At 63.3% G+C, this 54,083-nt stretch carries 58 protein-coding genes and 3 pseudogenes (1 of these 61 running past the window's edge); 29 read left to right on the top strand and 32 right to left on the bottom strand.

What is annotated here, in order from left to right:
* A protein-coding gene (gene queG / locus NKI67_RS07405; RefSeq protein ID WP_023678967.1) for a tRNA epoxyqueuosine(34) reductase QueG crosses the window boundary here: on the bottom strand, positions 1-737 show its 5' portion. It extends 424 nt beyond the left edge of the window; the window shows 737 of its 1,161 coding nt (coding positions 1-737); its start codon is at positions 735-737; its stop codon lies beyond the left edge, outside the window.
* Complete coding sequence (locus NKI67_RS07400; protein ID WP_023678968.1) at positions 718-1,410, bottom strand: glutathione S-transferase family protein; 693 nt, start codon at positions 1,408-1,410, stop codon at positions 718-720. Before NKI67_RS07400 ends, queG begins: the two co-directional genes overlap by 20 nt.
* A gap of 162 nt (positions 1,411-1,572) precedes the next feature.
* On the opposite strand from NKI67_RS07400, the gene NKI67_RS07395 reads away from it, so the two are divergent.
* Together NKI67_RS07395 and NKI67_RS07390 are read left to right on the top strand one after the other, a co-directional pair.
* The gene (locus NKI67_RS07395) at positions 1,573-2,379 is read left to right on the top strand and encodes an undecaprenyl-diphosphate phosphatase (RefSeq protein ID WP_023678969.1); all 807 of its coding nucleotides are present in this window, start codon (positions 1,573-1,575) and stop codon (positions 2,377-2,379) included.
* A 94-nt stretch (positions 2,380-2,473) separates the two neighbouring features.
* A complete protein-coding gene (locus NKI67_RS07390) occupies positions 2,474-3,724 on the top strand; it encodes a flavin-containing monooxygenase (RefSeq protein WP_023678970.1) in 1,251 nt (416 codons plus the stop codon).
* 80 nt (positions 3,725-3,804) lie between these two features.
* On the opposite strand, the pseudogene NKI67_RS33850 reads toward NKI67_RS07390, so the two are convergent.
* The 5 genes and pseudogenes from NKI67_RS33850 to rsmI all read right to left on the bottom strand — a co-directional run.
* Positions 3,805-3,932, bottom strand: a pseudogene (locus NKI67_RS33850) (YraN family protein); the annotation flags it as partial.
* 84 nt (positions 3,933-4,016) lie between these two features.
* Positions 4,017-4,253 carry a metallothionein gene (locus NKI67_RS07385; RefSeq protein ID WP_023678971.1) on the bottom strand — a complete coding sequence of 79 codons (237 nt, stop codon included), beginning with the start codon at positions 4,251-4,253 and terminating at the stop codon, positions 4,017-4,019.
* An 83-nt stretch (positions 4,254-4,336) separates the two neighbouring features.
* The gene (locus NKI67_RS07380; protein ID WP_031212374.1) at positions 4,337-5,305 is read right to left on the bottom strand and encodes a complex I NDUFA9 subunit family protein; all 969 of its coding nucleotides are present in this window, start codon (positions 5,303-5,305) and stop codon (positions 4,337-4,339) included.
* Positions 5,306-5,497: 192 nt separating this feature from the next.
* Positions 5,498-5,875: a YraN family protein gene (locus NKI67_RS07375; protein WP_023678973.1), complete on the bottom strand. Its 378-nt coding sequence runs from the start codon at positions 5,873-5,875 to the stop codon at positions 5,498-5,500.
* The gene (gene rsmI / locus NKI67_RS07370; RefSeq protein ID WP_023678974.1) at positions 5,868-6,794 is read right to left on the bottom strand and encodes a 16S rRNA (cytidine(1402)-2'-O)-methyltransferase; all 927 of its coding nucleotides are present in this window, start codon (positions 6,792-6,794) and stop codon (positions 5,868-5,870) included. The genes NKI67_RS07375 and rsmI overlap by 8 nt, the downstream gene beginning before the upstream one ends.
* Positions 6,795-6,970: 176 nt before the next feature.
* On the opposite strand from rsmI, the gene NKI67_RS07365 reads away from it, so the two are divergent.
* Positions 6,971-7,156, top strand: a complete 186-nt coding sequence (locus tag NKI67_RS07365; RefSeq protein ID WP_023678975.1) for a hypothetical protein — start codon at positions 6,971-6,973, stop codon at positions 7,154-7,156.
* A gap of 263 nt (positions 7,157-7,419) precedes the next feature.
* Here the strand turns inward: NKI67_RS07365 and NKI67_RS07360 are convergent, their stop codons facing one another.
* The 5 genes from NKI67_RS07360 to rph are packed head-to-tail and all read right to left on the bottom strand — an operon-like array spanning position 7,420 to position 10,729.
* Positions 7,420-7,743: a low molecular weight protein tyrosine phosphatase family protein gene (locus NKI67_RS07360; RefSeq protein WP_023678977.1), complete on the bottom strand. Its 324-nt coding sequence runs from the start codon at positions 7,741-7,743 to the stop codon at positions 7,420-7,422.
* A 4-nt stretch (positions 7,744-7,747) separates the two neighbouring features.
* Complete coding sequence (gene hemW / locus NKI67_RS07355) at positions 7,748-8,911, bottom strand: radical SAM family heme chaperone HemW (protein ID WP_352644907.1); 1,164 nt, start codon at positions 8,909-8,911, stop codon at positions 7,748-7,750.
* Positions 8,908-9,570 (bottom strand): RdgB/HAM1 family non-canonical purine NTP pyrophosphatase, encoded by a 663-nt coding sequence (rdgB, locus tag NKI67_RS07350; protein ID WP_023678979.1) that lies wholly within the window; start codon positions 9,568-9,570, stop codon positions 8,908-8,910. The genes hemW and rdgB overlap by 4 nt, the downstream gene beginning before the upstream one ends.
* The gene (locus tag NKI67_RS07345; RefSeq protein ID WP_023678980.1) at positions 9,570-9,980 is read right to left on the bottom strand and encodes a VOC family protein; all 411 of its coding nucleotides are present in this window, start codon (positions 9,978-9,980) and stop codon (positions 9,570-9,572) included. The genes rdgB and NKI67_RS07345 overlap by 1 nt, the downstream gene beginning before the upstream one ends.
* 32 nt (positions 9,981-10,012) lie before the next feature.
* On the bottom strand, positions 10,013-10,729 hold the full coding sequence (rph, locus tag NKI67_RS07340; RefSeq protein WP_023678981.1) for a ribonuclease PH: 717 nt from the start codon (positions 10,727-10,729) through the stop codon (positions 10,013-10,015).
* A gap of 146 nt (positions 10,730-10,875) precedes the next feature.
* Between rph and hrcA the strand changes: the two genes are divergently transcribed.
* The 6 genes from hrcA (at position 10,876) to NKI67_RS07310 (ending at position 16,328) form a co-directional block, all read left to right on the top strand.
* Positions 10,876-11,988 carry a heat-inducible transcriptional repressor HrcA gene (gene hrcA / locus NKI67_RS07335; protein ID WP_036239090.1) on the top strand — a complete coding sequence of 371 codons (1,113 nt, stop codon included), beginning with the start codon at positions 10,876-10,878 and terminating at the stop codon, positions 11,986-11,988.
* A gap of 36 nt (positions 11,989-12,024) precedes the next feature.
* Positions 12,025-12,222: a hypothetical protein gene (locus NKI67_RS07330; RefSeq protein ID WP_023678983.1), complete on the top strand. Its 198-nt coding sequence runs from the start codon at positions 12,025-12,027 to the stop codon at positions 12,220-12,222.
* A gap of 99 nt (positions 12,223-12,321) precedes the next feature.
* The gene (locus NKI67_RS07325; protein ID WP_023678984.1) at positions 12,322-13,677 is read left to right on the top strand and encodes a PQQ-dependent sugar dehydrogenase; all 1,356 of its coding nucleotides are present in this window, start codon (positions 12,322-12,324) and stop codon (positions 13,675-13,677) included.
* Positions 13,678-13,764: 87 nt separating this feature from the next.
* Positions 13,765-14,382: a LysE family translocator gene (locus tag NKI67_RS07320; RefSeq protein WP_023678985.1), complete on the top strand. Its 618-nt coding sequence runs from the start codon at positions 13,765-13,767 to the stop codon at positions 14,380-14,382.
* A gap of 166 nt (positions 14,383-14,548) precedes the next feature.
* Entirely contained in the window at positions 14,549-15,529 is a 981-nt protein-coding gene (gene cysK, locus NKI67_RS07315) for a cysteine synthase A (RefSeq protein ID WP_023678986.1), read from the top strand.
* A 175-nt stretch (positions 15,530-15,704) separates the two neighbouring features.
* Complete coding sequence (locus NKI67_RS07310) at positions 15,705-16,328, top strand: glutathione S-transferase family protein (RefSeq protein WP_023678987.1); 624 nt, start codon at positions 15,705-15,707, stop codon at positions 16,326-16,328.
* A 15-nt stretch (positions 16,329-16,343) separates the two neighbouring features.
* Here the strand turns inward: NKI67_RS07310 and NKI67_RS07305 are convergent, their stop codons facing one another.
* Both NKI67_RS07305 and NKI67_RS07300 read right to left on the bottom strand, forming a co-directional pair.
* On the bottom strand, positions 16,344-17,600 hold the full coding sequence (locus tag NKI67_RS07305; protein ID WP_023678988.1) for an RNA polymerase sigma factor: 1,257 nt from the start codon (positions 17,598-17,600) through the stop codon (positions 16,344-16,346).
* 7 nt (positions 17,601-17,607) lie between these two features.
* Entirely contained in the window at positions 17,608-17,976 is a 369-nt protein-coding gene (locus NKI67_RS07300) for a YciI family protein (RefSeq protein WP_023678989.1), read from the bottom strand.
* 257 nt (positions 17,977-18,233) lie between these two features.
* Here NKI67_RS07300 and NKI67_RS07295 point away from each other — a divergent pair, with 257 nt between their 5' ends.
* The 3 genes from NKI67_RS07295 to NKI67_RS07285 all read left to right on the top strand — a co-directional run bounded on the left by NKI67_RS07295 (position 18,234) and on the right by NKI67_RS07285 (position 21,831).
* Positions 18,234-19,193 (top strand): TAXI family TRAP transporter solute-binding subunit, encoded by a 960-nt coding sequence (locus NKI67_RS07295; protein ID WP_023678990.1) that lies wholly within the window; start codon positions 18,234-18,236, stop codon positions 19,191-19,193.
* 161 nt (positions 19,194-19,354) lie between these two features.
* Entirely contained in the window at positions 19,355-21,451 is a 2,097-nt protein-coding gene (locus NKI67_RS07290) for a TRAP transporter permease (protein WP_023678991.1), read from the top strand.
* A complete protein-coding gene (locus tag NKI67_RS07285) occupies positions 21,448-21,831 on the top strand; it encodes a DUF1850 domain-containing protein (protein ID WP_023678992.1) in 384 nt (127 codons plus the stop codon). The genes NKI67_RS07290 and NKI67_RS07285 overlap by 4 nt, the downstream gene beginning before the upstream one ends.
* Here the strand turns inward: NKI67_RS07285 and NKI67_RS07280 are convergent.
* From NKI67_RS07280 to NKI67_RS07265, 4 genes are all read right to left on the bottom strand, one after another.
* Positions 21,744-22,268: a DUF4166 domain-containing protein gene (locus NKI67_RS07280; protein ID WP_084641495.1), complete on the bottom strand. Its 525-nt coding sequence runs from the start codon at positions 22,266-22,268 to the stop codon at positions 21,744-21,746. The genes NKI67_RS07285 and NKI67_RS07280 overlap by 88 nt on opposite strands.
* Positions 22,269-22,295: 27 nt before the next feature.
* Positions 22,296-23,471, bottom strand: coding sequence for a saccharopine dehydrogenase family protein (locus NKI67_RS07275; protein ID WP_084641498.1), 1,176 nt, complete (start codon positions 23,469-23,471; stop codon positions 22,296-22,298).
* Positions 23,472-23,520: 49 nt separating this feature from the next.
* Complete coding sequence (locus NKI67_RS07270) at positions 23,521-23,901, bottom strand: thiol-disulfide oxidoreductase DCC family protein (RefSeq protein WP_245274773.1); 381 nt, start codon at positions 23,899-23,901, stop codon at positions 23,521-23,523.
* A gap of 257 nt (positions 23,902-24,158) precedes the next feature.
* Positions 24,159-24,305, bottom strand: coding sequence for a hypothetical protein (locus NKI67_RS07265; protein ID WP_023678994.1), 147 nt, complete (start codon positions 24,303-24,305; stop codon positions 24,159-24,161).
* Between the two features lie 407 nt (positions 24,306-24,712).
* On the opposite strand from NKI67_RS07265, the gene NKI67_RS07260 reads away from it, so the two are divergent.
* The 3 genes from NKI67_RS07260 (at position 24,713) to ligD (ending at position 28,704) form a co-directional block, all read left to right on the top strand.
* The gene (locus NKI67_RS07260) at positions 24,713-25,219 is read left to right on the top strand and encodes a YciE/YciF ferroxidase family protein (protein ID WP_023678995.1); all 507 of its coding nucleotides are present in this window, start codon (positions 24,713-24,715) and stop codon (positions 25,217-25,219) included.
* 119 nt (positions 25,220-25,338) lie between these two features.
* Positions 25,339-26,190 (top strand): non-homologous end joining protein Ku, encoded by an 852-nt coding sequence (ku, locus tag NKI67_RS07255; protein ID WP_023678996.1) that lies wholly within the window; start codon positions 25,339-25,341, stop codon positions 26,188-26,190.
* Between the two features lie 9 nt (positions 26,191-26,199).
* On the top strand, positions 26,200-28,704 hold the full coding sequence (ligD, locus tag NKI67_RS07250) for a DNA ligase D (RefSeq protein WP_023678997.1): 2,505 nt from the start codon (positions 26,200-26,202) through the stop codon (positions 28,702-28,704).
* Between the two features lie 111 nt (positions 28,705-28,815).
* Here the strand turns inward: ligD and NKI67_RS07245 are convergent, their stop codons facing one another.
* Positions 28,816-29,490 carry an ArsR/SmtB family transcription factor gene (locus NKI67_RS07245; protein ID WP_023678998.1) on the bottom strand — a complete coding sequence of 225 codons (675 nt, stop codon included), beginning with the start codon at positions 29,488-29,490 and terminating at the stop codon, positions 28,816-28,818.
* Between the two features lie 69 nt (positions 29,491-29,559).
* Here NKI67_RS07245 and NKI67_RS07240 point away from each other — a divergent pair, with 69 nt between their 5' ends.
* From NKI67_RS07240 to NKI67_RS07230, 3 genes are all read left to right on the top strand, one after another.
* A complete protein-coding gene (locus NKI67_RS07240; RefSeq protein ID WP_023678999.1) occupies positions 29,560-29,775 on the top strand; it encodes a DUF1127 domain-containing protein in 216 nt (71 codons plus the stop codon).
* A gap of 96 nt (positions 29,776-29,871) precedes the next feature.
* Positions 29,872-30,204 carry an NIPSNAP family protein gene (locus tag NKI67_RS07235; RefSeq protein WP_023679000.1) on the top strand — a complete coding sequence of 111 codons (333 nt, stop codon included), beginning with the start codon at positions 29,872-29,874 and terminating at the stop codon, positions 30,202-30,204.
* Entirely contained in the window at positions 30,201-30,545 is a 345-nt protein-coding gene (locus NKI67_RS07230) for an antibiotic biosynthesis monooxygenase family protein (RefSeq protein WP_023679001.1), read from the top strand. The genes NKI67_RS07235 and NKI67_RS07230 overlap by 4 nt, the downstream gene beginning before the upstream one ends.
* Positions 30,546-30,551: 6 nt before the next feature.
* On the opposite strand, the gene mbfA is transcribed toward NKI67_RS07230, so the two are convergent.
* Positions 30,552-31,535 carry an iron exporter MbfA gene (mbfA, locus tag NKI67_RS07225; protein WP_352451856.1) on the bottom strand — a complete coding sequence of 328 codons (984 nt, stop codon included), beginning with the start codon at positions 31,533-31,535 and terminating at the stop codon, positions 30,552-30,554.
* Between the two features lie 181 nt (positions 31,536-31,716).
* On the opposite strand from mbfA, the gene NKI67_RS07220 reads away from it, so the two are divergent.
* The 3 genes from NKI67_RS07220 (at position 31,717) to NKI67_RS07210 (ending at position 33,963) form a co-directional block, all read left to right on the top strand.
* Positions 31,717-32,034, top strand: coding sequence for a hypothetical protein (locus tag NKI67_RS07220; RefSeq protein WP_023679003.1), 318 nt, complete (start codon positions 31,717-31,719; stop codon positions 32,032-32,034).
* 205 nt (positions 32,035-32,239) lie between these two features.
* Positions 32,240-33,217 (top strand): threonine/serine dehydratase family protein, encoded by a 978-nt coding sequence (locus NKI67_RS07215; protein ID WP_023679004.1) that lies wholly within the window; start codon positions 32,240-32,242, stop codon positions 33,215-33,217.
* A 92-nt stretch (positions 33,218-33,309) separates the two neighbouring features.
* On the top strand, positions 33,310-33,963 hold the full coding sequence (locus tag NKI67_RS07210) for a glutathione S-transferase family protein (RefSeq protein ID WP_023679005.1): 654 nt from the start codon (positions 33,310-33,312) through the stop codon (positions 33,961-33,963).
* 36 nt (positions 33,964-33,999) lie between these two features.
* Here NKI67_RS07210 and NKI67_RS07205 read toward each other — a convergent pair whose 3' ends face one another.
* The 4 genes from NKI67_RS07205 to NKI67_RS07190 are packed head-to-tail and all read right to left on the bottom strand — an operon-like array spanning position 34,000 to position 37,728.
* Complete coding sequence (locus NKI67_RS07205) at positions 34,000-35,136, bottom strand: ABC transporter permease (RefSeq protein ID WP_023679006.1); 1,137 nt, start codon at positions 35,134-35,136, stop codon at positions 34,000-34,002.
* An 8-nt stretch (positions 35,137-35,144) separates the two neighbouring features.
* On the bottom strand, positions 35,145-36,065 hold the full coding sequence (locus tag NKI67_RS07200) for an ABC transporter ATP-binding protein (protein ID WP_023679007.1): 921 nt from the start codon (positions 36,063-36,065) through the stop codon (positions 35,145-35,147).
* Complete coding sequence (locus NKI67_RS07195; protein ID WP_023679008.1) at positions 36,062-37,015, bottom strand: HlyD family secretion protein; 954 nt, start codon at positions 37,013-37,015, stop codon at positions 36,062-36,064. The genes NKI67_RS07200 and NKI67_RS07195 overlap by 4 nt, the downstream gene beginning before the upstream one ends.
* Positions 37,012-37,728, bottom strand: coding sequence for a DUF1956 domain-containing protein (locus tag NKI67_RS07190; RefSeq protein ID WP_023679009.1), 717 nt, complete (start codon positions 37,726-37,728; stop codon positions 37,012-37,014). Before NKI67_RS07190 ends, NKI67_RS07195 begins: the two co-directional genes overlap by 4 nt.
* Before the next feature lie 88 nt (positions 37,729-37,816).
* On the opposite strand from NKI67_RS07190, the gene NKI67_RS07185 reads away from it, so the two are divergent.
* The 3 genes and pseudogenes from NKI67_RS07185 (at position 37,817) to NKI67_RS07175 (ending at position 40,092) form a co-directional block, all read left to right on the top strand.
* Complete coding sequence (locus tag NKI67_RS07185) at positions 37,817-38,290, top strand: CYTH domain-containing protein (protein WP_023679010.1); 474 nt, start codon at positions 37,817-37,819, stop codon at positions 38,288-38,290.
* On the top strand, positions 38,287-39,234 hold the full coding sequence (locus NKI67_RS07180; protein WP_023679011.1) for a CHAD domain-containing protein: 948 nt from the start codon (positions 38,287-38,289) through the stop codon (positions 39,232-39,234). The genes NKI67_RS07185 and NKI67_RS07180 overlap by 4 nt, the downstream gene beginning before the upstream one ends.
* Positions 39,235-39,275: 41 nt before the next feature.
* A pseudogene (locus NKI67_RS07175) lies at positions 39,276-40,092 on the top strand (C40 family peptidase).
* On the opposite strand, the gene NKI67_RS07170 reads toward NKI67_RS07175, so the two are convergent.
* Positions 40,089-40,877 carry a helix-turn-helix domain-containing protein gene (locus NKI67_RS07170; protein WP_023679012.1) on the bottom strand — a complete coding sequence of 263 codons (789 nt, stop codon included), beginning with the start codon at positions 40,875-40,877 and terminating at the stop codon, positions 40,089-40,091. The pseudogene NKI67_RS07175 and the gene NKI67_RS07170 overlap by 4 nt on opposite strands.
* Before the next feature lie 115 nt (positions 40,878-40,992).
* Between NKI67_RS07170 and NKI67_RS07165 the strand changes: the two genes are divergently transcribed.
* A complete protein-coding gene (locus NKI67_RS07165; protein WP_023679013.1) occupies positions 40,993-41,853 on the top strand; it encodes an SMP-30/gluconolactonase/LRE family protein in 861 nt (286 codons plus the stop codon).
* Between the two features lie 36 nt (positions 41,854-41,889).
* Here the strand turns inward: NKI67_RS07165 and NKI67_RS07160 are convergent.
* From NKI67_RS07160 to NKI67_RS07150, 3 genes and pseudogenes are all read right to left on the bottom strand, one after another.
* Positions 41,890-42,114 (bottom strand): annotated as a pseudogene (locus NKI67_RS07160) (sodium-independent anion transporter); the annotation flags it as partial.
* A gap of 259 nt (positions 42,115-42,373) precedes the next feature.
* Positions 42,374-43,075: a phosphatase PAP2 family protein gene (locus NKI67_RS07155; protein ID WP_023679016.1), complete on the bottom strand. Its 702-nt coding sequence runs from the start codon at positions 43,073-43,075 to the stop codon at positions 42,374-42,376.
* Between the two features lie 14 nt (positions 43,076-43,089).
* On the bottom strand, positions 43,090-43,428 hold the full coding sequence (locus NKI67_RS07150) for a hypothetical protein (protein ID WP_023679017.1): 339 nt from the start codon (positions 43,426-43,428) through the stop codon (positions 43,090-43,092).
* Positions 43,429-43,631: 203 nt separating this feature from the next.
* On the opposite strand from NKI67_RS07150, the gene NKI67_RS07145 reads away from it, so the two are divergent.
* Entirely contained in the window at positions 43,632-45,623 is a 1,992-nt protein-coding gene (locus NKI67_RS07145) for a PhoX family protein (RefSeq protein ID WP_023679018.1), read from the top strand.
* A 101-nt stretch (positions 45,624-45,724) separates the two neighbouring features.
* Here the strand turns inward: NKI67_RS07145 and NKI67_RS07140 are convergent, their stop codons facing one another.
* The 4 genes from NKI67_RS07140 to NKI67_RS07125 form a co-directional block, all read right to left on the bottom strand.
* Positions 45,725-46,405, bottom strand: coding sequence for a GNAT family N-acetyltransferase (locus NKI67_RS07140; protein ID WP_023679019.1), 681 nt, complete (start codon positions 46,403-46,405; stop codon positions 45,725-45,727).
* Positions 46,402-46,893, bottom strand: a complete 492-nt coding sequence (locus tag NKI67_RS07135; protein WP_023679020.1) for a MarR family winged helix-turn-helix transcriptional regulator — start codon at positions 46,891-46,893, stop codon at positions 46,402-46,404. The genes NKI67_RS07140 and NKI67_RS07135 overlap by 4 nt, the downstream gene beginning before the upstream one ends.
* A 166-nt stretch (positions 46,894-47,059) precedes the next feature.
* Complete coding sequence (locus NKI67_RS07130; RefSeq protein ID WP_352644975.1) at positions 47,060-47,821, bottom strand: ABC transporter permease; 762 nt, start codon at positions 47,819-47,821, stop codon at positions 47,060-47,062.
* Between the two features lie 14 nt (positions 47,822-47,835).
* Entirely contained in the window at positions 47,836-48,762 is a 927-nt protein-coding gene (locus NKI67_RS07125; RefSeq protein WP_023679021.1) for an ABC transporter ATP-binding protein, read from the bottom strand.
* 262 nt (positions 48,763-49,024) lie between these two features.
* Here NKI67_RS07125 and NKI67_RS07120 point away from each other — a divergent pair, with 262 nt between their 5' ends.
* The 3 genes from NKI67_RS07120 to NKI67_RS07110 all read left to right on the top strand — a co-directional run bounded on the left by NKI67_RS07120 (position 49,025) and on the right by NKI67_RS07110 (position 54,036).
* On the top strand, positions 49,025-50,398 hold the full coding sequence (locus tag NKI67_RS07120; protein ID WP_023679022.1) for a cytochrome ubiquinol oxidase subunit I: 1,374 nt from the start codon (positions 49,025-49,027) through the stop codon (positions 50,396-50,398).
* Positions 50,395-51,399 carry a cytochrome d ubiquinol oxidase subunit II gene (locus tag NKI67_RS07115; RefSeq protein ID WP_023679023.1) on the top strand — a complete coding sequence of 335 codons (1,005 nt, stop codon included), beginning with the start codon at positions 50,395-50,397 and terminating at the stop codon, positions 51,397-51,399. Before NKI67_RS07120 ends, NKI67_RS07115 begins: the two co-directional genes overlap by 4 nt.
* A 102-nt stretch (positions 51,400-51,501) precedes the next feature.
* A complete protein-coding gene (locus NKI67_RS07110; RefSeq protein WP_023679024.1) occupies positions 51,502-54,036 on the top strand; it encodes a mechanosensitive ion channel family protein in 2,535 nt (844 codons plus the stop codon).
* The last annotated feature ends 47 nt before the right edge of the window (positions 54,037-54,083 follow it).

Here is a 54,083-nt window from a genome sequence, read left to right as displayed (position 1 = left end):
CAGCCATAGATACGATTGCCGATCTTTTCCCGGAACTCATGCGGGATCGGTCCTTTGTTCTCGATGGTGAGGTATGAAATGCAGCGCCGCGCATCGAGCCGGTAAGGCGCCGGAAAGGCATCCGTCGGGCAAACGTCGAGGCAGGCCCGGCAGGAGCCGCAATGGTCGTCCTCAGGCGCGTCCGGCACCAGTTCGGCCGTCGTGAAGATGGTGCCGAGGAACAGCCAGGAGCCATGCGTTCGGCTGACCAGGTTGGTGTGCTTGCCTTGCCAGCCGAGGCCGGCCGCCTCGGCCAGCGGCTTTTCCATCACCGGCGCGGTGTCGACAAACACTTTCACGTCCCCGCCGGCGCGTGCCACGATCTTGCCGGCGATCTCCTTCAGCCGGCCTTTCATCACGTCATGATAGTCGCGGTTCTGCGCATAGGCCGAGATCGCGCCGCGGTCGCGCTTTGCCAGGATGTCGCGTGGGTCGTGGTCGGGGCCGTAATTCATCGCCAGCACGATGATCGAGCGGACCTCTGGCCAAAGCGTCGTCGGTTTGCCTCGCCGCTCGAGCGTTTCGGCAATCCAGCCCATCGAGCCGTGAAAACCGTCGGCAACGAATTCGGCCAGCCGTTCCGGCGCCTGCGGAATCGCATCGGGCGTGGTGACGGCAACGGCGTCGAAGCCGGCGTTCCGCGCCTCGCGGTCGATCAGCGCGCGCAGCTTTGCCGTATCAGAAATCGAGGTCCGCATAATGTGACACCGGCGACAGGCCGCGCACCCGGTCGGACAGAAGCGGCCGGAACGAAGGCCGTGATTTCACCCTTGTATACCATTCGCGCGCGGCGCTGTGTTCGCGCCAGTCGATCTCGCCGAGATAATCGAGCACCGACAGTGCTGCCGCCGCCGCGAGATCGGCATAGGTGACCTTGTTGCCGGCCAGCCAGTGACGGGTGCCGGCCAGCCAGTTGGTGTATTTCATGTGCTGGCGGATATTGGCGCGGGCGGCGCGGATCGCCGCCGAATCGGGCGAGCCGCCGCCTGCCGTTTCCGGCATGACCGGCTTCAGAACGCGCTCGCGAACCAGATGCCGGGTAACCTCGCTTTCCGCCTTGTTGAGGTACCAGTCGGTCAGCCGGCGGATTTCGGCGCGCTCCATCGGATCCTCGGCGAATAGCCGCTTGTCGCGCTTGAGTACGCCGCGCGTCTCGTCGAGATATTCGGCAATGACCACTGCGCCGACGATCGGCACGTCGCCTTCGGCGAGCAGGATCGGCAGCGTGCCGGCCGGGTTCAGCGCCAGGAACTCCTTGCGCCGCGTCCACGGCTTCTCTTCGATCAGCGCCAGTTCCTCGCCATACTCGCCAAAGGCGAGGCGGACGAAGCGGCAGCTGGCGAACATCGGATGGTGGAAAAGCGTCAGCATGGTCCCGCGATAATAAAGCGCACTGGCAAATCGCCGGCTGCGCCGGTAAGTCTTGGCCGCCCGATTCAGCGGGCTGTCAGGGTGCTGCGACCTATAGGGGGAGTTCCGCGCCATGACAAGCAAGCCCTTTTCTCAAGCCCTCACTCCAACGCCGAGGTTGCCATGGAAAGCCAGACCGTCGTCGAAGCGCTGCTGCTCGGCCTGCTCGAGGGCCTGACCGAGTTTATTCCGGTGTCTTCGACCGGTCATATCCTGCTCGCCGGCCATTTCCTCGGTTTTCATTCGACCGGAAAGGCCTTCGAGATCCTGATCCAGCTCGGCGCCATATTGGCGATTCTCAGCGTCTATTTCCGCCGTCTCTGGAAGATGCTGCTCGAGCTGCCCTACGATCGGCTGACGCGGCATTTCGTCCTTGGCATTCTCATCGCATTCCTGCCGGCGGCCATTATCGGCGCACTGGCGCATGACTTCATCAAGACGGTGCTGTTCGAATCGCCGCGGCTGATCTGCATCATGCTGATCATCGGCGGTGTCATCCTGCTGCTGGTCGATCGCATGAAGCCGAAGCCGTATTACCACGATGTCGAGCGGTTTCCGACCAGGCTTTATCTGCAGATCGGGCTGTTTCAGTGCTTGTCGCTAATCCCCGGCACGTCGCGCTCGGGCTCGACCATCGTCGGCGCGCTGCTGCTCGGCGTCGACAAACGGGCGGCGGCGGAATTCTCTTTCTTCCTTGCCATCCCGACGATGGTCGGCGCCTTCGCCTTCGACCTGTTCAAGAACCGCAATGTGCTAAGCAGCGCCGACTTGCCCATCATCGCGGTCGGCTTCGTTGCCGCCTTCGTCACCGCGCTAATCGTCGTGCGCTTCCTGCTCGACTACGTCTCGCGCCATGGCTACGCGCTGTTCGGCTGGTGGCGGCTGGTCGTCGGCATCGTCGGGCTGGCGGGGCTGGCAATCTGGGGGTGAGCCGGCGCGGATAGCGCAATCCCAGCCGGAACTCTATTCTTGCCCGAAGCCGAGCCATACGATCTTGTGAACGTATGGTTGGCAGGGGGAATGCATGAGCGAAGTTCTTGACGCCCTCGTTATTGGCGCCGGTCCGGCGGGACTCGGCGTCAGTTACTTCTTGAAACGGCAGGACCGCGACCACCGTGTGCTCGATCGAGGCCGGATCGGCGAGACGTGGCGAACGCAGCGGTGGAACTCGTTTCGACTGAATTCGCCGACCATTCGCTCCATCTTACCCGGTGATTCCTATAAGGGGCCCGAGCCGTGGGGCGCGATAAGCCACCACGAATTTGTCGCGTATCTCGAAGGCTATGCCGAGCGGCACCGTCTGCCGGTAAGCACCCAAACTCCAGTGCAAGAGCTGACGAGAGACGACGGGATCTTTCGCATCACCACGACGGACGGGGCATTTCTGGCGCGCAATGTGGTGATCGCCACCGGCGACCAGAACCGGCAGGTCCGGCCAGCAGGGTCGGCGGATTTGCCAACCGCAATTCGCCAAGTCGATTCCTCGGCTTATCGCAACCCGGCCGAGTTCGAGAGTGGCGCGGTGCTAGTGGTCGGCAGCGGCCAGTCGGGCGGCCAGATCGCCGAGGATCTGGCGTTGGCAGGACGTGTGGTCTTTTTGGCGACCAGCCGCAACGGCCGTTGGGTGCGGCGCTACCGCAGGGGCAACATACTTAAATGGCTGACGCTGTCCGGTTTTCTCGACGTTCCGCGCAAGGAACTCGTCCTCCCCTCCGGCAAGCTGCAGGCCCGCGCGCTGGTCGGCGCGACCCATACGATCAGCCTGCAATCGCTGAGCGCGCAGGGCGTGGTGCTGCTCGGCCGCTTCAGGGGTGTGGAGAACGGCAACCTCGTCTTCGGCGACGAGCTCGACGACCATATGCGATTTGCCGACGAAGTCTCCGCGAATGCCAAGCGCCTGGTTGACGAGTACATCGAGCGCGCCGGCCTCGATGCGCCACTGGCCGAGGATGATCCAGCCGAGACGATTGAACCGCGCTTGCCCGATCCTCCGATCCGCTCCCTCGACTGGACGGCGAGCGGCATCAGATCAGTGATCTGGTGCACCGGCTTCACCGGCGATTTCTCATGGGTTCGGCTTCCCGGCGCGCTCGATGCAGCCGGCCAGCCCGTCCACGAGGATGGCGTCGGCGCTGTTCCAGGTCTCTTTTTCGCCGGCCTCGATTTCGGATCGACGCGGAAGTCGGGCACCATACCGGCCATTCCAGAGGAGGCGGCCGCCGTCGTGGAGCGACTTGTCCAAGCGGGAGCCGACTTGCCACGGAACGGCGTCTAAACGAACCGTCGAACGCGGGTTCTTGAACGTGCAAGAACATGACAGCTCTGGCGCGATCAAGACGACGCACGCTGCCTTTTGTCGAAGCGCACCGACAATTTTCCGTAGTCCATTGGTGCGACAGCCAGAAATCGCGGGCACCTTCGATACGGCGCTCCGATTCGCGGCCGACTGCATCCATTGCCTCCATCAGCGTGCGGCGGCCTTGACCTCGGCTGGTCGTCGTCGTGCTGACAGCACTGGCCATATGGGATGAGCCGGCGCAGTCGTTCGGAATGGTCGACCTGGTGCGTCAAGGCGCACGATCGGTCAGCGCGCTCGCGCCTTCCTCCGCGGCGCAATGTGCGCAGCAGTAGATGATGTCATCCTGTTCGACGCCATGTCCGATGATCCGGCATCCGCAATGCGGACACGTCGGAGCAAGTTTCTGGACCGCGCATTCGAAGCTGTCGAACGTGTAGGTCTCCTCGGCCATCGTCACGTTGAAAGCCTTGTCGTAGTCATTCCCGCATTGATCGCATCTGGCCATAGTTCTTTTCCTTCTTTCACTGGCTTCAAGCTCGACCAACCTGTCGCGCGGCGATAGGTTCCCGCCAGGATCAGGGGGCCGTCCTAAGCCGGAGACGAGAGCGAGCCTACGCGACGGCGCTGTTCGATCGCACGGATCACCTCGTCGATATCCCGCGGCTCGATGTCGAGTTCCTTCAGGCCAGGCGCGTCGATTGCTGCCACATTGTCCTGACGCATAAGATCGATCTGGTTGCGCGTTATGGGGGCAGCCGGGAGGAGTTCCGCGACGCCAGCCAAGGCGTTCCATACCGCAAACGGCACCGGCATCAGCTTGACGTGCGTATCGAGCTGTCGGGCGATCTCCCGAAGCAGTTCCTTATAGGTATAGATGCGCGGGCCACCGAATTCGAATATGGATGAACCCTGGGTTCGCCCGTCGATCAGCCGGCTCACTGCTTCTGCGACGTCTGCCACATAGACCGGCTGAAGCCGTGTGCCACCATCGCCGAACAGCGGATAGACCGGCAGGAGGCGTATCATCCTCACAATGGTCGTGAGGAAAGCGTCGTCAGGTCCTGTCATGACGGCGGGACGCACAATGAAAGCGCCGGGAAATGCGCTTTCCACGGCACCTTCTCCGCGCCCACGCGCCCTTATGTAATTCGAATCCGATTGAGGATCGGAGCCGATCCCTGAAATCTGGACGAACTGGTCGATCGCGCGGTCGCGCGACGCGGCAGCGAGATCGGCCGCGGCTTTCACATGCACGCGTTCAAAGGTCTGGACGCCCTGCTCGACGTAAAGACTGACGGCATTCACGACCGCCTGTGATCCGGTAATGGCCGACCCGATCGAGGACGCATCCAATATATCCGCCTCGACTGCTTCGGGCATCCTTGTAATCGAGGAAAAGACCAGGGCCACGCGAGCCGGATGGCGAGATGCGGCGCGCACCGTGAAACCTCTTTCCAGGAGCCGCTTCACGATCCTGCGCCCGAGAAAGCCAGTTCCGCCGAACACGGTGACGATCCGTTCCGGGTTGAGATCGTCGGGATCCATTTGCCTCGCCATCCCTTTGTCCTCGCATAGCTGCCACGCGGACTGCGCTGGCCGGCATTTGAACCAGCCCGTCGAACATCAGGACGATTGGGGAACAACGCAGGAACGCTTTTGTTCCAGTCAGCGCTGGGCGGATGCTTGACAGATCGGCAAACCATGATCTGAACCGCAGGCGCAGCAAAACGTCCCCACGTCGAGAATGGCCTAGTTTCGCCCGTAAAACACATTCTCGACATGCACCGGCCAGCGCCACGGCAGCACCGCCACCATGTCGAAGCGCACCGATAATTTTCCGTAGTCGGATTGGCGCGACAGCCAGAAATCGGCGGCGCCTTCGATGCGGTGCTCCGATTCGCGACCGACGGCTTCCATTGCCTCCATCAGCGTGCGGCGCGCCTTGACCTCGACGATCAGCACCAGATCGCCACGCCGCGCGATCAGGTCGATCTCGCCGAACCTGGTGCGGTGGCGGCGGGCCAGAATTCGGTAGCCTTTCAGCATCAGCGCCGCCGCCGCCAGCCATTCGCCGTGATGGCCGCGCCGGTAGGCCTTTTGCCGGCTGGCGCTCGGCCGTTCAGCCATCGCCGTCTCCGCCGGTCCCGTCTCTTCCGGCATTCTTGAGGTCGAGCAGCCGACGATAGAGCGTCTGCTTCTGGCCACCCGTCATCTTGGCGGCTTCCGCCGCTGCCTTGGAGGCCGGCATCTCGGCGGCGAGCGAAAGCAGCAGCCGGTCGATGTCTTCAGGCTCATCAGCGACAACATCCGCCAGGCCGACGCAGATGACGATTTCGCCTTTCGGCGTATCAGCTGCGGCGTAATGGCTGGCGAGCGACTGCAGGGTGCCGGTCCGCATCTCCTCGAAGGTCTTGGTCAGCTCGCGGCCGATGGCCGCCTTGCGGGCACCGCCCAGCACCTCGACCATGGCGCTGAGCGTCTCGGCCAGCCGGCGCGGCGATTCGAAGAAGATCAACGTTGCCGGCACCGCCTTCAGCGCTTCCAGCCGCGTCAGCCGCTGCCCGGTCTTCACCGGCAGGAAGCCGGCAAACAGAAACGCGTCCGAGGGCAGGCCGGATGCCGTCAAAGCGGCAAGTGCTGCTGATGGGCCGGGGATCGGCACGACACGAATGCCGCGTTCCAGCGCCTCACCGACCAGCCGGTAGCCGGGGTCGGAGATGAGCGGCGTGCCGGCATCCGAGATCAGCGCAACGCTTTGGCCGGCCAGCAGCGCCGCGATCAGCTTCGGTCCGGCCTCGCCGGCATTGTGCTCGTGGTAGGCGGTGGTGCGGCGGCGGATGCCGTAGCGGTCGAGCAGCACGCGGCTGACACGTGTGTCCTCGCAAGCGACGATATCGGCGGCGGCGAGCGTTTCCAGCGCGCGCAGCGTGATGTCGGCGAGATTGCCGATAGGCGTCGCCACCAGGTAGAGCGCCGGCTCGAGCGGCCGGGCGGCGATTTCGGTCTGCCCGACCACATAACTGCGTTTGGCCGATTCGCCGGTCACCTGCACAACTCCGTTCGACCCTGTTTGGCACGGCTCACGCTTGGTTGCAAAAGCCTGGGTTGCAAAGGCCCTGGTTCCAAAAGGGATGCCGACGTGAACCGGCCGCCATGCCTTCGCCACAGTAGGGAACGAAACCGTTGCCGGCGAATTTTACCCCTGATCTCGGGAGGAGCAGGATGAACAGCCTGACGATACAGGACGTTTTCGAACCCTACTATGCCGGCCGCAAACGCTTCGCCGCGCCATGCGACAAGAGCCTGCCTGCCGAAGCCGCAGATGGCAGAGCCAAGAAGCCGCTTGCACGCCAGCGATCGGCAGAGAGCAAGCCCGCAAACGAAACCGACCGCACGATGGAGCACTGACCGGACGATGCCCAATCGCTTCGACATTTTCATCACCCGCCTCGAAACAAAAAGCGCCCGCGATGGCGCAGCGTCACATTCCACAGACGACCAGCACCATGCCTCACGCGACAAAAGCGAGATCAAGCCGGCCCGTTCCGGAGAGACCAGCGAAAAAGATCGCGCCAAACACCGCCACAAGCACGAGGCTTGACCCCGCAAACCTTAGCGATCGGTCGAGACAGTTCTCGAAGCGCGGTTGCGAATGCTCCGCGATGTATCATTCAACCCAGATACTTCGAGACACGCGCCTCCAGCAGGCCCACCAGAGCCGGGTCCATGAATGCATAGTCGTCGGGAATATCGAGGCAGATTACTCGAGCCTTTTTCAGGCTTGTCTTGAATTTCTGCTGCAGTTTGGCGCGGTGCGTTTTTTCCATCACGAAGATGATGTCGGCCCAGGCGACGAGTTCATGCGTCAACGGTATGTCGGCATCGTGATTAGTGCCGGCCGAAGCGACCTCGATGTCCCGCCGCTTGGAAAACACCTGCTCCGCCGTCGGGCTGCGCAAGCGATTCTGGCTGCAGATGAAGAGAACGTTCTTCAACGTGCTATCTGGCCAAATCCGCCACGACCGCATCGAGCACGATCATGCCGGCCGGCGTGGCGCGCAGGCGGGCATTGCCGATCGGCGCCACCAGGCCTTCGTCCTGCAGCACCGACAGCCGTGCCGTCGACAGGCCGCGCCCTGAAAATGCCTCGTAGCGGGAAAGGTCGATGCCTTCCGCCAGCCTCAGCCCCATCAGCAGGAACTCGTCGGCCTCTTCCGACCGCGTCAGGACCTCGCCGCCGGTAACGCCATGACCCTTGGCCTCGACCAGATTGGCCCAGGTCTCCGGCATTTTCTCGGCGATCGTCACCACGCGGCGGCCATTTTCGACGAACCGGCCATGCGCGCCGGGACCGACGCCGACATATTCGCCATAACGCCAATAGGTGAGATTGTGCCGGCTTTCGGCGCCGGGCCTGGCGTGGTTGGAAATCTCGTAGGCCGGCAGTCCGCGCGCGGTGGTGATCTCCTGTGTCAACGCGTAGAGATCGGCGGCAAGCTCATTGTCTGGAATGATGAATTTCCTTGCCGCATGCAGTGCATGGAACGGCGTGCCTTCCTCGATGGTCAGCTGATAGAGCGACAGATGGTCTGCGGCGTGGCCGATCGCCTGCTCGAGCTCCGTCTGCCACGCTTTAAGCGTCTGGCCCGGCCGCGCGTAGATCAGGTCGAACGACAGCCGTGGGAATATCTCGCGCGCCAGGCCGATCGCATGCAGGGCCTCATCGACATTGTGCAAACGGCCGAGGAAGCGCAGATCCTTGTCGTGCAGCGCCTGCACGCCAAGCGATACCCGGTTGACGCCGGCCGCGCGATAGCCGCGAAAGCGCTCGGCCTCGACCGAGGAAGGATTGGCCTCCAGCGTCACCTCGATGCCATCAGGCACCGTCCAGTTCTTCGCCACTGCATCCAGCACCGCCGCCACGGCCTGCGGCTTCATCAGCGATGGCGTGCCGCCGCCAAGAAAGATGCTGGTCACCTCGCGCGGTCCGGTGCGGCCGCGCATCGTCGCCAGCTCGGTCTCGAAGGCGCGGGCAAAACGCTCCTGGTCGACCGGCTGGTGGCGGACATGGCTGTTGAAGTCGCAATACGGGCATTTGGCCGCGCAGAACGGCCAGTGGACGTAGACGCCGAAACCAGGCCTGCGGTCGAGCAGCATGGTCATACGCCGGCCAATCGGGCTTGCGCGAATTTCTGGAAGGCGCGGGCACGGTGCGACAATGTGGTTGGCTGGCCGGGCTTCCAGCCATGCTTTTCCTTCGCGCTCATCTCGCCGAAGGTCTTTTCGAACCCGTTGGGCAAGAACACCGGATCGTAGCCGAAGCCGAGCTCGCCGCGCGGTGGCCATACCAGCGTGCCCTCGACCTCACCGCGAAAATATTCCGCCTGGCCATCGGGAAAGGCCAGGCAGATGACCGCGACAAAGCGGCCCTTGCGCTGGGCAGGCGTGATCGCGCCAACTTCTTGCAAGGCCACTTCCGTGCGCTGCATGGCCATGCCGAAGTCGCGGGAGCCGTCCGGCGTCTCAGCCCAGTTGGCGGTGTAGACGCCGGGTGCGCCGTCGAGCGCATCGACACACAGGCCGGAATCGTCCGACAGCGCCGGCAGTCCAGTGGCCTTGGCGGCGGCCAAGGCTTTTATGAGGGCGTTCTGCTCGAAAGTGGTGCCGGTCTCGTCCGGCTCCGGCAAGCCGTATTCCTTTGCGGACTTCGCTTCTATGCCGAATGGCGCCATCAGATCGGCGAATTCCCGCAATTTACCGGCATTATGGCTGGCGACGACGATCTTATGCCCGTCAAGCGAATGGACAGTTGGCGAATGCATCAGATGCCCCAGATTCTTGGCTCGGCGAATTCGATCGAATTGCCCGACGGGTCGCGAATATAGATCGAGCGGCCGCCCTGCGGCCATTCGAACTCGCTTTCGATGGCAATTTTCTTCGCCTCAAGATGCGCTTTCCAGCGTGGGATTTCATCCGCGCTTGCGGCGAAGCAAAGATGGCCCTGGCCGACCGCGCCATGCGGCGGTACTTTGAGCTTGGCGTCGGCCGGCGGCGGCACTTTGGTCGCCTCGGCATTGAACATAAGCAGCACGCTGTCGCCGCAGCGGAAGAAGAGATGCCTGCCATCGACCTTGCCGAGCAGATCGAGCCCGAGCACGCCCGAATAGAACCGTTCCGCGGCAGCAAGGTCCGTCACGTAGAGTGCTGATTCCAGGATTGCAGAAGGGGTCACAGGATCGCCAATCTCATCAATATTGACCGCAGCTAAGCCACCGCCATTTGCTGCAAGCTGACCAGGCGCTGAATACCTTTCTTGGCGAGCCCCATCAGCGCCGCGAACTGCTCTTCCGAGAACGGCTCGCCCTCGGCCGTGCCTTGGATCTCGACGATGCCGCCCTTGCCGGTCATGACGAAATTGGCGTCGGTGCCGGCCGAGGAATCCTCGATATAGTCGAGGTCGATGACCGGCTGGCCATCATGGATGCCGCAGGAGATCGCCGCAACGTGATCCTTCAGCACCTTGCCCAGGCTCGCCATCTGGCGGGTTTCCATCCAGCGCAGGCAGTCGTAGAGCGCCACCCAGCCGCCGGTGATCGAAGCGGTGCGCGTGCCGCCGTCGGCCTGGATCACGTCGCAGTCGACGGTGATCTGCTGCTCGCCGAGCGCCTGCAGATCGACCACGGCGCGCAGGGAGCGGCCGATCAGCCGCTGGATTTCCAGCGTGCGGCCGCCTTGTTTGCCGGCCGAAGCCTCGCGGCGCATGCGCTCGCCGGTCGAACGCGGCAGCATGCCGTATTCCGCCGTCACCCAGCCCTTGCCGGAGTTGCGCATCCAGCCCGGCACCTTTTCCTCCAGGCTGGCCGTACACAGCACATGCGTGTCGCCGAACTTCACCAGGCACGAGCCTTCCGCATGCTTGGAGACGCCGCGCTCGAAGGAGATGGGGCGCATTTCGTCGAATTGGCGTTTGGAAGGGCGCATTCAGGCTTCTTTCTTTCTTCGGAATCTTGGCCGGGGAATCTTGGCCGGCTTGTAGCCGCACGGGGCGTGAGGCGCAAAGGAAAATGGACCGGTTGCGCCGACACCGCGGAAGTCTATATCTTCGGGGCGGAGGTTTTTGGCTCGAAATGACAAAGGCAGTCGATCCCGGTTTGCAGTCGCACGTGCTCCCGTCGCACGCGCTGCAATCGCCCGCGCTTCAATCGCTCGACATGCGTTCGCGCGACATCTTCCGGCGCATCGTCGATTCCTATTTGAGGGATGGCGAGCCGGTCGGTTCGCGCAGCCTGTCGCGCATCCTGCCGTCGTCGCTGTCGCCGGCCACCATCCGCAACGTGATGAGCGACCTTGAGCATCTCGGCCTGATCTATGCGCCGCACATTTCGGCTGGCCGGCTGCCGACCCAGGCAGGCCTGCGCTTCTTCGTCGATGCTTTCATGGAACTTGGTGACCTCTCCGACGAGGAGCGCCGCACCATCGAGGCCCAGGTGCGCGCCTCCGGCTCGGGCGCGACGCTGGAGCATATGCTGACCGAGGCCAGCCAGATGCTGTCCGGCATGTCGCGCGGCGCCGGCCTCGTGCTCGCCGCCAAGAATGAGGTGGCGCTTAAGCACATCGAATTCATCCAGCTAGAGCCGACCAAGGCGCTGGCCGTGCTGGTCTCGCAGAACGGCGACGTCGAAAATCGCGTCATCGATCTGCCCGCCGGCATCACCATCTCGCAATTGCACGAAGCCTCCAACTTCCTCAACGCCCATATCCGCGGTCGCACCCTGGCCGAGGCGCGGGTCGAGATCGCCCGCATCAAGGAAGAGACCAGGGCAGCCCTCGACACGCTGTCGCAGGATCTGGTCGAGAAGGGCCTGGCGGTCTGGGCAGGCGCTGAAAGCGGCGTGCCTGGGCGGCTTATCGTGCGCGGCCGCGCCAATCTCCTGGAAAACGTCACTGCCCAGGCCGACATAGAATTGCTGCGGCATCTGTTTGAGGATCTGGAGACGCAGGATGGGCTGATCCAGCTTCTCGACCTCGCCGAGGCAGGCCCAGGCGTGCGCATATTCATCGGTTCGGAAAACAAGCTGTTTTCGCTGTCTGGCTCCTCGCTGGTGGTGGCACCCTATCGCGACAAGGACGCGCGCGTCGTCGGTGCGCTCGGCGTCATCGGGCCGACGCGGCTGAATTATGCGCGCATAGTACCGATGGTCGACTATACCGCGCAGCTGATTTCGCGCATGCTGAGCTAGGAGCCGCCGCGGGCCTGCCGCAAGGAGGAGAAAAGAATGGCGCTGGAATCGTTCAAGGCCCAGATCAGTCTGCTGCTCGAAGAAATGATCAACCAACCAGAGGATCAGCACGAGGTGCAAGAGCAGTTGCGCGAGAAGCTGCAAGAGATGCGGGCGATGGGTCTGCCGCTGCCGGCCGATCTGGTCGCGCTGGAAAAGCGCCTCGACGACGACTTTTACGCCTCTGGCAACTGAACGGGTTCGGCTTCAAATCCTCGTGTGCTGGACGGCCGCTTGGAACGATCAATACCTGATGCCGTTTGCCCTGTTCGAGGCGAATCCCGGAGGACGTTGATGATCCGATCTGGCGGCTTTGCGGCCGTTGCCGCTGCCCTCCTTGTTGCGACACCGGCAGCCGCCCAGCAGGCGGACCAGAATGTGCTCAAAGGCGAAGCCGCGTTTGGCGATTGGCACGCCGACAGGCCTGGCGTCCGACGCCTGATTGGGCCGCGAGACATGCCGGCAGCCGACCCCGCCCAATCCGCTTCGAACGGCGCCGGCGTGGCGGAACGGCCCGAACGCGCCAAGCCAGAATTGCCGTCGGGCTTTTCGGCTGAAATGATCGCATCCGGCATCGTCAATCCACGTGTCGTGCGCGTCGCTCCGAATGGCGACCTGTTTGTTGCCAACAGCCATGCCGACCAAATACGCGTCTATCGTCTCGCCGAGGGCAGCGCCAAGCCCATCGAGAAAGCGATCTTCGCCAAGGGGCTCAATTATCCCTACGGCATCGCCTTCTATCCGCCAGGAGACAAACCGCAATGGGTTTATGTCGCGAACAGCGACAGCATCGTCCGCTTCCCCTATCGCGATGGCGACCTGAAGACATCCGGCAAACCAGAAACCATTGTCGCCCAAATCCCGTCGGGTGGTCACACGACCCGCGACATCGCCTTCTCGCAGGACGGCAAAACGCTTTATTTGTCGGTTGGCTCCGCCTCGAACGTCGCCGAGGATATAGGTAAGGAGCCGGATAGCGGCCTCGACGCCTGGGCCAAATCAAAGCCGCTCGGGGCGGCCTGGGGCTCCGAGGACGGCCGTGCCGATGTGCTCGCCTTTGACCCGGATGGGAAAAATCCCCGAACTGTCGCCACCGGCCTGCGCAACTGTACGGGCATGACCGTGCAGCCCGCCACCGGCGCATTGTGGTGCGTCGTCAATGAGCGCGACGAACTCGGCGACAATGTGCCGTTCGAATTTGCAACAGCGGTCAAGGACGGCGGATTCTATGGTTGGCCTTGGTACTACATCGGCAATAACGAGGATCCGCGCCATCAGGGCGAGCGGCCAGACCTCGCCGGCAAGGCCACTGTCCCCGATGTATTGATGCAGGCGCATTCGGCGCCGATGAATATAGCCTTCTACGACGGCAAGAACTTCCCGGCGGATTATCAGGGTGACGCCTTCGTCGCCATGCATGGTTCGTGGAACCGTGGCGCCAGGACCGGCTACAAGGTGGTGAGGCTCAAATTCAGGGATGGCAAGCCGACAGGCGAATATGAGGACTTCATGACCGGCTTCGTCATCTCGAACGACGCCGTCTGGGGCCGACCGGTCGGTGTCGCGATGGCCAAGGACGGCTCGCTGATCGTCACCGAGGACGGCAACGGCACCATCTGGCGCATTACCTACGAAGACGGCCGCTCCTGAACGGCGGTGTCGCCTGCTGCGCTGGCGCAATCGAATTCGGCCCGAGGGAATTCACCCAACTTCAACATTGTGCGACAAGCGCCAATCATGACACTCACCGGGTTCCTCGCCTATAGCGCCGCCCTCGGCATCGCCGCAGCCATCCCCGGCCCAGGCGTCACCGCGCTTGTCGCGCGTGCGCTGGGTTCCGGCTTCCGCTCGTCGCTGGCCATGTCGTTCGGGCTGATGCTCGGCGACCTGACCTATTTGACTGCCGTGGTGCTCGGCCTGGCTTTCGTCGCACAGACTTTCGGCATGGTCTTCCTGGCCATCAAATGGCTGGGCGTCGCCTACCTCGCCTTTCTTGGCTGGCATTTCTGGACGAGCGGCATCACGCCCGAGACGGTGGAGGCCAAGAAAGGCAAGGGCGGCTTGACATCCAGCTTTATAGCCGGCCTCGCCGTCACGCTCGGCAATCCGAAGACGATGATCTTCTATCTTGCCATCACCCCGACCATCGTCGATCTGAAGACGATCACGCTGGCCGATTACGGCATTCTTGTCGCGCTCACCATCGTCGTCCTGCTCGTCGTGCTGGTGCCCTATCTGGCGCTGGCGGCCAAGGCGCGCTGGTTCCTGAAGTCGCCGCGGGCGCTGAGGGCACTCAACCGCACCGCCGCCGGCTTCATGGTCGGTGCGGCGGCGGCAATTGCTGCCCGCCAATAAATCTCTTTCGCCAATCCGCCCAAGGATTGCCACGCCTTGCAAGGGCGGGGGTACTCAGCACGAACTTCACTCGGATATTTTTCGATCGACAGCCTATCTTGCGCGGCGGATGGCTCTATCCTAGGCCCCGCCCGACTCTTGCCGCTTGACCTCTGGGAGGAAATCAATGAACAAGCCCGCCACCCCCGCACACGTGCCCGGCCGCGGCCGCATCTACAATTCGATCACCGAGACGATCGGCGACACGCCGCTGGTGCGGCTTGATAAATTCGCCAGGGAGAAGGGCGTCGTCGCCAATCTGCTGGCCAAGCTCGAATTCTTCAACCCGATCGCCTCGGTCAAGGACCGCATCGGCGTGTCGATGATCGAGGCATTGGAGGCTTCGGGCAGGATTACGCCCGGCAAGACCACCCTGATCGAGCCGACCTCGGGCAATACCGGCATCGCGCTCGCCTTTGCCGCCGCTGCCAAGGGCTACAAGCTGATCCTGACCATGCCGGAAACCATGTCGGTCGAACGCCGCAAGATGCTGGCTCTGCTCGGTGCCGAACTGGTGCTGACCGAAGGGCCGAAAGGCATGAAGGGCGCCATCGCCAAGGCGGACGAGCTGGCGGCAACGCTGCCCGACGCTGTCATTCCGCAGCAATTCGAAAACCCGGCCAATCCGGAAATCCATCGCCGCACCACGGCCGAGGAAATCTGGAACGACACCCATGGCGAAGTCGATATCTTCGTTGCCGGCATCGGGACCGGCGGCACCATCACCGGCGTCGGCCAGGTGCTGAAGAAGCGTAAGCCCTCGGTGCATGTCGTCGCCGTCGAACCGGAAGCCTCGCCGGTGCTGTCGGGCGGCCAGCCAGGCCCGCACAAGATCCAGGGCATTGGCGCCGGCTTCGCGCCAAAAATCCTCGACACGACGATCTATGACGAAATCGTCAAGGTCTCGAACGAGGATTCGGTTGCCAATGCACGGCTCGTCGCTCGGCTCGAAGGTGTGCCGGTCGGCATCTCGTCGGGTGCCGCCCTGCAAGCGGCGATCGTCGTCGGCTCGCGGGCCGAGAACAAGGGCAAGAACCTCGTCGTCGTCATCCCCTCTTTCGCCGAGCGCTATCTCTCGACGATCCTGTTCGAGGGATTGGGCGCTTAGACACGAGCGTTTTTGACCGGTCAGTAGCGATCCTTCGCGATGCCCTCCGACATCAAATACTCTGTATCACGCGTCGGCGTGGACCGCTGAAAAACCACCTGTGGCGGGCGTCGTTCGCTTGAGCGGCGGGTCCCTTCCGTATCAAATCGTCGCTGCCCGGCAGGTGGAGGACTTCATGTACAAGCTCTATACGCGTGCCAATACCGGCGGCTTTGTCATCGAGGCGGCGCTCGCTTTGGCGGGCGTGCCTTTCGACCAGATCGACGTTCCGAAGGGCCGACCCGACCAGGCCTTTTTAGATATCAGCCCCTTGAACCAGGTGCCGGTCCTGATCTTGCCGGACGGACGCTCGATGACCGAATCGGCGGCGATCTGCATCCTGCTGGCCGAGCGCCACCCGGAAGCAGGACTGGCGCCCGCAGCAAGTTCGGCTGACCGTGCCGACTTCCTGCGCTGGATGTTTTTCATGTCCTCCGTCATCTATTCGGCTGACCTGCGGTTCTTCTACGCTCATCGCTACACGACCGATCCCCGCGGCGTGGACGCTGTCAAACGGGCGGCGGTCTCGGAAATGGATCGCAGCTTCGCCATTCTCGATGCCGCCCTCGCAGGCCATGACTGGCTGGCCGGCGACCAACTCTCGCTGGCCGACATCTATCTCGTCATGTTGGTGGCCTGGCATCCGGAGGTCGCGAAGGTTCCAACCGCTTGGCCGAATATCGGACGCCTGTGGGCCAATTTGCGGGAACATCGAGTGATAAAGAGGCTGAATGCTTCCCACGACATGTGGCCGGCCTAAGCACTCCGCCTTGTCTCAGTGTCTTTCCGCGTGGCCGAGCCATGCCCGTCGTTCCTGCAGGAACCGGCGCACGGCCGGATCGCGTTCGAGGCCGATAGCCCGGTCATAGGCCTCGCTCGCTTGCGGAACTTTGCCGAGCCTGGCCAGCAGGCCCGCGCGGGCGGCCCAGTAAGGTTGATAGTCATACAGCCGCTTGTCGTCGCCAAGCTCATCAAGTGCACTCAATCCTGCCGAAGCGCCTTCGGCCTCGGCAATGGCCACCGCGCGGTTGATCGAAACCACCGGCGAGCCGGCAATCACCGACAGCGCGTCATAGAGCTCCTTGATCGCGACCCAGTCGGTACAACCGGTCAGCCGTCGTGTCGTATGGGCGGACTGCACGGCGGCCTCGAGTTGGTAGCGGCCGACAACGCTCTTGGCCGCGGCGTGCCTGAGCAGCGTCTCCGCTTCATCGATCATTGTATCGTCCCACAGTACAAGATCCTGCTCGGCCAGCGGTACATAATCGCCCGCCGCGTTGCGCCGCGCTGCACGCCGCGCCTCGGCGAACAGCATCAGCGCCAGCAGGCCGAGCGCTTCCGGTTCGTCTGGCATTAACGTGGCCAGCAGACGGCCGAGCCAGATGCCTTCGGTCGCGAGATTACGGCGCAGCGTTTCCGTGCCGGCCGGGTCGGACCAGCCTTCGGCAAACGCCGCGTAGATCGCTTCCAGAACGGTGCCCAGCCGCTCGCCGAGTTCGGCCCTCTCCGGGACGCGGAACGGAATGCCGGTCTCGCGGATGCGGGTCTTGGCGCGCACCAGGCGCTGGCTCATCGTGGCTGGCGAGACAAGAAAAGCCGAGGCGATGGTCGCTGCGTCGAAGCCAAGGACGGTCTGCAGGATCAGCGGCGCTCGTACGCCGGCCTCGATAGCCGGATGGGCGCAGGCAAACATCAGCCTGAGCCGCTCGTCCGGCAGGTCTTCGTCGGCCATGCGTGCCTCCATCTCCTCGGCGATCAGCCTGAGGTGGTCGCGGCCCGCCTCGCTGGTCAGGCGCCGCCGGATTGCGTCGACGCGGCGCCTGCGCGCCACCGCCAGCAGCCAGGCTTCCGGCTTGTCGGGCACGCCCGCCTGTGGCCAACGCTCGAGCGCCGCTGCAAAGGCATCGGCCAAGGCGTCCTCGGCACCGGCCACGTCGCGCGTGCGCGCGGCGAGATAGGCGACCAGTTTGCCGTAGCTTTGCCGGGCGGCCGCTTCCGCCGCCGCCCGCGCCATCTCCGGGCGACCGTCTATCACATGGTCATTTCTCAGATAAGTACTCCGTCATTTCCCAGATCGGTCGCACCTCGACCGTGCCGGTGCTGGCGCCCGGGCAGCGCGCCGCCCAGGCAATGGCGGCGTCGACGTCCTCCGCTTCGATCATATAGAAGCCGGCAAGCTGCTCCTTGGTGTCGGCATAGGGGCCGTCGAGCACGTTGGTCTTGCCATTGGCCATCCGTACCGAAGTAGCGGATTGCGTCGGCTTCAACCGGTCACCGCCAAGCCAGGCGCCCGATTTCTTCAGCGCTTCGGTGTAGGCGACATAGGCGCTCGACATCTGTGTCACCGCGTCTGCCGGCGCGGCAGCCATCCCGGCCTCGTTTCCGTAGATCAAAAGCATATATCGCATGGTCTTCTCCCGTGGTTTGAAGGCCGCATCGTTGCGAGCCGGACGTATGTCGCGCAGCCCTGCCCGATTTCGACAAGCGCTGGAAAAATCTTCGGCCGCGATGCGACATCGCGCAAGCGCCGATGTGTTGCGGCATTGCTTAGCCGTTCGTCTAATCACTGCTATTGCGGGTTGGCATTTCCCGCCCGCCGTCTAAACTTGCCTCGCTTCGCGCCGCAGAGGACGGCACGGCGGCGAATTTTCAGGGAGGAAATCGCATGCTCAATTTCAGGACGAAATTTATTGCGGCCGGTGTGCTGGCGCTGTCGCTTGGCCTTGGCGCGGTATCGGTCAAGGCGCAGGAATTCATCAACGTGCTGACCGGCGGCACGTCGGGCGTCTACTATCCGCTCGGCGTCGCGCTGTCGGAAATCTATGGCAAGGGCATCGAAGGCGCGCGCACCCAGGTACAGGCGACGAAGGCGTCGGTCGAAAATCTCAATCTCTTGCAACAGGGCAAGGGCGAGATTGCTTTCGCGCTGGGCGATTCCGTAAAGCTGGCCGCTGAAGGCAATACCGAAGCCGGCTTCCCAGGCAAGCTCGACAAGCTGCGCGGCATTGCCGCCATCTATCCCAACTACATCCAGATCGTCGCCAGCAAGGAATCCGGCATCAAGACGCTTGCCGACCTCAAGGGCAAGAGCCTGTCGGTCGGCGCGCCGGCCTCGGGCACCGAGCTCAACGCCCGCACGATATTCGCTGCAGCCGGGCTGAAATACGAAGACCTCGGGCGGATCGAATATCTGCCCTTCGCCGAATCGGTGGAGCTGATCAAGAACCGCCAACTTGACGCCACGCTGCAATCGGCTGGCCTTGGGGTCGCGTCGATCCGTGACCTCGCCACCTCGGTGCCGGTCAACATCGTTGCCGTGCCGGCGGAGGACGTCGCCAAGATCGGCTCGCCCTATCTTTCCGTGGTCATCCCCAAGGGCACCTACGAGGGCCAGACCGAGGATGTTGCGACCGCCGCCGTCGGCAATTTCCTGATCACCAGCGCCGATGTCTCCGACGAGACCGCCTACCAGATGACGAAACTGCTGTTCGAGCATCTCGACCAGCTCACCGCTGCCCACGCAGCCGCCAAGGCGATCGACCCGGCCAAGGCACTCGACGGCATGCCGGTGCCGCTGCATCCGGGCGCCGAGAGGTATTACAAGGAAAAGGGATTGGTGAAGTAAGGAGCCATCCCTCCCCTTTTAGGAGAAGGTGAACGGCTGCCGAAGGCGAATGGACGGGTAGGGTCGGTTGAGGCCGCGCACTGCCGCACCGACCCCACCCGCCTCGCTTCGCTCGGCACCCTCCCCTCGAGGAGGGGACCGCCCCGCCAGGAACCCCGCTAATGACCGTAACCCCGACCGTTCTTTCCCCCACAGCGGAAGCTCCTGTCGAAGGATTGCCGCCTGGCTTCGGCGAAGGCATCGCCGGCAAGGCGGCTTTTTTTATCGCCATCGCCTTCTCCATCTTCCAAATCTACATCGCCGCCTATGGCAGCCTGCCGAGCCAGGTCATACGCGCCATGCATGTCGGCTTCCTGCTGCTGCTCGGCTTTGCCCTAATCGCCAATCTGCGCGCCAAAAGCGTCCCGGCGAAAGCAGTGTTCTGGACGCTCGGCCTGCTTGGTTTCGCCACCGGTCTGTACAATTGGGTGTTCTATGCCGACCTCATCCGCCGCTCCGGCTTTCTCACCACGCCTGACCTGATCGTCGGCGCGGTGCTGGTCGTGCTGGTCTTCGAGGCGGCGCGGCGGTTAATGGGGCTGCCGCTCGCCGTCATTGCCTTCATCTTTCTCGCCTACGCATTTGCCGGCAATCATCTGCCGCCGCCGTTCATCCATCGCGGTTATGATTTCGCCCAGCTCGTCGACACCTTCGCCTATGGCACCGAAGGCATCTACGGCACGCCGATCTATGTCTCGGCCGCCTACATCTTCATCTTCGTCGTTTTCGCCGCCTTTCTTGAGCGCGCCGGCATGATCGCGCTGTTCAACGATTTTGCGCTTGGCCTGGTCGGCTCATGGCGCGGCGGCCCGGCGCAAGTCTGCGTGCTGTCCTCGGCGCTGATGGGCACCATTTCCGGCTCCGGCGTCGCCAATGTGGTGGCCAGCGGCCAGTTCACCATCCCGCTGATGAAACGCTTCGGTTTCCGCTCGGCTTTCGCTGGCGCCGTCGAGGCGACCTCGTCGATGGGCGGCCAGATCATGCCGCCGGTGATGGGAGCGGTTGCCTTTATCATGGCCGAGACCCTGAACATCCCCTATGCCGCGGTGGTCAAGGCGGCGATCATTCCGGCGCTGCTCTATTTCGGCGCCTGTTTCTGGCAGGTGCACCTGGAAGCTGGCAAGGCCGGCCTGCACGGCATGGCCAAGGCCGACCTGCCCAATCCGTGGGATGCGGTGAAACAACACTGGCCGCTGGTGCTGCCGCTGGCAGCGCTGATCTACCTGCTGTTTGCCGGCTATACGCCGGTCTTCGCCGGCACCATGGGCCTGGCGTTGACCATTGTGCTTATCCTCGGCACGCCGCTGGCAGCATCGATCGGGCCGCTCGCCTTCCGCATCGTCTTCTGGCTGGCGCTCGGGCTTGCCGCGGCTTCCTTCATGAAATTCGGCGTCAACATCCTCAGCCTGGTCATCGCCGTGCTGGTCGCCGCCTGCCTCACCTTCAAGGGCGGGCGCGAGACGCTGCGCATATGCGTGGATTCCCTTGCCGAAGGAGCGAAGAACGCGCTGCCGGTCGGCATTGCCTGCGCCATTGTCGGCATCGTCATCGGCACGTTGACGCTTACCGGCATCGCCTCGACCTTCATCGGCTGGATCATCTCGATCGGCGAGAACAATCTGTTCCTGTCGCTGCTTTTGACCATGCTCACCTGCTTGGTGCTCGGCATGGGCATACCGACAATTCCCAACTACATCATCACTTCGTCGCTGGCCGGGCCAGCGCTGCTGTCGCTCGGCGTGCCGTTGGTGGTCAGCCATATGTTCGTCTTCTATTTCGGCATCATGGCCGATCTCACCCCGCCTGTGGCGCTGGCCGCCTTCGCCGCCGCGCCCATGGCCAAGGAAAGCGGCCTCAAGATCGGCATCCAGGCCACCAAGCTTGCCATTGCCGGCTTCGTTGTGCCGTTCATGGCGGTCTATACCCCGGCGCTGATGCTGCAGGACCCCGGCCCGATCGCCGCCCAGTTCGGCTATCCCGTCGAGGTCGCCTATATCGTCATCAAAGCCTGCATGGGTATCGTCCTGTGGGGCGTCGCGGCCGTCGGATTTCTCGCCCGGCGCATGGCGTGGTGGGAACGCCTCGTCGCCTTCGCCGCCGGCGTGCTGCTGGTTGCGGCGCTGCCGCTCACCGACGAGGCGGGCTGGGCGCTGTCCCTTGCCTGGATCGGCTGGCACTGCTGGCGCGCGCGGCAGGCTTCGCTGGCTAATTCAGCATGAGCCTCTGCATCGTCGCGGCCGGCAAGACGGTGACGCTCGCGGTCGCTGCCTTCACGCTCTCCTGGGTGCATTCGGTGGAGAAGACCCAGTGGCAGGAAGACTGGAAGGTGCTGCCGTCCGGCCTGCAGCTGGTCGAGGCCCGCATCAAGGGATCGGGCGCCGGGATGGAGCCGCCGCAAGGCTCGGCGCTGCGCGACGGCTGGTGGGTCTATGCGCCCAAAATCGGGCCACAGCTGCGCCTGGTGCTCGCGGCGTCCGGTGCGACCGGCGGAGGCTGGACGCTGTGCACGGCTCAGGACTGCCGTGAGCTGGGCAAGCTGGCAGGCGAGGCGGTCTCGCTGGAGCCGTGCGGGCTGGAAGGCTCCAGCCAGCCGCGATAGCGGGCGATCATGCCGGCAAGCGGATGCGAGATCTCGACATGGAAGCGGAAGCGGCCATCCTTCACCGTTTCGTAGGAAGTCGAGCGTGGACCGAGCCACATCGGAAGCGGCAGGCCAAAAAAACTCCAGCGGCGCAAGACCAGCGCCAGCCGGCCGTCTTCGGCAACCAGCGCCATCGCGAAGGTCAGCGGGCCGAAGCGTTCGCACAGCAAGCGCTGCGATCGACCCCGGCCTGCGGACTGTAGGCTCGAAAAACTGTGCTTGCCGAATGTCCGGGTCCAGGTCTCGCCGTCCTTGTCGGTGTCGAAGCGGACATGAACCGGGATGTCCTCGCTTGCCCCGGGGAAGACGACCGTCCAGGCCATTAGCCGGCCAAGAACATTGCGCCCGCGTTCGACGCGCGCGCGGCCTGCGGCCGTGATCGTACGGTCATGCATTGACCGAATTGCCTCGGGAAGGCCTTGTCAGGCGGCACCGAGCAGCTCGGCATAAAGCGGCTTGTCCTCGTCCGCCGCCCCGTTCCTGAAGCCGGTGTAGATTGTCCGCCCGGCGAACAGGGCTTCATAATCCCGGAGCTCCAAATCGCGCACCCCCGCCCGTGCGCCCGGCGCGGGCTGATGTCCGGCCAGCGCTTTGCGGGCCAGTGCTTCGACCGCCATCGACGGGATCAGCGGCCCGTCATTGCCCTCGGCCAAGAGATACCACGAGCGCTTGACGATGGCGCCCGCCCGATCCGATCCCTCCACCTCGACGAACATGCCGCCGCGATGCTCGCCCCAGCGCAGCCGGTTCGTTGCCTGATGCATCAGCGGCGCCAGTGGCGAAAGCGAACCGATCAATCCGGCGCGCACCAGCCAGGCGAGGCCGATCAGGGCGCGGTGCAGCACCTCGGGTACCGGCCCGGCTCCCATCCAGATGGTCCTCGCCTCCGGCCAAAGCGCGGCCAAGGCGCGCAGGTCCGGAACGTCGACCAGAGAAAACAGCGCGTTTCGAAGCGGCAGCCGGCCCGGCGGCGCGATAGTGTAGCGCAGCTGCTCGGTAAACGGACGGCCTTGTTCGGGACGGCCATTGCGAACAAGCCGCACCGGCCGACCGGCATAACCGGCGATAGCCCGGATGACGTTCCCGCCGACGCCGGCAAAGGGCGAAGGCGCGATGCCGCCGCGAATGCCGTCGACCCGCGTCAGGTCCGAAGACAGGCGACGCACCACCGCCGCCGTCAGCACCGGAAAGCTCGAGACGCCGGACAGCACGAAGACGCCGGCGTTTCGCGCCGCCTCGTCGAACGCAGAGACACCGGCGACGAAATCCGAGCCGTCGGCTAGATCGAGATAGTTGATGCGCCGGGCGATGCAGGCCTCGATCAGGCGATAGCGTCCCTCGCCATAGGCCTGGAACGGACCGCTCGCGTCGACTACAATATCAGGCTCAAATGCAGCGAGTTGCGCGGCGAGATCGCCGTCACGGTCGAACAGTGCCGGCACCAGCTGGGCTGCTGTCGGGGCGCTCTTCTTGCAATACGCGTCAGCCTTGGCGAGCGAGCGCCCGGCGACAAAGAGGATCAGATGCGGCTCGCCCTCCAAAAGCTCGACGGTGCGACCGCCAAAGGTGCCATAGCCGCCGACGACAAGAACCTTCATCCGCAGTTCCCCCAAAATGCCCCTCCCGCTCCCGGCCAAGGCAACGAACCTAGCCGATCAATCTTGCCCTCACCTCGGCGGAAGGGATTTCGCAATTGTCCTTCTTGCCGAACAGGGCGTAGCGGTTCTTTGCGATGCGGTCGTAGAGCCAGTCGCGAAGCGGGCGCGGCAACAGCAGCAGGATCCGCGCCGCCCGCCACGGCCAGCCGAGTTCGGCCATGACGGCAACGAAACTGTCCAGGCGGGTGAAAGCCGCGCCATCGACGATGACGAGATTGGTCTCGTAGCGATCCGTCCGCAGCCCGTATTTCTTGAACAGCATCTCGCCGAAGGGCGACTGCGCCGTTACGAAATGGAAGCGGCCCTTGCGGTCGAGCTTCACCACCATGCGCACAAAGCCCGAGCACAACACGCAAATACCGTCGAACACGATCAACGGGCGACTTGATTCGAATTCTGGCGGCTCAGGAGAATGGTTCGGCTTGACGATCACGTGACGCCCGGCAGCTGGTGTCAGGCGACACTAGGCCTGCCGGCGGCTGGATCAAAGCCCGGAATGCTAGAGGCTTGGCGTTGTCGCACGCCGTCTGTCGGTCAGCGCAGGGCGCTCGGCGCGATAGGTCGTTGACCGATTGTCGGCGTCGGGCCGGCAGATACGGCTGTCGTGACGGCTCTCCATGCTCATCATCACCGCACGCTGATCCCAAGCGTGTTGCCACGGCGCGCGCAGGCGGGGCCTGGGCCGCGCATATAGTAGCGCTCAGGCCGATAGGTCGGCGCGACGAATTCGCGGATGGCGGCGGCATAGCCGGCGATTTGATTCCAGAAGCTCATTTTACTCGGTCCCTGTCCCGTTTCGGATGTCCCTTCCGAATTGCGGGGATCATAGCGTCCAGGCGTGAATAGTCGGTGAACGCGATGTTAATCTCTGGTCGAAAATGCCTTTGTTCATGGCTGGAATGCGGCTGATTCGCGGTGTTTCCATGCAGTCCGTCGGCATTTCGTCCAGTGTGACTTTTGCATCACATATGTTTCGCCTGAATGTCGCAGAGGCGCGGTTTTGTTTCAGGTTTTGCCGGACCGCGAAATTTCCGTGCACGCGGCCGGAAAACCAGGAACCGGCCCGTCAGCCGCACGTTGATTTCCCAGTGCCGGGACGAACCGGCTCCGCAGGCTGCGGTGCTCGGGTGGGCCGCAGCCAAAAAATCCGAAACTGCAAGAGCAATGGAAAGGCAAAGGCCATGGGTTTCTTTTCGAAGGATATCAAAACCCTCGACGACCTCTTCGTGCACACGCTGCGTGACATCTATTACGCTGAAAAACAGATCGAGAAATCGCTGCCGAAGATGATCGACAAGGCGAGTGATGCGCAGCTGAAAGCCGGCTTTGAGAAACATCTCGCTCAGACCAAGGGTCATATCCAGCGTGTCGAGCAGGTGTTCGAACTGCACGGCGTGAAGGCCAAGCAGGTCGACTGCCCGGCCATCGATGGCATTCTCGAAGAAGCCGACGACGTCAGCGGCGACATCGCCGACAAGGAGGTTCTCGACGCTGCGCTGATCGCCTCCGCCCAGGCGGTCGAGCATTATGAGATGACCCGTTACGGCACCCTGATTGCTTGGGCCAAGCAACTGGGCCGCAGCGACTGCGCCAATGTGTTGGCCAACAACCTCAAGGAGGAGCAGGCAACCGACCGCAAGCTTACCGAAATAGCGGAAGGCAAGGTCAACCTGCAAGCCGCCGAGTAGGGCAGTGAGCGAGAACAAGGCAAGGCTGGGTTGAAAGCCCGGACTTGCCTTTTGCGCCGCCGGAACCGGAACGGACTTTGCCCGTTCTCGGTTGAACATTGTCGCGCAGGGAGTTTGTCATGGCGCCGCGCCCGGCCTGGAGAGGGTATCTCAAGCTTTCGCTGGTCACTTGCGCCGTCGAACTGACCAATGTCGTCACCCAGGCCGAGAAAGTCTCGTTCCGCGTGCTCAACCGCAAGACCGGCAATACCGTCAAGCGCGTCTATGTCGATTCGGCAAGCGGCAAGCCGCTCGATGAAGGCGACGAGATCAAGGGCTACGAGATCGGCGACGGCGACTTCGTCCAAATCGAGGAGGAGGAGATCGAAGCCGTGCAGATCGAATCCTCGCATACGATGAGCCTCGATGGTTTCATCGAAAAATCCTCGATCCAGCAGATCTATCTCGATGCGCCCTATTATGTGACGCCTGCGGACGAGGTCTCGGAAGAGGCCTTCGCCGTCATCCGCGACGCCATGGCCGCCAAGAAGACGGCGGGGCTAGCCCGCATTGTGCTCTATCGCCGCGAACGTCCGGTGGTCATTGAGCCGTTGGGCAAGGGTCTGCTGCTGACGACCCTGCGCTATGGCGATACGGTTCGCAGGCCCGAGATGGTGTTCGGCGACATCAAGCCGGTGAAGACCGACGTCGAGATGATCAGGCTGGCCGAACACATCGTCGATGACAAACAGGCGAAGTTCGATCCTTCCGAATTCGAGGACAAATACGAAAACGCCCTGATCGAGCTGGTCCGCGCCAAGAAGGCCGGCAAGAAGGCACCGAAGACCAAGGCGGAACCACGGCCCTCCAACGTCGTCAACCTCTTCGATGCGCTGAAGAAGAGCCTTTCGTCGGAAGCCGGTGCGCCGGCAAAGACCGGACGCCCGGCAAAAGGCGCCAAGTCCAAAGCCGCCCGGCGCAAATCTGCTTAGGATCCGCCCATGGCCAGCCTCGAGCAGTATCACGCCAAGCGCAATTTCAAGAAGACGGCCGAACCAGCCGGCAAGGTTTCGCGCGGCAAGAAAGCCGTGCCGGGTGGCATCTTCGTCATCCACAAGCATGCCGCCACCAGGCTCCACTACGACCTTCGTCTCGAGCATGGTGGCGTGCTGTGGAGCTGGGCGGTGACGCGAGGCCCGAGCCTCGACCCGCACGAAAAGCGGCTCGCCGTGCATGTCGAGGACCACCCGATCGACTATGCGCCGTTTGAAGGCACTATCCCGAAGGACCAATATGGCGGCGGCTCGGTCATTGTCTGGGATGAGGGAACTTGGGTCCCCGATGGCGACCCGGCAAGGGCGATGAAGAAAGGCCATATCAGTTTCGAACTGCATGGCCACAAATTGCATGGCGCCTGGCATCTGGTGCGGCTGAAGCCGCGTCCGGGCGAAAAGCGTGACAACTGGTTGCTGATCAAATCCGACGATGCCGCCGCGCGTCCGGGCGAGGACATTTTGCAGGAGGCGCCGCAATCGGTGAAATCCGGCCTGACCATCGAGGAGGTCGGCGAAGGCAAGACCGCCGACGGCAAGAAGCCAAGCGTCTGGCAGTCCGACAGGCCGGCCGCCAGCAAAGCGAAGGCCGTCGCGGCAAGGCGGCTGGAATTCATCGAACCGGCGCTCGCAACGCTGGAGCGGGACGCGCCGCCCGGCAAGGACTGGCTGCATGAGGTGAAGTTCGACGGCTATCGCATGCAGGCGCAGCTTGCCGGCACCGAGGTGCGGCTTTTGACACGCGCCGGCCTCGACTGGACCGACAAATTCGGTGGCGCAATTGTCGCGGCACTTGGCGGCCTGAAATGCACCGATGCTATCGTCGACGGCGAAATCGTCGTGCTGGCGGATAACGGCGTCTCGTCATTCTCGCTGCTGCAGCAGGATCTGTCGGCGGGCCGTACGGATCGTTTCATCTACTATGTCTTCGACCTGTTGCGTCTCAACGGTGAGGATATCCGTTCCGAGCCGCTGGTCGAGCGCAAGGAAAGGCTGCGCACCTTGCTCGCCGGACAGGTCGAGGATCAGGCCGTGCGCTTCAGCGACCACTTTGCCGAGCCCGGCAAGATCATGCTGGAGCACGCTTGCCGGCTGGGGCTCGAAGGCGTCGTCTCCAAGCGCGCCGATGCGCCCTACCGCAGCGGTCGTGTTCCCTCGTGGGTGAAGTCGAAATGCACGGCGCGCCAGGAGTTCGTCATCGGCGGCTATATGCCGTCGGACAAGACCGGGCGCGGCCTGCGCTCGTTGCTGGTCGGCTATCACGAGGGCGGCAAGCTGCGCTATGCCGGCCGCGTCGGCACCGGCTTCACGGCCAAAAGCACCAACGAGCTGAAGAAGAGGCTTGATGCGCTAAAGACGACGTCCTCGCCCTTCGACAGGGCGGTGCCAAGGGGCAAGGGGCTGGTCTGGGTCAAGCCCGAACTTGTCGGCGAGGTGGAGTTTCGCAGTTGGACGTCGGACCGTATAATACGCCACGCGTCGTTCCAGGGACTGCGCGAGGACAAGCCGGCGGAGGAAGTCGTGCAGGAGAAACCGAAAGCACACTCAGCGCCGGCAGAGCAGCCCAAGGCAAAGCCCGCCAAACCCGCCGGGACGGCGAAAACGTCGGTTACGCTGTCTCGCCCGGACAAGCTTCTGTGGCCGCAGGAGAAGGTATCGAAGCAGGATCTGGTCGATCATTATGCACTGGTCTGGCCGCGCATGAAGCAGTTCATCGTCAATCGGCCGCTCAGCTTGGTGCGGGCGCCGGACGGCGTCGGCGGCCCACGCTTTTTCCAGAAGCATGCCTCAGCGGGCATGAGTGAAAAAATAGCCGTGATGAAGGATCCGACGGACGGCGAGGAAATCCTGTTCATCCGCGATTTCGACGGCGTCGCGGCGCTGGTGCAACTGGGCGTCGTCGAGATCCACATCTGGGGCTCGACCACCAACGAGCTGGAAAAACCCGACCAGATCATCTTCGATCTCGATCCGGACGAGGGCGTCGACGTGAAGGCGGTGCGTGCCGCGGCGCTCGATATCCGCGGCCGGCTCGACGAACTGTCCCTGCCGAATTTCGTCAAGACCTCGGGCGGCAAGGGCTATCATGTCGTCGTGCCGCTGAAGCCGTCGGCGGATTGGGACGAGGTCAAAGGCTTCGCCCATGAGTTCGCCCGAGCGCTCGAACAGGCCGCGCCCGACCGCTACACGGCGACGCTGTCGAAGAGGGCGCGCACCGGCAAGATTTTCGTCGATTATCTGCGCAACGGCCGCGGCGCCACCACGGTTGCGCCCTATTCGTCGCGCGCCAAAAAGGGAGCCACGGTATCGATGCCGGTGACCTGGGCGGAGATCGAGGCCGGATTGCCGCCGAACGCCTTTCCGATCGGCGACAAGACGACGCTGAAGCGGCTCGGGCAAGCCGATCCCTGGGCGGATTTTTTCAAGCAGGCAAAGCCGCTCAAGCGCGGCTAGAGCAATTCCAGGAAAGTGTGAAACGGTTTTCCGTCCGGAATTGCATCAAAACAAAAAGATAGAGTGGTTCGGCGTTCCCGTGAAACGCCGAACGCGCATTGAAGCGAGCCGTCAGGCGAGAAACGTCGTCTCGAAGGCCTGCTTGCCTACCGGTGAAAAGATCACGGCACGGCTGTCCTTCTCGCGCCGCGCCCATTTCTCGGCGAGGATCTTGTCGAGAATGGCGGCGCCCAGCGTGCCGGCGAGGTGCGAACGCCGCACGCTCCAGTCGAGGCAGGCGCGGCACACCGGTCGCCGCGCTTTGGTATGGATGTCGATGCCGATCGCGGCGAAATGCGAGGCGGCGGACGGCCCAAGCTGGATCACCTTGTCGTCGCGCAGGAGCACTTGTCGAGCCACAAGACGGTCCAGCATCGCCACCGCCCGCTCGCCGGCGAGGTGATCGTAGCAGACCCGCGCCACGCGCATGGCCGCGTCGCGAGGGCCGGGTCGCACCCTCTGCGGTCCGACCGCAGCGGCAACGCCGGTGATGGCTTCGATCATTCCCGCCACCTGCGGGCCTGCGAGGCCGTAATAGCGGTGCCGCCCCTGGCTCGCCAGCGTCAGCAGCCCGCCTTCCATCAGCTTCGACAGATGCGAGCTCGCTGTCGGAAGCGACACCCCGGCTTCGAGTGCCAGTTCGCTCGCCGTCAGTGCCGTGCCGCCCATCAGTGCGGACAGCATGTTTGCCCGCGCCGGATCGCCCACCAGGCTGGCAATGCGGGCTATGTCGGGTCCTTCGCGCATAGTTCGTTCCTCATCGAAGCATCCTCGTCAGATAAAGCATTAGTCTCGATGCAAATCAAGGAGACAACGATGCCTGCAAGGACCATTCTCAGCGCCGCGCCTGCTCGCCGGCCGTTCCCGTTCATTGTCTTGCGCCGCTTGCGGCTGCGGCTCCTGAAGCGGTGGTACGACCGTCATTTGCAGCGTCTCGACCTCGCCGAGATCGACGATCATCTGCTGCGTGACCTTGGCCTGACACCTGAAGACGTCCGCCGCGAATGCGCGAAATCGTTCTGGCAGGCATGATCAGCGAGGGATTTGCCTAGCATATCGATCTTCGGAACGTTTCGATCCGCCTCGAACTGTGACCGCAAGAAAACATCCACCGCCAAGGAGGCGAAAATGACCATCACCTGCTTCATCCGCTACGAGATCGATCCGTTCGGCAAGGCGGCATTCGAGGAATATGCACGCAATTGGGGGCAGGCGATCCCGCGCTGCGGCGCCGATCTGATCGGCTATTTCGCGCCGCACGAAGGCTCGGCCACCACGGCTTATGCCGCCTACAACATCGACAGTCTTGCGGCCTACGAAGCCTACCGCGCCCGGCTCGCCGCCGATCCCGCCGGCAAGGCGAACTACGAGTTCGCCCGACGGGAAAAATTCATTCTGAAGGAGGACCGCATCTTCCTCAAGCTGGCCTCCGGGCCGCATGCTCCTTTGGTGAAGCCATGATCGCCGTCATCTTCGAGGTCGAGCCGGCGGCGGGCAAGCGCGATGCCTATCTCGGCATCGCCGCCGACCTGCGCCCACTGCTCGACGGCATCGACGGTTTCCTGTCGATCGAGCGCTTCCAGAGCCTTGCCGATCCGAACCGCATCCTGTCGCTGTCCTTCTGGCGCGACGAGGACGCGGTGAAGACCTGGCGCAACACGCAGGAACATCGGCAGGCGCAGAAGGCCGGGCGCGGCGGTATCTTTGCGGACTATCGTTTGCGCATCGCCCATGTCGTGCGCGATTACGGCCTGACCGAACGCGCCGAGGCGCCTCAGGACAGCCAGGCGGTAAATGGTTAAGGACTGTTAGGCATTCCCGATCAGCACCCCTGCCGCAAACACCAGCGCGCCACCCAGCACCACCTGGAAGGCGGCGCGCCAGAATGGCGTCTGCATGTAGCGGTTCTGCACGAAGGCGATCGCCCACAGCTCGAAGAAAACCACCACGGCGGCGACAATGGTCGCCGTCCAAAAAAGCGGGATTAGATAGGGCAGCGCATGGCCGAGCCCGCCCAGCGTCGTCATGACGCCGACGGTCAGCCCGCGTTTTGCCGGCGAGCCGCGGCCCGATAATTTGCCGTCGTCGGAAGCCACCTCGGTGAAACCCATCGAGATGCCAGCGCCGATCGAGGCGGCAAGCCCGACCAGAAAGGTCTGGAACGTATCATGCGTGGCAAAGGCGGCGGCAAAGATCGGCGCCAGCGTCGACACCGAGCCATCCATCAGCCCGGCCAGCCCCGGTTGGACATAGGTCAGGATGAACTGGCGCTGCTCGGCTGCCGTTTCTTCGTCCTTGACCGCGCCCGGCACATGCTTTTGCTCCAGCCGCTGCGCCAGTGTCTCGTGGCCCTGTTCTGCGATCGCCAGGTCGTCGAGCAGCTTTCGCGTCGACGCATCGCCTGTGCGTTTGGCCGCCTCGATATAGAACAGGTAGGCCTGCCGCTCCATGGCCTCGGCTTGGCTGCGCACATGATCGATGCCGAGCGGCCTCACCAGCCAGTCCGGCTTGCGTTCGTAATAGCCCTTCACATGTTCGCGCCGGATCAGCGGTATGCGCTCGCCGAAACGCTTGCGGTAAAGCTCGATCAGCGAATCGCGATGGCCGTCCTCCTCCTCCGCCATCTCCTCGAACACCTTGGCCGATTGCGGAAAGCTCTCCGCCAGCCCGTCGGCATAGGCGCGATAGATGCGCCCGTCATCCTCCTCGGAGGAGATGGCGAGCGCCAGGATCTCCTGTTCCGAGAGCGATTCAAAGGGACGGCGGCCGAAGCCGAAAACGCGGGAAAGCATGAGAAATTCACCCTAGTTTAGAATAGTTCTAAACTATGACCTCGCACGTCGCCGGTCAATCGTGTGCGCTCCACTCATGCTCAAAAGGTACAGGCTTCAAAATCCCGAACACATCGCCGTTGCTATCGGCAAACGTTCACTTATATAACCGAATCTCAACTAAGAGAAAGGAACGCCGCAGATGCCGGAAAAACAGCAGCTGTTTGATCCCAAACCGGTTCTCGACCTTATCGCTAATATTGAGGCGGATCTGCAGCGCCTGAAAGGCCTGGTCGAGCAGCAGGTCGAAAAATTTGATCCCGCCAATCCGCACAACAAGGCTCCCGACGGCAAGTTGACCGAGGAGGGCGTCGAGTGCTGCTATCGCCTGTTCGACGAGGGCAAGTCGCGCTATTCGGTTGCCCAGCAGATGAAGATCTCCTTCGCCGCCGCCACCCACCGCTTCAACACCTGGCGCAAGATGGGCGGCCCCAAACGGCAAAAGACGCTGTTGGGGTGAGGAGCGGCAGGCTATGCCGGTCAATCGACAACGATTTGTCGACTGAAGCGGCGAACGCATGGCAGAGGGCCGAGGAGGCGGTGGGGACAGTCACGCCCCACTCTCCTGCCTCCAAGGACGAATTGTAACGGTCACATTTTTTCATTGGTGCGCCGCCTCCCTTTCCGTGCAGCATAGGCGGTCTCATCTCTTGTAGGACCTAGCCATGACCACCCCTCCCGGCATCGCCGATATTCACAGCGCAGCAGCGCGATTGTCCGGACGGATCGTCGAAACGCCGCTGATCGAATCGCCGGAGTTGAACAATCGCTTCGGCGCCAGGATCCTGTTCAAGCCGGAGACGTTGCAGCGCACCGGCTCGTTCAAGTTCCGCGGTGCATACAACAAGCTCTCCTCGCTCTCGGCGGAAGAACGCGCCCGCGGCGTCGTCGCCTTCTCGTCGGGTAATCACGCGCAAGGCGTTGCCGCCGCGGCGGCGATGTTCGGCGTCAAGGCCGTAATCGCCATGCCTGCCGACGCGCCGGCGATGAAGGTCGGCAATGTCAGGAAGATGGGCGCCGAAGTGATCACCTTCGACCGGGTCCGCGACGATCGCACTGCCGTCGTCCGTTCTTACGTGGAAAAGGGCATGGTCCTGGTGCCGCCTTACGACGATCCGGCCATCATCGCCGGCCAGGGCACGGTCGGCCTCGAATTGATGCGCCAAGCAAGAGCGCTTGGCGTCAGCCTCGATGCGGTAGTGGTTCCCTGCGGCGGCGGCGGCTTGAGCAGCGGCATTTCGATCGCGGTCAAGGACGCCTCGCCGGGCACCGCCGTCTGGGCCGTGGAACCCGAGCATTTCGACGACACACGCCGCTCGCTGATCAAAGGCGCCAGGGTGTCGAACGCGCCCGGCCACACCTCGATCTGCGATGCCCTTCTCGTCGCCGAGCCGGGCGCCATCACTTTCGAGATTAACCGAAAGAATCTCGCCGGCGCCATCGCCGTTTCCGACAAGGCGGTGGCACAGGCGATGCGCGATGCGATGGCTTGCTTGAAGCTGGTCGTCGAACCTGGCGGTTGCGTCGGCTTGTCCGCGCTGTCGTCAGGCGAGATCGACCTTGCCGGGAAATCCATTGCCGTGGTGCTCTCCGGCGGCAATGTCGATCTCAGCACCTATGCCGAGATCATTGCTGCCGGCTAGGATAGCAACCAGTTCCAGCTCATGTGCCGATTCGAGGTGCTCAAGCGTCCGTTGCACCCGGTCGAACCGGTACCCTTCAAAGACTGAGATCAATGAAACTGTTCTTCAGCCGCAATCCCAATCCTCGCCTCGCGGTCGCGGTGGCACGGTATCTCAACGCCAAGGTCGAGTTTGAATTCGCCTCTCCCTTCGCTCCGGGCCAGGCCGAGCGATTTCGGCCGCTCAATCCAAATCTTTCATTGCCCATCCTTATAGGTTCGGGAAAAAGCCTCTGGGAGGCCGACGCCATAGCCTGTCGGCTTTCGCACGATATGCATTCGGATTTCTGGCGCGCTGGCGACGACGAGCCCGAGATGATCCGATGGCTGAGTTGGGGGAAAGAGAACTTCGCAAGAGCCTGCGATGTCGTGCATTTCGAACGCGGGACCAAACAGCGCTATGGGCTCGGCCCGATAGATCAGGCGCGGGTTGAGGAGGGCCTTAGCGACTTCCGGACGGCCGCTGCCATACTTGATGCCGAGCTTTCCCAGCGAGAATGGCTGGTCGGCGCTTCGGTTTCCTATGCCGACTTTCGAATGGCGACGTTTCTGCCCTTCAACGATCTCGCCCGATTGCCGCTCGATGACTATCCCTCTGTCAGTCGCTGGTATCTTCAACTCGAAGAAATCGACGCCTGGCGCGATCCCTTCGAAGGGCTCAATGCGCCTGAATTGACACCGGTCCCGGGCCAGGCCAAGTCCGTGTGAATCTCGATCATTTGCACAAGCGGATCGAGTTCGACCCTAATCCAGCGTCCGGCGGAACCGCACCAGCGCAATACCGGCGAACAGCGCCACGAACACCACCAGCCAGCCGATTTCCGTTGCCACCGCCGGCAGTTCGGCGCCCTTCAGCATCACCGCGCGGATGATGCGCAGGAAGTGCGTCAGCGGCAGCACCTCGCCAAAGACCTGCGCCCAGTCCGGCATGCCGCGATAGGGGAACATGAAGCCGGACAGCATGATCGACGGCAAGAAGAAGAAGAAAGTGAGCTGCAGGGCCTGCATTTGCGTGCGGGCGATCGTCGAGATCGTGTAGCCGAGCAGCACCAGCGCCAAGACGAAGATAAGGACCGCCGTCAACAGCAGCGACATCGATCCGGTGAAGGGGATGGCAAACAGAAGCTTCGAGGCTGCCAGCACCACCAGCACCTGCACGGCGCCGACCGCCAGATAGGGCAGCACCTTGCCCAGCATGATCTCGAGCGGGCTTGACGGCATCGCCAGAAGGTTCTCCATCGTGCCGCGCTCGGTCTCGCGCGTCAGCGCGATCGAGGTCATCATCACCATCGTCATCTGCAGGATGACGCCGAGCAGGCCGGGCACGATGTTGTATTGCGAGACGGCTTCCGGATTGTAGCGCCGGTGCACCACCACCTGGAGCTGGCCCCGGGCAGCCTCGGCCGCCGTTTCCTGCATGCCGCGTGCCCTGAGCAGCGCCTGGTTGGCGACGGTGCCGAGCGTCGAGATGGCGCCGCTGGCGACGGCCGGATCGGTCGCATCCGCCTCGATCAGAATCTGCGGGCTGTCGCCGCGCTCGACCCGCCGGGCAAAATCGGCGGGAATGGTGACGACGAAGGCGACGTCGCCGCGCGCCATCAGGAATTCGGCTTCGGCGGCACTTTGCGCGACGTGGTCGAAGCGGTAATAGCCGGTGGTCTGCAGCGCCGAAACCATGGCTCGTGTGTAAGGATCGCTGCTCATCGCCACCAGCGCTGCCGGCAGGCTCTTCGGATCGTTGTTGATGGCATAGCCGAACAGCACCAGCTGCATCAACGGCACGCCGAGCATCATGGCGAAGGTGATGCGGTCGCGCCGCATCTGGATGAACTCCTTGATCAGCAGCGCGCCTAGCCTGGCGAACGAAAAGATGCTGTTTATCCCATTTTTCATCCCATGTTGTCCTTCGAACCGGACATGAACTGGATGAACACATCCTCCAGGCTGGTCTCGCCGGGCGTCACCGTAACGCCCTCGTGCTCTTTCTCGACATCGGCGAGCGCTGCCTGAAGTGCCGTCCTGTCGGAGCCGACGACATGCAGCGTCGCGCCGAACGGCGCCACCTGGTCGACGCCGGGGCGGCCATGAAGTGCGGCAGCGACCTGATCGAGCCGCGGCCCTTGCAGGACGAAGGTGGTCAGCCCGGCATTCCTCACCACGTCCTCGACCGTGCCGGTGGCCAGCATCTTGCCGTAGGAGATGTAGCTGATGCGATGGCAGCGCTCGGCCTCATCCATGTAATGGGTGGAGACCAGCACGGTCAGGCCGCCGCTCGCCAGCCGGTGGATCTCGTCCCAGAATTCGCGTCGCGCTTTCGGGTCGACGCCCGCCGTCGGTTCATCGAGCAGCAGCAGTTTCGGCTTGTGCATGATGCAGGCGGCCAGCGCCAGCCGCTGCTTCCAGCCGCCGGACAGGGTACCGGCCAACTGGTTCCTGCGCGATGTCAGGCCGAGCTCCTCAAGCGTCTTAGCCACGTGCTCGTCGAGCGGCTTCAGCCGGTACAGCCGAGCCACGAATTCGAGATTCTCGCCGATCGTCAGATCTTCGTAGAACGAGAATCTCTGCGTCATGTAGCCGACTTCGCGTTTGATCCGCAGGCTGTCGGTGCGGATGTCGAAGCCCAGAACCGTGCCTTCGCCCTCATCCGGCGTCAGCAAGCCGCACATGATGCGGATGGTCGTCGTCTTGCCCGAGCCGTTCGGCCCGAGGAAGCCGACGATCTCGCCCTCGGCCACAGCCATAGTCACATGATCGACGACGGTCTTGTCGCCAAAGCGTTTGACCAGGCCGTGCACGTCGATGACGTTCATTTTCCGATGTCCGCCAGATCGACGTCGACGATCTGCCCGGGCTGCAAGGCGCTGGCGTCGCCCTCCGGCCGCGCTTCGACCAGATAGACCAGCTTTTGCCGGGTCTCGAGCGAGTAGATCACCGGCGGCGTGAATTCCGGATCGGGCGACACATAGCTGACGCGTGCCTTCACGCCCGACCCGCAGCCGTCGCAATGGACGTTGAGCAGCGTGCCGACGTCGACCGAGGAGAACGCGCTTTCCGGCACATAGACGCTGAGCTTCACCGCGCCGTCCGGCAGCATGGAGATGACCGGCGCGGTCGGACCGGCCGTGTCGCCTGGATAGCGGATGACATCGTTGACCCGGCCGGGCGAGGGCGCGGTCAGCACACGCTTCGACAGCCGCCATTGCGCTTGCTCCAGCGCCGATTGCGCCTGCCTGACTTGATTGTCGGCGGCCTTGATAGTCTCCGGCCGTGCCGGCAGGCCGCCGACCGCGAGATTGGCCTCCGCCTGGCCGACCTGCGCGTTGGCCGTCTCGAGAGCCGCGGAAGCCGTGTCGTAGTCGGCCTGTGTGCCGGTGCCGCGTTTGAACAGATCGCTGGCGCGGGTGTATCTGCGTTTGGAGTCGGCGGCTTGTGCTTTGGCCATGTCGACCTGCGCCTTGAGCACCGCGATCTCTTCCGGCCGCTTGCCGACCTGCAGATCGGCGAGTTGCGCCTGGGCTTGCGCAAGCGCTGCCTCGGCTTGTGCGATGGCGATCTTGGCGTCGGCGTTTTCCAGCGTCACCACCGGCGTGCCGGGCGCGACGCGGTCGCCTCGCTTGACCGCAATCGTCTCGACCTGCGCCACCTCGATCGGCGCGAGCAGCACATAATCGCCCTCGACGTAGCCGACGGCGAGCGGTGCTGCCGGCGCGCAGGCGCTGAAAAGCTGGGCGGCAAGCGGCAAAGAACAGAGCAGGCTCATGATCCACGATCCTTCCGGACAGCCAAATCGCGCCGAGCTAAAATCGCGCTGAGATTGTCGGTTATTGTTGCCGCGATCTTGCCGGCCTCGTCGTCGCCGATCTCGCGCCAGCCCATCCGGCGCATAACTGCCTCGCGGCCGATGCGGAAATAGACGACCTGGCCGATCAGCGTGAATACGGTGAGTTTAGTGCGCTCGCTCTCGGCCGGCTCGCCCGTCGCCTGTTCCCAGATCAGGCAGAGTCGGTGATGCGCCGGTTCGAACACGCCATCATAGATACGGTCGAGCGCGGCGGTTGGATGAGACAGCTCACGCAGGACGAACTGTACAATCTCGCCGGCTTCCGGCCTTGCCGCGATGAAGGCGACCATCCGCTCCAGTGCGACGGCCAAATGTGCCCGCGCGGCCTCGGCGTCCGCCAATGCCGCGGCCGGCGCTTGCAGATTGCCGATCGCCTGGCCGGCAACGGTCTGGATGGTGTCGACGATGTAGTCGGCCGCCGCGTTGCGGAGCCCTTCCTTGCCGCCGAAATGATAGGCGATCGAGCCGATATTGGCCTTGGCCTCGGCCGCGATCTGGCGCGTTGACGTGCCGTCGAAACCCTGGCGTCCGAACAGCTTCAGCGCCGCGCGCACGAGTGCCGTCCGCGTCATATCCGCGGCGGTCTTGGGCGCCTCATGAGGAAGGCCGCTGGCGCTGGGCGATTTGATCATGGCCAACAATTTAATCAATCGAATGATTAAAGTCAAGTGCGGTCAAGCGGCTTGCCAACTCTGGCCGTGCGCGCTTTAGTGCCTGGCCATGGGCAAGGAAATCGAGCGTAAGTTCCTGGTCTCAGGTGAGGAATGGCGGGCAATGGTCGAGGCGGACATTCATATCCGTCAATTCTACCTAGTCGCCGAACCCAGCCGCACGGTGCGTGTGCGCATCAGCAACGATGCGGCCGCCAAGCTGACGCTCAAGTTCGGCAGCCAGGCACGCGAGCGCGACGAATTCGAATATCCGGTACCTTTGGCGGAGGCGCAGGAGATGCAGGCCTTTGCCATCGGACATGTCATCGAGAAGACACGCCATCATGTTAGACACCGCGGCTATCGCTACGAAGTCGATGTCTTCGGCGGGACGCTTGCGGGGTTGGTGATCGCCGAGCTCGAGACGCCGGATGATGTACAGGACGAAATGCTGCCACATTGGCTCGGCCGTGAAGTCACCGGCGAGCCGAGATTTTACAACGCGTCGCTCGCCCTTGGGGGGATTCCGGAGATCGTCGCATGAGCTTTCGTATCGATCCGCGCATGTCGCTGACCGGAGAGGTCAGGCGCATCCTCGCCGAGGAGATCGGCAAGGCGCTTGTCCATCTGGACGCCGCGCGTGACAGGCCCGAACAGGGGCTGCACAAATGCCGCAAACGGCTGAAGAACGTCCGCGCCTTGCTGCGCCTTGTCCGTTCCGGAGACGAAACATTCTGCGTGACGGAGAATCAGTGCTACCGCCAGGTGGCGGCCCTGCTTGCCGGTCCGCGCGAGGCGACCGCACTGGTGGAAACAATCGACCGGCTGGCGGCAAGCTTTCCCGAGCAAAGTGCCGGCGATGGCCTCGGTGCCGTGCGTGACAGGCTCGTCGCGCGCCAGCATGAACTGCATGGCGGAGCAGGCCTCGATGCTGCGATAGGCGCGGCGATTTCCGCTTGCGAGGAAGGTGTCGCCCGGATCGACAAGCTCGCTCTGCCCGACCAGCCGGAGCAGGCTGCCGACGTGCTCGCCGAAGGCGCGCGCACCACTTTGCGCCGCGCCAGGAAAGCGCTGGACAAGGCGGCTTCGCGCGGCGAAGCCGATGACTTTCACGATCTGCGCAAGGCGGCCAAGACGCATGGCATGCACCTGTCGCTGCTCGGCAGGCTGTGGCCGACGCCGATCAAGACGCGGCGCAAGGCCGTCGACGAATTGGGCGAGCGGCTTGGCGAGTTCCACGATGTGTTCGTCATGCGCGCGCTTCTAGATGCCGAGGACCAACCGCTCGGCCCCCCTGAGGAGACGCGGTTGCTTGCCAAGCTGCTGAAGCGCTCGGAAAAGGGCCTGAAAAAGACCTGCCTCGCCGAGGCGGCCGAGCTTTTCGGCGACAGTCCGAAGCGCTCGACGAGGAAGCTCGCCCGCAAGGTGCGCGAAGATCTCACAGCGGCACCGCAGCACGAAGACGCCGGCGCGCCTGGCGTGGGCTGATCATGGTCTAATTTGCCGCCCTGTGGTAATCGCCGTCTGGCATGACCGAGCCCGGCGACACGCTTCTGACCGACTTGGCCGCTGGCTTGCAGGCCGGCTGCAGGAGGAATCGACCTTCTACGAGCCTTACACGCCGTCGGATGCCGAAACGCTGCGCCGCACGCTTGAGCCCGGCGACATCCTACTCATCGAAGGTAACCAGAAGATCTCGGCGGCGATCAAATACCTCACCCAGTCGACCTGGTCGCATGCCGCCTTCTATGTCGGCGATGCATTACCGGAGCCGGAGGACGGATCGGAGCGGCGGCGCCTGATCGAGGTCACGCTCGGCGATGGCTGCATCGCCGTGCCGCTGTCGCGCTATCGCAGCTACAACACCCGCATCTGCCGTGCGAGTGGCCTGGCTCCGGATGACCGCGAAGCGGTCGTCGCGTTCATGATCGGCAGGCTCGGTCTCAGATACGATCTCAAGAACATATTCGACATGCTGCGCTACTTCTTGCCGACGCCGCCGGTGCCGGTGCGCTGGCGCCGCCGCATGCTGGCTTTCGGTTCCGGCGACCCGACGCGCGCCATCTGCTCGTCGCTGATGCCGAGGCCTATGGCCTGATCCGCTACCCGATCCTGCCGGAGATTACCCGGGCGCCTGGCCGTGCCTCGGCCCAGTCGAGCTATTCGCGCAGGGAAATCCTGCACATCTGCCATCACTCGCTCTACACGCCGCGCGATTTCGACCTGTCGCCCTATTTCCGTATCGTCAAGCCGACGCTGGAATACGGCTTCGACTACCGGCAGATGGTCTGGGATGACAAGCCCAGGATTGCCGATGCCGAGACAAGGGCTCAGGGTGGCGGCTAGGCCGGTAGCTTTGCGGCGGCCCGGCCGGGTGTCCGCGCGCCTGCGTCGCGCGGATGCGGCCCGATCGGCATGATCACCGGGAACGGCGTTGCGCCGAACGCGAACGTCCATTTGTAACCGACCAGCCCGTCTTCGGGCGTCGTGTGCTGGTCGTGATGGGCAAGCAATTTGGCGCGCTCCGCCAATTCCTCAGCCTCGCGCTTGATCATTTCCGCCGTTTCCGGCCGCATCCGCCTGGAGAAGCTGACGAACGTCGCCTCGCGCTCAAGATGGGTAATGGCCCAGCCGATGAAATTCTTGTTGGTCATCTCGAACAGCGGCCGCAATGGCCCGTCGAAATTCCACTGGATCGGCGCCTCGACCAGCAGCCTTGCCGACAGGCCGCGACCGAGCGCGACCAGGCCGAGTTCCTCGAGGTCGCGCAGATAGAGGAACATCGAAGCCTCGCTCAGCCCTTGTGAGCGCATGATGCCTTCGGGCGTGAATTTCTCGGAAAGCATGACAAAGACGAACAGCAGTGCCGGCCGCCCGGCGAGCTTGCGCTCGATCTCCGGCGCGATCTGGTTGGCGGGTCCTGGTCCTCTGTTCATAGAGCCGAGCACGTTCTCCAACTCTACGCCGGCGGCAGTGCAGATCTCCATCAGCCGGTCGAGCTTGCAGTTGCGCTCATGGAAGATGCGCTTCACCGTCGGCTCGGAAACACCCATCCGCTCGGCAAGGACGCGATAGGTGATGCCCTTTGCCTTAAGCGTCCGCTTCAGCGCTTCGAAGATCAGGCCGTTCATGGGATGCACCTCTTTTGCACGATTTGGTATCAGCCTTCGGTACTAGTCCTGATAGATCTTCCCGAAAAGTATCGAAAGGCCTAGCTCTCCGCCAGTCCATTACAGGAGACTAGCCATGAAGAGCCTCTTCACCTCGATACTTCTCGCCCTGGTCGGCATCGCGGCCGCGCCAGCAGTTCAGGCCGCTGAACTCTGGCGCACCGGCGGCCTCGAGCAGCCTGAATCGGCGCTGTTCGACGCCGCCGGCCAGCGCGTTATCGTCTCGAACATCGTCGGCAATCCCGGCGAAGCCGACGGCAACGGCTATCTGTCGATCCTGTCGATGGACGGCAAGCTAGTCACGCAACACTGGACCGACGGCATGGACGCGCCCAAGGGCATGGCGATTGTCGGCGGCAAACTCTACGTCGCCGACCTCACCCATGTGCGCGTCGTCGATCTCGCAAGCGGCAAGCTAACATCGACGATCGACGTGCCGAACGCGGTCTTCCTCAACGACGTGACCGCCGACGCGTCCGGCAAGATCTACGTCACGGATATGCTTGCCGATACGATCTATCGCATCGACGGCGACCGGCCCGAACTGTTCGTCAGGGATGCGGCGCTTGCTTCGCCGAATGGCATCTTCGCCGATGGCGGCCGGCTGATCGTCGCTTCCTGGGGCAAGGGCATCAAGCCCGACTTCAGCACCGCGGAGCCGGGCGGCCTGCTCTCGGTCGATCTTGCTACCAAGGCCGTTTCGCCACTGCCCGGCGCGGAAAAGTTTGCCAACCTCGATGGCGTCGTTGCCATCGGCGGCAGCATCTACGCCACCGCGTATATGACCGGCACGCTCTACCGCTACAAAGCCGGCGGCACGCCGCAAGCGGTTGCGACGTTCAAACCGGGCAGCGCCGACATCGGCACCGACGGCAAGTCGACAATCTTCGTGCCGCTGATGAACGACGGCGAGATCGCGGCATTGGGCCTCGACTAAGCCAGCCATCGGCTCAGGCGGCGGGCGCGGCTTTCTTCAGCTGCGCCCGCGATCCGTGATCGAGGCGGCATAAGTCACCAGCGGCCGCTTGACGCCGTGGTTGATCAGCATGCGGCGTATCTGCGGCGAAGCGCCTGATATAATGAAGCGAACGCCGGCGCGGCTCGCCTTGTGGGCCGCACCCTCGATGACATTGGCCGCCGTTGAATCGAAGAACGGCACCGCCGAACAGTCGAGGATGAAGTTCCTGCGCTGGCGCGGTCGGCGACGTCTTCCTGCACCAAGGATTGATGGTCTGCCTCCAAACATGCAGCACTCTTTGCCAGCCGATGCGCTGTCATGCTACAAACCTCGGCATCGTTTGGCGGGACATCCACTGCGATCCCGATTTCACAGGCACGACTTCAAAAGGATGAGCGGGTGAAGATATTCAAAGCGTTGGCGACCTCGACAGCCTTGCTGTCGATGGTTTTCCTGCTGGCAGGCTGCGGTCATGGCCTGATCAACAGGCTGATTTGAGTCAGGTGCCGTCGGCCCGCCCAAGCCATCGCTGCAGGAACCGTGCCGCAAGCCAGCACAGCATCGCCCAGGCAAAGCCGGCGCACCAGCCGGCCAATACGTCGGACGGCCAGTGGACGCCGAGATAGATGCGGCTGATGCCGACCACCACCGTCGTCAGCACCGCCAGCCCGAGTACATAGATCTTCGTTGTCCGCCCGGGCAAAAACCGCGCCGCCATGCTGCCCAGCGTCAAATATGTCACCGCCGACAGCATGGCGTGGCCGCTCGGAAACGAAAGCGATGCCACATCGGCGAGATGCGAGACCAGATCAGGGCGCGGCCGGTCGATGTCGAATTTCAGCACGCTTGACAGGAGCTGGCCGCCCGCTACCGCGACGAACATGAGAAGCGCCGCGCCTGGCCTGCGGATAAGGAGCAGGTAGACGATCATTGCTGCCGTGATCACCACCAGTACGCTGGCGCTGCCGAGGCTGGTGATGTCGCGCATCGCCCCTTCCAGCCACGCCGGTCCGATCGGATTGTCGGGCTGCCCGGCCTTGCGGAAGGCAAGCAGGATTTCGGTGTCGAAGGCATGCGGCGTGGTGGCCCGCGCCAGCTCCATCAGCTCCTCGAACCCCCACAGCCCGCCGGCAATGACCAGCCCGGCCAGCAGAACCGGGAACTCCAGCCAGTTGCGCAGTCTGCTTGCAATCTTCTTCATCGGCCCGATCGCAGTTACAGCCTTTGCAGATAGGGCCCGAGCGTGATCAGCGCCACAGCTGCGATGGCAAGCACGATGCCGGTTGCCTGTAAGGCATTGACGCGCTCGCCGAAGAAGACCAGCGCCACCACATTCACCGACACCAGCTGGATCACCGCCGACAGGCTGAACGACACCGACATGCCGAATTCACGGATCAGCCTCAGCATGATCAGATTGCCCAGCGAATAGAGCGCCAACGTCAGCACAATCTTGCCGAGGCTCGGCGCCAGCCCCCACTGTTTTGCGGCCATCGCCGCCAGCAGGAAGATTACCGTCGAAACGCAGAGCTGCCCAAGTCCCCAGAAACTCACTTTTGTTCTCTCCCGATGTGTCCCTACGCGCCTGCCGCAGCTCTTGTTTCCGAAGCGCCGGTCGCGGTCAAGCGGGCCCGATGTTGGACACGAAATCGCAGATAGTAATTAGCCGGCATGTCATCAAACTGTGACCTGCCGGCGATACCGGATTGGCCAGGCAACACGCTCCAGCAATCCATCCAGCCAGAGGCAGGCCCACTATGACCGAACATCGCTCCCCTGACGCCCATTTCCGCACCGGCGTGCTCGAGGAAAATGATGGGCCAGGAGCCAATCCCACCAACAACCGCACCATGGGTGAGATCATCGCCGCGCGGTTCTCGCGCCGGGGCTTCCTCAAGGGCTCGCTTGCCGTCTCGGCCATAGCCGCTACCGTCAGCCCGCTGGCGCTGATCACCGCCGACAACGCCCGCGCCGCCGAAGGCTCCGCCTTCGCTTTTGACGAGCTCGAGGCCGGCATCGACGACAAGCATCACGTTGCATCCGGCTATGACGCCGATGTACTGCTGCGCTGGGGCGATCCGCTGTTCGCCGATTCGCCGGAATTCGATCCGACAAAACAGTCGGCGGAAGCCCAGGCCAGACAATTCGGCTACAACAACGACTATGTCGGCTATATCCCGATCGACGGCTCGGCCGAGCACGGCCTGCTGGTGGTCAACCACGAATACACCAATCCGCACCTGATGTTTCCGGGCCTCGTCACCATCGTCGACGGCAAGGCCAAGCAGGCGCCCCTCAGCAAGGAACAAGTCGACGTCGAGATGACGGCGCATGGCGGCACTATCGTCGAGATACGCAAGGTATCAGGCAAATGGCAGGTCGTTCGCGACGGCAAGCTCAACCGCCGCATCACCTCCAACAGCGAGATCACGCTCTCCGGCCCGGTCGCCGGCCACGACCGCGTCAAGACCAGCGCCGATCCGACCGGCACGAAGATCATCGGCACCATCAACAATTGCGCCGGCGGCGTCACGCCATGGGGCACCTATGTCATGGCCGAGGAGAACATCCACGGCTATTTCTCGGGCGAGCTGCCGCAGGGGCATAAGGAAGCCGCCAATTACAAGCGCCTCGGCATTCCCGAAGGTGCCTATGAATGGGCAGCGCATTACGACCGTTTCGACATCGGCAAGGAGCCGAACGAGCCGAACCGCTTCGGCTGGATCGTCGAGGTCGACGTCCAGGATCCGACTTCGGCGCCGAGGAAGCGCACCGCGATGGGGCGCTTCAAGCATGAGGGCGCCGAATCGATCGCCGCCAAGGATGGCCGTGTCGTCTTCTATCTCGGCGACGACGAGCGCTTCGACTATGTCTATAAGTTCGTCACCACAGGCAAGTTCGATCCGGACAACCGCGCCGCCAACATGGATTTGCTCGACGACGGCACCTTGCATGTCGCCAAGTTCGTCGAGGACGGTTCGGTCGAATGGCTGCCGATCGTCTTCGGCCAGGGGCCGCTGACGGCGGAGAACGGCTTTGCCAGCCAGGCCGACGTGCTGATCGAGACGCGCCGCGCCGCCGACCTGCTCGGCGCCACCAAGATGGACCGTCCGGAAGACATCCAGCCCAATGCCACCAACGGCAGGGTCTATGTCATGCTGACCAACAATTCGAAGCGCAAGGCCGACCAGGTCGACGCCGCCAACCCGCGTGCCGAAAATGCCTTTGGCCACATCATCGAGATCGTCGAGGACGGCGGTGATTTCACCGCGACAAAGGGCAGGTGGGAAATCCTGCTGAAATGCGGCGATCCCGCTGTGGCCGACGTCGGCGCCACCTTCTCGACCGCAACCACCGCCAATGGCTGGTTCGGCATGCCGGACAATTGCGCGGTCGATTCGGCCGGCCGCCTCTGGGTCGCCACCGACGGTCAGGGTCCGAAGGCCACTGGCCGCACCGACGGTCTGTGGGCGGTCGATACGGAAGGGCCGGCGCGGGCGACCTCGAAACTGTTCTTCCGTGTGCCGATCGGCGCCGAAATGTGCGGTCCCCTGTTTGCGCCGGACGACCAGACCGCCTTCGTTGCCGTCCAGCATCCGGGCGACGGCGGCGAGGACTGGGAGGCTTTCGGCCGTCCGTCCTACTATGAGGATTTGTCGACGCGCTGGCCCGACTTCAAGCCGGACATGCCGGTGCGCCCGGCGGTCGTTGCCATCACCAGGCAAGGCGGCGGCAAGATCGCGGTCTGACACGCAGCAAGGTCTTGCAGTCTCAAGGAAGGATTTCGGCCATACGAAATCCTTCCTTCCGATACGGGATGCATCCATGCTGCGCATCATGCGCCGACTAATCATTCGGTGCGCTGAACCACGGCCACATTCATTGTGCTTCGCAACCTGAAGCCAATGGACTCGTATAACGCTATGGCCGCGGCGTTGCTGGCATAGGCGTGGAGATAGGGAACTTCGCCGCGCGCCACTATCCGGTTTGCCACGAATAGGGACAGCAGCTTTCCTAGGCCACCGCCGCGAAATTCCGGATGTGAGCACACCCCGCTGAGTTCGGTATAGCCAGGTTGCTTCATGCGCTCGCCGGCCATTGCCGCAAGCCTGCCCTCGATTTTCACACCCCAAAAATCGCCCAGGCTCAAGGCTTCGAGCGTGAATGGGCCAGGCTTGGTGAGCAATGCCAGGGCGAGCATCTCAGCAGCATCGTCTCGGGTCAGACGTTGCACACGTTTGTCAGACACGGTTTGCAACGGCTGCTCGGCAATCATTTGAACCCCGGCTGCGGTCGAAGTCGCGAAAAGCCCCGTGGGCAGAGCAATCGCGTCCGCTTGAAGCAGGATCACACTCTCGCCCGGGGAGACAAGGTTTTCGAGCGCCCGCAGGCTTTCCTGGTCGTCCGCGCCAGTGGCGGCGAAAGGGACGATCGACGGCCGATATCGCATGGCGAGGTTGTCACCCTCCGCGAAGGCCCGATGTCGCGTCTGAAGCGCGCTCCAGATAGGGCGGTCGAGCAGATGTCTCATTGCGCGGCACCCTCAGGCTTATTTACACGACGGTCGAGAGGGGCAGCGGCGAGGCCGTCTTCGATGGCAGCCAGCTGCTCAAGAAGCGGCCCCGAAAAACCTGCGCACAAATCCGCGACCACGTTCTCGATGCAAGGCCAGACGTCGCGCTTTGCGACATCGACCAGCCGCCGGCCGTCCCGAGTAAGCGAGACGATCCTGCGCCGCTGGTCATCGGTCGACGGACTGACCTCGAGCAGTCCCAATCCGGCCAGAAGCGAGACGCTTCGCGTCACACCCGGCTGCGCGATGCCAAGGGATTGCGCCAGTTCCCCGACCGACAGCGGACCCAGCCTGTCGAGCGCGGCCAGCAGCGGGTATTGGCTCGCCTGAACCGGGACATCCAGCCTGTCGAGCAGGCGCTGCGCCTCCGCTTGCAGTTGCTCGCCTATACGCTTCAGCCTGCTGCCCAGGCACAGGAAGCCAAGCGATCGTATGACGTCTTCCATAGGTCGATTCATCCCATGAACATCGATAACATGATATATAACAATGCATGAAAAGCAAGATCGAGGCATTCAAGCGCGGGTTCCAGGCATCGGGCGCAGGCCTATGTCGCCTTCGGCAAGGAAAGGTCGATCGATAAGGCTGCTTCGCCTGGACGAGGCCGTTCGATCAGTTGCGCAGCCGGTAGCCGGTCCTGAAGATCCAGGCGACGATCGCTATGCAGATGAGCAGGAAGACCACCGTCATGCCGAGGCTGACGCCGACCGAAACGTCGGACTTGCCGTAGAAGCTCCAGCGGAACCCACTGACCAGGTAGACCACCGGGTTGAACAGCGTCACCGTGCGCCAGATGCCGGGCAGCATGTTGATCGAATAGAAGCTGCCGCCGAGGAAGGTCAGCGGCGTGATGATCAGCAGCGGCACCAGCTGCAGCTGCTCGAAGCTCTTCGCCCAGATGCCGATGATAAAGCCGAACAGGCTGAAGGTCACCGCCGTCAGCACCAGGAAGGCGAGCATCCAGAACGGATGCTCGATCGTCAGCGGCACGAACAGCGAGGCCGTCGCCAGGATGATCAGGCCAAGCACGATCGACTTTGTCGCCGCGCCCCCGACATAGGCGATGACGATCTCCAGATAGGACACCGGCGCCGACAGCAATTCGTAGATCGAGCCGACGAATTTCGGAAAATAGATGGCGAAGGAGGCGTTGGAGATCGACTGCGTCAGCAGCGACAGCATGATCAGCCCCGGCACGATGAAGGCGCCGTAACTGATGCCGTCGATCTCGGTGATGCGCGAGCCGATGGCCGAGCCGAAGACGACGAAATAGAGCGACGTCGAAATGACCGGCGAAACGATGCTCTGCAGCACAGTGCGAAGGGCGCGCGCCATCTCCACCCGATAGATCGCCCATACCGCATGAAAATTCATGGCCGCGCGCGGGTTCATGCCGGTTTCCTCACCAGATTGACGAAGATCTCCTCGAGCGAGCTGTTTTCCGTATCGATGTCGCGGAACTGGATGCCGGCCGCCTCGATCTCGCGGATCAGCGAGGCGACGCCCGGCCGTTCGCTCTGGTTGTCATAAGTATAGGTCAGCTGTCCACCATCCGGCGAAAGCTCCAGCGCGTAGTGCGAAAAAGCATCGGGAACGGTGGCCAGGGGACTGCGCAGTTCCAGCACAAGCCGTTTGCGGCCAAGCTTGCGCATCAGTTCGGCCTTGTCCTCCACCAGCACGATCTCGCCGCGGTTGATGACGCCGACGCGGTCGGCCATCGCCTCGGCTTCTTCGATGTAATGCGTGGTCAGGATGATGGTGACGCCGTCTTCGCGCAGCCGGCGCACCATCGCCCACATGTCCTGGCGCAGCTCGACATCGACGCCTGCCGTCGGTTCGTCGAGGAACAGGATGCGCGGCTCGTGCGACAGCGCCTTGGCAATCATCAGCCGGCGCTTCATGCCGCCGGACAGCGTTATCGCCTTGGCGTCCTTCTTGTCCCAGAGCGACAGGTCGCGCAGCACCTTTTCGACGAACGCCTTGTCGGCCGGCTTGCCGAACAGGCCGCGGCTGTAGTTAACCGTCGCCCACACGCTCTCGAAGGCGTCGATGGTCAGTTCCTGCGGCACCAGCCCGATCAGACTGCGCGCGGCGCGGTAGTCGCGGTTGATGTCATGGCCGTCGACGGTGACGGAACCCGACGAGCGGTTGACGATGCCGCAGACGATCGAGATCAGCGTTGTCTTGCCGGCGCCATTCGGCCCGAGCAGCGCAAAGATCTCGCCGCGCACGATGTCGAGATTGATCTCCTTCAGCGCCTTGAAGCCGGTGGCGTAGGTCTTGGTGACGCCGGAAATCGAGATGATCGGCTGCATGGCTGAAAACGACTGCTTGAAACAGAGTTGTTGATTTAATCCGCTGAATGTCGGTTCGCAAATCCGGATGTCAATGGCGCTCCTGACAGTTCTGGACATCGAGGTTCGCCGGAATAGGCAACACCTGCCCGGTCGTCCAGCCAAATTCCACGCAAAAGCAGATTAACCGCACTGCGGCGTTCCGCCTCGCGGCGGGACGCCGCTTTGACCGTCCGGTGCATCAAGCCTATCCTTCAACAAACAAGCAGCAGCCGGAGCCGCCATGGACCCGCTCATTCTGTCGCGCATACAGTTCGGCGCGAACATCTCGTTCCACATCCTGTTCCCGGCGATCACCATCGCGCTCGGCTGGGTGCTGCTGTTCTTCAAGCTCCGCTACAACGCGACAAACGATTCCGCCTGGATGCGCGCTTATTTCACCTGGGTTAAGGTATTCGCGCTGTCCTTCGCCATGGGCGTGGTTTCCGGCGTCACCATGAGTTTTCAGTTCGGCACCAACTGGCCGGGCTATATGGAGACGGTCGGCAACATTGCCGGCCCGCTGCTGGCCTACGAAATCCTGACCGCCTTCTTCCTCGAGGCGGCGTTCCTCGGCATCATGCTGTTCGGCTTCCGCCGTGTCTCGAACCGCGTCCATACACTGGCGACGGTGCTGGTGGCCGGCGGCACCACCTTGTCCGCCTTCTGGATCATCGCACTCAATTCGTGGATGCAGACGCCGGCCGGTTTCGAGATGCGCGATGGTGTTGCGCACGCCACCGACTGGTGGGCCGTTGTCTTCAATCCGTCCATGCCCTACCGGCTCGTCCATATGATGCTTGCTTCGGGCCTGACCGTCTCGTTCCTGGTCGCCGGCCTGTCGGCGCTGCGCTATCTCTACGGCGATCGCTCGGAATCGATGTGGAAGGCGCTGCGCACCGGCGTCTTCACCGCCGCGATCCTGATCCCGATCCAGATCTTTGCCGGCGACCAGCACGGCCTCAACACGCTGGAACACCAGCCGCAGAAGATCGCCGCGATGGAGGCCAACTGGAACACCGGTCCCAACGTGCCGCTGGTGCTGTTTGCGCTTCCAGATGAAGCGGCCAAGGAGAACAGGTTCGAGCTCACCATTCCCGACGGCGCCAGCCTCATCCTCAGGCACAGCGCCGGCGGCATCGTACCGGGGCTGAACGATTATGCCGGCAACCATCCCCCGGTATTTCCGGTGTTCTGGGGCTTTCGCATCATGGTCGGCACCGGCCTCCTGATGCTCGCCGTCTCCTGGTCGGCGGCCTTCTTCCTCAAGCGCCGCCACGGCCTGCCCAAGCCGCTGGCGCTTGTCATGGTGCCGATGGCGCTGTCCGGCTGGCTGGCGACGCTGGCCGGCTGGTACACCACCGAGATCGGCCGCCAGCCCTGGCTGGTCACCGGCGTGCTGCGTACCGCCGATGCTGTCGGGCCGGTCGCCGGCAGCCATGTCGCACTGTCGCTCGCGGTCTATCTCATCCTCTACGTGCTGCTCTTGATCGCCTATCTCGGCGTGTTGGTGCATCTGGCATTGAAGGCGGCGAAGGATGGTGACACCTCGCCGCTGCCGGGCGTCATGAACAGGCCGCTGTCGCAGCCGGTTGCGCAACCGGGAGAAACATCATGAGCTTCGACTGGCCGACCCTGCTGCCTCTGATCTTCGCCGGCCTGATGGGCCTCGCCATCCTGATCTACGTCATCCTCGACGGCTTCGATCTCGGCATCGGCATCCTGTTCGCCGCAGCCGAAGACACCGAGCAGGATACGATGATCGCCGCCATCGGCCCGTTCTGGGACGCCAACGAGACCTGGCTGGTGCTGGCGGTCGGCTTGCTGCTGGTCGCCTTCCCATTGGCGCACGGCACCATTCTGACGGCGCTCTACATTCCGGTCTTCGTGCTGCTGGTGGGCTTGATCCTGCGCGGCGTCGCATTTGATTTCCGCGCCAAGGTGCCTGCCGGCAGGAAGCACCGCTGGAACCGCATCTTTTTCCTCGGCTCGGTCATCGCGTCGCTGGCGCAAGGTTATATGCTCGGCGTCTATGTGCTTGGCCTCGACGTCGGCCCTGGCGGCGTCGCTTTCGGCGCGCTGGTGGCGCTCTGCCTTGCCGCGGCCTACGTGGCGATGGGAGCGGCCTGGGTCATCTACAAGACGGAAGGCGATCTGCAGAAGAAGGCGGTGCTGTGGCTGCGCACGGCGTTGGTGCTGACCGCGCTCGGCATGGTCGCGGTATCGCTGGCCACGCCCTTTGCCAGCGCGCGCATCTTCGACAAATGGTTCGTCTGGCCGGCCATGCTCTATTTGTCGCCGCTGCCGACCCTGTCGGCAGTGCTGTTCCTGTGGCTGTGGCGCCAGACCTTCCATCTGCCGAAACCCGGCGACCGCCACGCGCTGCTCCCGTTCCTGACATTGGCCGCGATCTTCACGCTCGGCTTTGCCGGCCTCGCCTGGTCGTTCTACCCCTTCGTGGTGCCCGACCGGCTGACCATCTGGCAGGCTGCTTCGGCACCCGAAAGCCTGGCCGTCATCCTGGTCGGGACGGTCGTCGTGCTGCCGATCATCATCTTCTATTCGTTCTTTGCCTACCGGGTGTTCGCCGGCAAGGCGACGGACCTGACCTATGACTGACCGGCATCGCCGTCGCAGCCTGAAACAGAATATTCATCTTCAAGCGGAATAACCTTCTCTGGCCGGCCCAGCAGAATCACCGGCAAGAAGAAGGGCAACAGAATGAACCCCTTTTCTGCGGCAGGACAGGATCGGCTGCTGCTTTTGCTGATCCGGACGGTCGCGTTGATCGGCGCACTCGCGCTTGCCGGCCTGCTGCCGGCCATGCCGCAGGCGCATGCCCAGGACGCGGCCAACTGGACGGGGGTGTGGGACACGAAGTGGCGCGGCGGCGGCGCCCAGATCAAGTTCGAGCAGACGGGCACTGACGTAAAGGGCGTGTACCCGCTTTATAACGGCCGTATCGAGGCCAAGGCCGAAGGCGACAAGCTTGTCGGCCACTGGTTCGAAGGCGACCGCCAGGGCGCCCTCACCTTCGTCCAATCGCCTGACGGCGGCAGCTTCATGGGCCGCTTCGATGCCGCCACCGCCGAATGGTGGACAGGTGTGCGCGTCAGCGCCGTCGAGGACGTCCGTGTCGACCAGTCGAGCCCGATGAGCACGATGCGCTCGTTCCTGCAGACGATGAACGAGAGCGGCGCCGACAACGTGCCGCGCGCCACCGGCGGCGGCATGGGTCTTGCCGGTCTGGCAGCGGGTCTCGTCGACGTCACCGAGGCCGACCGCGGCGGCCTCAACATGCCCGATTACACCAAGCTTCTGTTCACCGTCATCGACAACGCGACGTTCCGTCTGTGGAGCCTGCCGCATGATGCGATTTCCGGAGACGAGGTGACGGCGACGCTGCCGCAATACGGCACCAGGGTCTCCTTCGCCGTCACTTTTCGCCGCAAGAATGGCGACTGGTTCATCGTCGGGCCGCCACTTGGCCAGCTCCAGGCAAAGCTCGCCGAATTCCAGGAAGCGCGTGGCGAAGCCGTCGACATGGTCGACGATCCGAGCAGGCTCGCCTCGCCGCGCGACACGTTCAAGGTACTGTTGAGCGGCCTCACCGAAGCCGGCGACCCGGCCCAGGCGGCGCTCGACCTGCGCAACTACAGTCAGGCGGTGCGTGGCGACGAGGCGTTCCTGCTGGAGCGCTATCTCAAAAAGGTCATCGACCGCATCGGCTACGTCTATTGGCAGGAGATCCCCGACGATCCGAAGAGCAACACCCCCTTCGTCTATTTCGAGCATCCCGCCGGCAACATCGTCATCGGCCCGGTCGAGACTGAGAAGGGCAAGATCTGGCAGTTCACGCCCGAGACGCTCGCCCACATCCGCGCGCTCTACGCCGATGTCGAAGACGTGCCGGTGGCGCCGGAATTCGCCGCCTTCGCCAGCACCGACCCGTTCTTCATCGCCCGTGGCCTCGCCCGCGAGATCAGCCCCGGCCTGCTCACCCGCGCCGGCCCGATGGAGCACTGGCAATGGTGGATGCTCGGCCTTGCCGCACTGGCCGGCATCGTCTTCGGCTTCATCGCCAATGCGCTGATTTCCTTGTTTGTGCGAAGGACGGACAGCCCGGCCTTCTTCCGCATTGTCGAATGGGCGGTGCGCTCGATCGTGCTTGGCTTCTTCCTGCTGTTGACGCTGCGCCCGCTCGGTCTGCCGCAAGTGGTCGCCGCCCCGGTCAAGGCAATCGCCTGGAGCCTGGTCGTGATTGGCGCCGTGCCGGTGGTCTGGCACCTGATCGGCAAGGTCGCCGACCATTACCGTGGACTGTGGCAGGTGCCCGGCTATCACGACACGCTGATTTCGCTGTCCACCGGCGTGGCGCGCGTCGCCGTGCTGGTCGTCGCCTTCCTGCTGCTGGCCGAAGTGCTCGCCATCCCCTACGAAGGCGTTATTGCCGGTCTCGGCATCGGCGGTCTGGCGGTGGCGCTGGCGGCGCAGCCGACGCTGCAGAACTTCCTCTCCGGCCTGACGCTTTATGCCGACCGGCCGGTCAGCGTCGGCGACTTCTGCAAGTTCGGCGACCAGTCCGGCACGATCGAGCATATCGGCATGCGCTCGACGCGCATCCGATCGCTCGACCGCACGATCATCTCGGTGCCGAACTCGGATTTCGCCGGCATGCAGATCGAGAACTACGCCCATCGCGACCGCACCCGGTTCGCGACGACGCTGCAGCTGCGCTACGAAACGACGCCCGATCAGCTACGTTACGTCCTGGCCGAGCTGCGCAAGCTGCTGATTGCCCATCCGCGCGTCATCGATGAGCCGTGCCGCGTGCGCTTTGCCGGCTTCGGCGCCTATTCGCTCGATATCGACGTGTTCACTTATATCAAAACCGCCGACGTGGCCGATTTTCAAGCCATCCGCGAGGACATCCTGTTGTCCATGATCAACATCATGGATGATGCCGGCGCGCAGTTCGCCTTCCCTTCGTCACTGGAATACAGAGCCACCGACCTTCCGGTCGACGACGAAAAACGCATCGCCGCGGAGAAAAGGGTCAGCGATTGGCGCGAGGCGCAAAACCTGCCTTTCCCCGACTTCAGCCAGATCGACAAATTCGCCCTCAACAACACACTTGCCTACCCGCCTGAGGGCTCGGCGCATTATCGCGAGACAGAGCCCGACCCGGACTCGGCCGAGGCAAAGGCGACGCTGGAGAAGGTGCGCTGGAGCCTGCCCTGGAAAAAGGGGGAGTAGTGCGAAGCGCGGAAACTGCTGATCTCCCCCTTGAGGGGGAGATCAGC

Source organism: Mesorhizobium sp. M0408 (genome assembly GCF_040321495.1).
Classification (GTDB): domain Bacteria; phylum Pseudomonadota; class Alphaproteobacteria; order Rhizobiales; family Rhizobiaceae; genus Mesorhizobium.
This window is presented reverse-complemented; position numbering and strand designations above follow the sequence as displayed.

What these genes read in the sequence shown, in the direction of transcription:
- NKI67_RS07180 (WP_023679011.1), top strand. Translation starts at nt 38,287, where the DNA reads ATGAGCTTTCGTATCGATCCGCGCATGTCGCTGACCGGAGAGGTCAGG.
- NKI67_RS07235 (WP_023679000.1), top strand. Translation starts at nt 29,872, where the DNA reads ATGACCATCACCTGCTTCATCCGCTACGAGATCGATCCGTTCGGCAAG.
- NKI67_RS07215 (WP_023679004.1), top strand. Translation starts at nt 32,240, where the DNA reads ATGACCACCCCTCCCGGCATCGCCGATATTCACAGCGCAGCAGCGCGA.
- NKI67_RS07195 (WP_023679008.1), bottom strand. Translation starts at nt 37,015, where the DNA reads ATGAGCCTGCTCTGTTCTTTGCCGCTTGCCGCCCAGCTTTTCAGCGCC.
- NKI67_RS07290 (WP_023678991.1), top strand. Translation starts at nt 19,355, where the DNA reads ATGACCGTAACCCCGACCGTTCTTTCCCCCACAGCGGAAGCTCCTGTC.
- NKI67_RS07155 (WP_023679016.1), bottom strand. Translation starts at nt 43,075, where the DNA reads ATGAAGAAGATTGCAAGCAGACTGCGCAACTGGCTGGAGTTCCCGGTT.
- NKI67_RS07145 (WP_023679018.1), top strand. Translation starts at nt 43,632, where the DNA reads ATGACCGAACATCGCTCCCCTGACGCCCATTTCCGCACCGGCGTGCTC.
- NKI67_RS07265 (WP_023678994.1), bottom strand. Translation starts at nt 24,305, where the DNA reads ATGAGCTTCTGGAATCAAATCGCCGGCTATGCCGCCGCCATCCGCGAA.
- hemW (WP_352644907.1), bottom strand. Translation starts at nt 8,911, where the DNA reads ATGACCATGCTGCTCGACCGCAGGCCTGGTTTCGGCGTCTACGTCCAC.
- NKI67_RS07130 (WP_352644975.1), bottom strand. Translation starts at nt 47,821, where the DNA reads ATGAATTTTCATGCGGTATGGGCGATCTATCGGGTGGAGATGGCGCGC.
- NKI67_RS07385 (WP_023678971.1), bottom strand. Translation starts at nt 4,253, where the DNA reads ATGGCCAGATGCGATCAATGCGGGAATGACTACGACAAGGCTTTCAAC.
- cysK (WP_023678986.1), top strand. Translation starts at nt 14,549, where the DNA reads ATGAACAAGCCCGCCACCCCCGCACACGTGCCCGGCCGCGGCCGCATC.
- NKI67_RS07135 (WP_023679020.1), bottom strand. Translation starts at nt 46,893, where the DNA reads ATGGAAGACGTCATACGATCGCTTGGCTTCCTGTGCCTGGGCAGCAGG.
- NKI67_RS07110 (WP_023679024.1), top strand. Translation starts at nt 51,502, where the DNA reads ATGAACCCCTTTTCTGCGGCAGGACAGGATCGGCTGCTGCTTTTGCTG.
- NKI67_RS07325 (WP_023678984.1), top strand. Translation starts at nt 12,322, where the DNA reads ATGATCCGATCTGGCGGCTTTGCGGCCGTTGCCGCTGCCCTCCTTGTT.
- NKI67_RS07390 (WP_023678970.1), top strand. Translation starts at nt 2,474, where the DNA reads ATGAGCGAAGTTCTTGACGCCCTCGTTATTGGCGCCGGTCCGGCGGGA.
- NKI67_RS07185 (WP_023679010.1), top strand. Translation starts at nt 37,817, where the DNA reads ATGGGCAAGGAAATCGAGCGTAAGTTCCTGGTCTCAGGTGAGGAATGG.
- NKI67_RS07140 (WP_023679019.1), bottom strand. Translation starts at nt 46,405, where the DNA reads ATGAGACATCTGCTCGACCGCCCTATCTGGAGCGCGCTTCAGACGCGA.
- NKI67_RS07395 (WP_023678969.1), top strand. Translation starts at nt 1,573, where the DNA reads ATGGAAAGCCAGACCGTCGTCGAAGCGCTGCTGCTCGGCCTGCTCGAG.
- NKI67_RS07165 (WP_023679013.1), top strand. Translation starts at nt 40,993, where the DNA reads ATGAAGAGCCTCTTCACCTCGATACTTCTCGCCCTGGTCGGCATCGCG.
- NKI67_RS07320 (WP_023678985.1), top strand. Translation starts at nt 13,765, where the DNA reads ATGACACTCACCGGGTTCCTCGCCTATAGCGCCGCCCTCGGCATCGCC.
- NKI67_RS07190 (WP_023679009.1), bottom strand. Translation starts at nt 37,728, where the DNA reads ATGATCAAATCGCCCAGCGCCAGCGGCCTTCCTCATGAGGCGCCCAAG.
- NKI67_RS07375 (WP_023678973.1), bottom strand. Translation starts at nt 5,875, where the DNA reads ATGGCTGAACGGCCGAGCGCCAGCCGGCAAAAGGCCTACCGGCGCGGC.
- NKI67_RS07300 (WP_023678989.1), bottom strand. Translation starts at nt 17,976, where the DNA reads ATGCGATATATGCTTTTGATCTACGGAAACGAGGCCGGGATGGCTGCC.
- mbfA (WP_352451856.1), bottom strand. Translation starts at nt 31,535, where the DNA reads ATGCTTTCCCGCGTTTTCGGCTTCGGCCGCCGTCCCTTTGAATCGCTC.
- hrcA (WP_036239090.1), top strand. Translation starts at nt 10,876, where the DNA reads ATGACAAAGGCAGTCGATCCCGGTTTGCAGTCGCACGTGCTCCCGTCG.
- NKI67_RS07240 (WP_023678999.1), top strand. Translation starts at nt 29,560, where the DNA reads ATGCCTGCAAGGACCATTCTCAGCGCCGCGCCTGCTCGCCGGCCGTTC.
- NKI67_RS07260 (WP_023678995.1), top strand. Translation starts at nt 24,713, where the DNA reads ATGGGTTTCTTTTCGAAGGATATCAAAACCCTCGACGACCTCTTCGTG.
- NKI67_RS07380 (WP_031212374.1), bottom strand. Translation starts at nt 5,305, where the DNA reads ATGGCGAGGCAAATGGATCCCGACGATCTCAACCCGGAACGGATCGTC.
- NKI67_RS07285 (WP_023678992.1), top strand. Translation starts at nt 21,448, where the DNA reads ATGAGCCTCTGCATCGTCGCGGCCGGCAAGACGGTGACGCTCGCGGTC.
- NKI67_RS07400 (WP_023678968.1), bottom strand. Translation starts at nt 1,410, where the DNA reads ATGCTGACGCTTTTCCACCATCCGATGTTCGCCAGCTGCCGCTTCGTC.
- NKI67_RS07275 (WP_084641498.1), bottom strand. Translation starts at nt 23,471, where the DNA reads ATGAAGGTTCTTGTCGTCGGCGGCTATGGCACCTTTGGCGGTCGCACC.
- ku (WP_023678996.1), top strand. Translation starts at nt 25,339, where the DNA reads ATGGCGCCGCGCCCGGCCTGGAGAGGGTATCTCAAGCTTTCGCTGGTC.
- NKI67_RS07200 (WP_023679007.1), bottom strand. Translation starts at nt 36,065, where the DNA reads ATGAACGTCATCGACGTGCACGGCCTGGTCAAACGCTTTGGCGACAAG.
- NKI67_RS07220 (WP_023679003.1), top strand. Translation starts at nt 31,717, where the DNA reads ATGCCGGAAAAACAGCAGCTGTTTGATCCCAAACCGGTTCTCGACCTT.
- NKI67_RS07365 (WP_023678975.1), top strand. Translation starts at nt 6,971, where the DNA reads ATGAACAGCCTGACGATACAGGACGTTTTCGAACCCTACTATGCCGGC.
- NKI67_RS07170 (WP_023679012.1), bottom strand. Translation starts at nt 40,877, where the DNA reads ATGAACGGCCTGATCTTCGAAGCGCTGAAGCGGACGCTTAAGGCAAAG.
- rdgB (WP_023678979.1), bottom strand. Translation starts at nt 9,570, where the DNA reads ATGCATTCGCCAACTGTCCATTCGCTTGACGGGCATAAGATCGTCGTC.
- NKI67_RS07120 (WP_023679022.1), top strand. Translation starts at nt 49,025, where the DNA reads ATGGACCCGCTCATTCTGTCGCGCATACAGTTCGGCGCGAACATCTCG.
- rph (WP_023678981.1), bottom strand. Translation starts at nt 10,729, where the DNA reads ATGCGCCCTTCCAAACGCCAATTCGACGAAATGCGCCCCATCTCCTTC.
- NKI67_RS07280 (WP_084641495.1), bottom strand. Translation starts at nt 22,268, where the DNA reads ATGCATGACCGTACGATCACGGCCGCAGGCCGCGCGCGCGTCGAACGC.
- NKI67_RS07295 (WP_023678990.1), top strand. Translation starts at nt 18,234, where the DNA reads ATGCTCAATTTCAGGACGAAATTTATTGCGGCCGGTGTGCTGGCGCTG.
- NKI67_RS07310 (WP_023678987.1), top strand. Translation starts at nt 15,705, where the DNA reads ATGTACAAGCTCTATACGCGTGCCAATACCGGCGGCTTTGTCATCGAG.
- NKI67_RS07230 (WP_023679001.1), top strand. Translation starts at nt 30,201, where the DNA reads ATGATCGCCGTCATCTTCGAGGTCGAGCCGGCGGCGGGCAAGCGCGAT.
- ligD (WP_023678997.1), top strand. Translation starts at nt 26,200, where the DNA reads ATGGCCAGCCTCGAGCAGTATCACGCCAAGCGCAATTTCAAGAAGACG.
- NKI67_RS07330 (WP_023678983.1), top strand. Translation starts at nt 12,025, where the DNA reads ATGGCGCTGGAATCGTTCAAGGCCCAGATCAGTCTGCTGCTCGAAGAA.
- NKI67_RS07115 (WP_023679023.1), top strand. Translation starts at nt 50,395, where the DNA reads ATGAGCTTCGACTGGCCGACCCTGCTGCCTCTGATCTTCGCCGGCCTG.
- NKI67_RS07245 (WP_023678998.1), bottom strand. Translation starts at nt 29,490, where the DNA reads ATGCGCGAAGGACCCGACATAGCCCGCATTGCCAGCCTGGTGGGCGAT.
- NKI67_RS07210 (WP_023679005.1), top strand. Translation starts at nt 33,310, where the DNA reads ATGAAACTGTTCTTCAGCCGCAATCCCAATCCTCGCCTCGCGGTCGCG.
- NKI67_RS07125 (WP_023679021.1), bottom strand. Translation starts at nt 48,762, where the DNA reads ATGCAGCCGATCATCTCGATTTCCGGCGTCACCAAGACCTACGCCACC.